This window comes from Galbibacter sp. (assembly GCF_048266365.1).
Classification (GTDB): Bacteria; Bacteroidota; Bacteroidia; order Flavobacteriales; family Flavobacteriaceae; genus Galbibacter.
This window is the reverse complement of the sequence record NZ_JBLWZP010000011.1, coordinates 57,672-100,928: the sequence shown is the minus strand read 5'-3', so window position 1 is coordinate 100,928 and position 43,257 is coordinate 57,672. Positions and strand designations below refer to the sequence as shown.

Below are 43,257 nucleotides of genomic sequence, written 5' to 3'. Positions count from 1 at the left end.
ACCAGCCTAATCCAACCGTTAAATGGATCAACTGAAGTAGAACTGAATACCACATTGGAGTGGAATTCCATAACTGAAGCTACAGGATATCGAATCTCAATTGGAACAACCCCAGGTGGAACGGAAATCGTGAGTAATCAAGATCTGGGTAATACGACCAGTTTTACGCCATCAGCTGAGCTACCTGAAGGTAGCACGATCTATGTTCGTATTACACCCTATAATTCAGCAGGTGATGCCGTTGCCTGTTCAGAAGAAAGCTTTACTACCACAACCCAACTCAAAGCACCAGTATGTACCAGCCTAATCCAACCGTTAAATGGAGCTAGTGATGTTGAGCTGACTGCCACATTGCAGTGGAATTCTGTATCAGAAGCTACAGGATATCGAATCTCAATTGGAACAACCCCAGGTGGAACGGAACTAGTGAGTAATCAAGATCTGGGTAATACGGCTAGTTTTACGCCATCAGCTGAGCTACCTGAAGGTAGCACGATCTATGTTCGTATTACACCGTATAACTACGCTGGATCTGCCTTGAGCTGCTCAGAGGAAAGTTTTATTACTGCCCAATCATTTGATTTGGGACAGACTAAATATGGTGTTTCCCCTAATGGTGATTCAATTAATGATTTTTGGGAAATCCCTAATATTGAGAACTATCGGGACAATTTAGTCACCATTTATAACAGGTGGGGGGATATTGTATTTAAAGTAGAGGGATATGATAATCAATCTTTGGTTTTTAATGGTATTGCAAATATGAATACTTCAATTGGAAGTGGAGAATTACCAGATGGCACCTATTTCTTTGAAATTTTGGCAAATCAAAATGGGAATTCAAAAGCTGTAAAGGGGTTTATAGTTTTAAAAAGATAATATGAGAAGCGGTACAATAATTAATTTTCTTCTAGTTATAAGTGTCTTAATTCCAGAATTTGGCTTATCCCAGCAAACGCCACTGTTCGCGGAATATAATTACAATCCTGTTATGGTGAACTCAGCGTACACAGGGATGAGTGAAGGAGGTGTAATGACCTTAAGTAATTATGGATATATAAATAATATCGAAGGTAGTCCAAAGCGTTTATCTTTAAGTTACCACAGTCCGCTTGCTCAAAGAAAAATGGGCTTAGGTGGCGCGATTTCTCGAGATGAAATCGGTGTGACAAGCAGTACAAATGCTTACTTAGCCTATTCATACAAGCTCTTTTTTGATTTTAAAAGTGATCGTCCCAACTGGCAGCTATATAATGAGCATGTACTTTCATTTGGATTAACAGCCGGTATTCAACAATATAAAGAAAATCTCCTGGATCTAGGTATTGTGGATGATCCGGTGTTTTCAGAAAATATTAATGAATCCATACCTACTATTGGAATTGGGTTTTTGTACAATCGGCGTAATTTTTACATAGGGGTATCAGCTCCTAATATCCTAGGGAATAAATTAGCATCATCAGATCATATAAAACTTTCTAACCCGGTTTATGGCTATATGGGATACAGTTTTTTAACCAATAAATTTGATCGGATAATCATCAAGCCGAACTTACTCTTAAAATATGAAGATGGGGCGCCAATGCAAATCGATATTAACATTTCCACTAGCTTTGAAAATAAATTTGAATTAGGCGCAGGGTATCGAAGTACATCTTCCTTGAATTTAATGGCAGGAGTCTATCTTTTTAAGTACCTTAGACTTATCTATCAATACAATATTGGATTCAAAAAATCCCTACTTGGTAATAGTCACGGAATCGTACTATCGTATGCGTTTCAGGGATATGGATTGTGATTTATCCATGTATAAATTTAAAAGCCTATTTACACAAATATTGAAATGATTAGAAAAATGAAAACGATAATTAAACTTCTATTACTTTCTTTGATTTTATTTACAGTTGTTTCCTGTAATCATACTTCCCCACAAAAACACTTAGAAATTACAGTGCTCAATACAAATATTATTACTGGAAAATACAATAGTAAATATTTCAATGAAATTCGTGAACTAAAGCGCAATAATAGATTGCTTGTATTGGAATCGGGTCAACTAGAAAATGGAACTGTGAAGGCGTATTTGGATCAAAATTTAATACAACCAACTAATACAGCTTTAAAAAAAGTTCAGACACTTGAAGTCAATACGGATACTGAAAATTTAATTGCTGCCTCAGAGGATTTTTTGATCTATTGCAAACAAATTTTTGAGAAGGATTATATAGAAATAGCACAAATGATAGATGCTGATGAGCCCGAACCAATAGTAGATGCAGCAATTGAGAGAATGTTCCAAATTCATGATCCGGCATTTTTAAAAAAATTAAACCATTTAGATGAAATTGCTATTCGATATGCCGAAAAACATGATATTCCCCTTCAGATTCTTTAAATGAAAGTTAAGTAAATGGAGGCTTTAAATGAGTTGGTTCATACAATAAAAGATTAAATGCATACAACAAATTATATCAATACGTTGATCTTGGTGGCCGAGGATACCAATGTAGATTGCGGCACCATACCAACCGGAAGAGCGGGAAATCCAACTATTGCAGAATTGCAATACAAATTGCTTGCCAACAACCCATATACTTTAACTTCTGATGATGTGCTGTTCCAGGTGTATGCTAAACGAAAGGATTTAGTTGTTTCTGAGTATAAACGAGAAAGAGAAATATTCTTCTCTAAAGGGAAACCTTGTTTTAGGGCATCCCCTTTAACTAAGAATTATGGTTTTGGTATTCATGCTGATAATCACGGAAAACTGGCTATTTATGGTATGGAAACCATGGAATATGAAAATCTTTTAAAGGATCCTAAAATTAAAAAAATACTAGCGATGAGGAATTCTAGAAAGGTTAAGTAAGAATTATAATAAATGCTGTAAAATTATTTTATGAATTTAAAAAGGAAATTGTATCCCAAGAGTTTTTGAAATATGAATATAATAATGAGGTTATCTCCATATTATCAAGAGCGATTAGAATACCAAACTAATCGTGGTTCCTTGTCCTTCGATACTTTGGAATTGAATCTTTCCTTGGTGTAATAACATAATCTGCTTGCATAGGCTTAAACCGATACCACTTCCATTTTTTTTGGTACTAAAGAAAGGCACAAATATAGTATCCATAATTTCCTCGGGAATTCCAGATCCGTTGTCGGTGACCTTAATTATTGTATTTCCGTTAAGTGACTTATTTGCCAGTATTTTTATTGTTGGCCCTTCTATTTTCTTACAAGCATCAACAGAATTTAAGATCAGATTAATTAGGACTTGTTCAATTAAATAGGAATCAATTTCTATTTCAAGATCTGAGGGATCTATTTCAAAATCAATAAGCACACCTTTAGCCTCCAAGGACGGGCTCATCAAACTGTCGATGCTATGGAAGAGTTCATCCACTTTGATCCGATGAAGATTTAAATGCGTGATTTTATTTAAACTTCGGTAGGTCCTTGCAAATTTCATCAAACCATCGCTTCGTTTTTTAATGCTTTCTATTCCCTCATATAAATCCTCAGTAATCAAGGGTTGTATGACCGGTCTTTTCATAGATTCCCGAATATTCTCTTTTAAGGTTTCAGCAAGAGAGCTTATAGGCGCAATGGAATTCATGATCTCATGTGTCATTACACTTAGCAATTTTTTCCAAGCTTCAGACTCATTTTGGTTAAGCGGAGCGTCAATATTTTGCAGTACCACTAGTTTAAAAGTGTTGGATTCTACCTCAAATATAGAATGTGAAACCAAGACTTTGCTTTTTTCATTTTTAATCTCAAGGCTTATAGATGTTGAACTGGAATGGTTTCTAATAAATAGTTCATTATATATCTCTTTATTTCTACTTTGAATAAAGCTGATGTTCTTTATGGAGGGAATGTTGAGCATATCCTTTATGGATTCATTAATCCATAATATGTAGCCAGTCTTTAAATTATATGCTATTATCCCTACCTGTACAACCTCGAGTATTTTTTGCAAGTATAAGTATTGCGCCTCTTTTTCGCTGTTGACTTCTCGAATGGTTCTGTTAACCTCATTGAATCCCTTGTGAAGCCTTTGTATATCTTTAGAACCGTGTTCTTCAGGATACCATCTTGAAAAATCCCTATACTTTACCGCCTCAAAGAAATCGTCAATTTCAATAAAACGTTTCATGATGAATTTATAGAGATTTAATGCCGTAGTTAAACTTGCTACTACAGCAAGGACAATCATATACGTATTTACAATACTGATGGAATAGGCCAGAAGAGTCAGAGCTATAAATAGTATTATGATTCTTGCAATAAATGCAATTCTGTATTTTTTATAGACCATACTTATTGAGTCTTCTGTAAAGTGCTGTCCTTGTAATCCCTAGTTCTTTAGCGGATCTTGAAATATTTCCGTTATTTTTCTCCACAACCTTTAAAATGGTCTTTTTTTCGATGGTCTCTAGGGTTAGATCACTATCGGTAGCCGTATTGTGAAACTTCTCAATGGGAGAGAACATGAGATCTTCTGCGGTGAGGATTGTACCTTCCGTCATAATAACAGCCCTCTCTAGCGCATATTGGAGTTCTCTTACGTTGCCAGGGAATTTGTACGCCTTTAATTTGTCTATAAAGCTAGTGGCCAAAGTAAAAGTATCCTTGATGTATTTATCGGCATAAATGCCAATAAAATGATTGGTTAGCAGCTTAAGGTCGCTTCCTCGGTCTCTTAAAGGCGGAATATTGAGTTCAACAGTATTGATTCGGTATATTAAATCTTTGCGAAATCTGTTTTCATCTGCCAAAACTTCTAACTCTAAATTGGTTGCGCAAATCAGTCGAATATCCACAGCTTTGGCCTCATTGGAACCTAGAGGTGTGATTTGTCGATTTTGAAGCACCGTAAGAAGTCTGGCCTGTTGTTGAAGTGAAATGTTTCCTATTTCATCCAAAAAGAGCGTTCCTCCTGATGCAATTTCAAACCTTCCTTTTCGATCTTCCCTTGCATCCGTAAACGCCCCTTTTTTGTATCCGAATAATTCACTTTCAAATAAGGATTCTGTCAATGCGCCAACATCTACCTTTACAAATGGCATGTCTTTTCGCAAAGAGTTATCGTGTATTGCTTTGGCAATTAAGTCTTTTCCGGTGCCGTTTTCACCGAGTATAAGAACATTCGCATCCGTGGGCGCTATTTTTTCAAGTTTGTAAAAAACATCTTTCATAACAGTACTTTCCCCAATAATTTCCCCTGCATTGGTGGTAAGGGTTTTTAATGCTAATTTTTGTTTCCCTTTTTTTTGGGTAAGTTCTTGTATTGTTTGAACGATTCTGTCGTTCTCCCAAGGTTTTATGATGAAATCAGAAGCTCCTTCTTTCAACGACTTAACTGCTAAATCTATGTCACCATAAGCCGTGATCAAAATTACATCTGTATTTGGGCTTAGTTGCTTTATTTTTTTTAGCCAGTAAATACCCTCATTCCCAGTGTTAATCAGTCCGTTAAAATTCATGTCAAGAATAACAATGTCAAAACTGTTCTTTTCAAAAAGCGATACAATGTTGCTTGGTTTTTTTTCCACTACAACCTCCTTCACCTTTGATTTTAATAACAAACGTAATGCAATGAGTACATCGCTGTCGTCATCCAATACCAGTATTTTGAGATCCTTTACCCGCATATGTACAATATTACAATATTATCAAGCTTACTAAAAACAGATTATTGTTTAATTTCAGTAACCCCAAATCTGTAACGTATTCGTGCATAACGTGTATCGTTTCCGAACACCCTTATCATTTTATTTAAATATAAAGAGCACATAAACAGTGGTTTATGGTTTTGGCACAATAATGCCTATATCCTAGTTGTAAAATTGAATCGATTATATGGACATCCCATTAGAAAAGAAAAGGTTTACCACCTCAAGAATGTTGATATTGGCAGGTAGTGTGCTGCTCTTGGCATTTATAGTTTTTGTAATTATCTCTTCTTCGGGAGCTTCTAAACTAAATGTAAATCGTGAACGCATTACCATTAGTGAAGTAACTCAAGGAGCTTTTCAAGAGGATATACCAGTAAATGGAATTGTACTTCCAATTACTACGATTTATCTGGATGCTCTGGAGGGTGGCCGTGTTGAAGAAAAGTTTGTTGAGGATGGTGCTTTGATGAAAAAAGGGGAACCTATACTCCGGCTTTCCAATACGGATTTAGAATTGAGCTTAGTGAATCAGGAAACTGCAGTATATAATTTGCTTACCCAGATGCAAATACAACAAAATTCAGCTCGGCAGAACACCATTAATAGACTTAATCAATTAACTGATGTTAAAAATAGTCTTATCGAAGCAGAGCGTGTGTACGATTTAAATAAAAGATTGTATGACAAGGATGCTATCGGACGGCAAGATTTAATAGCTTCAGAAAATGAATACAATTATCAAAAACAGCGAATGGAATTGGCACAACAGGTGGTGGAACAGGATTCTACAGCTACTAAACAAGAATTAGCCCAGGCGCAAAGTTCGTATCATCGTACGCGAAAAGCATTGGAACTCATGCGTAAAAAAGTGGAAGATTTGGTAGTTAAAGCGCCGGTTGATGGACAATTAACTTCATTAGATGCGGAAATAGGACAGTCTAAGATCAAGGGAGAGCGATTGGGGCAAATTGATGTACTGAGTGGATATAAAGTAAGGGTAGAAGTAGATGAGCATTATATCGCCAGAATTTATGCCGGTCAATTGGGGACTTTTAGGTTCGATGGAAAGGAATATACTTTGGAAATTAAAAAAGTGTACACACAAGTAACTAATGGTCGTTTTCAGGTGGATATGCATTTTAAAAATGAAGTTCCTGAAGGAATCAGAAGAGGGCAAACACTTCAAATACGCGTTGCATTGAGTCAGGAAAAACAAGCCTTGTTGATTCCAAAAGGAGGGTTTTTTCAACAAACTGGGGGAAACTGGATTTTTAAACTGGATGAAAACGGTAACACCGCTTATAGACAACCTATTCAATTGGGGAATCAAAATACCGAATATTACGAGGTGCTGGATGGATTAAAACCGGGGGATAAAGTGATTACATCCGGGTATGATAATTATGAGGAAATTCAAGAACTTGTTTTAAATTAATAGCATTATAAAAAGAATTCAATACTAGGATCATGATAAAAATCACGGATTTAGAAAAATTTTACCGAACAGAGGAGGTACAAACTGTTGCCTTAAATAAGCTTTCCTTTGAAGTCAAAGAGGGTGAATTTGTAGCAGTGATGGGACCGTCTGGGTGTGGGAAATCAACTTTACTTAATATTTTAGGATTATTAGATGACCTCGATGGCGGGAGTTTTATTTTCAATGGAATAGAGGTTGCAGGTTACAATGAACGCAAAAGAGCCAATTTGCGAAAACATAATATCGGTTTTGTTTTCCAGAGCTTTAATTTAATCGATGAACTTACAGTTTTTGAAAATATTGAACTTCCTTTAATCTATACTGGAGTTAAACCAGCAGACAGAAAGGAACGCGTTCATGAAGTATTGGAGAAAATGCAGATTATGCACCGGCGAAAACATTTTCCACAACAACTCTCCGGGGGGCAACAACAGCGTGTAGCGGTAGCCAGAGCTGTGGTGAATAATCCAAAGCTCATCTTAGCTGATGAGCCTACAGGTAATCTAGACAGTAGTAATGGAAATGAGGTCATGGATCTTCTTACCGATCTCAACCAGCACGGCACCACCATTATTATGGTAACGCATAGTGAACACGATGCAAAATTCAGCCACCGTATTATTCGGATGTTGGATGGACAAAAGGTAACAGAAAATGTACTTGTTTAACCTCTAGCAAAGAATTAAAACGAATTGATAATGATTAGGAGTTTCTTAAAGATAGCGTGGCGTAATATTCAAGCCAATAAACTTTTCGTGGGACTTAATATAGCAGGTCTTGCAATTGGCCTTTGTGTGTGCATATTACTTTTTACCTATGTATACAATGAGCTTAGTTTTGACAAGATGTATTCAAATTCAGAAGATATTTATAGGGTGAATATGGAGACCACTGAGTCATATGATTTTGAAACCTGGGCGGAAGTACCTAATGCAGTGGGTCCTGCCATTATAAATGATATTCCTCAGGTAAAAATGATGACACGGCTTATTAAGGATGATTTTGGTGCTACGGCTTCCTTAAAAGTTGGTAATAAGAATTTTAACGAAGAGCGGCTGTACCTGGCAGATTCTTCGCTTTTTAAAATGTTTGATTTTAATTTTATTGAAGGTGATGGTCAGAATGTGTTTTCAAAGCCTAAATCTATCGTGATTTCACAATCGACAAAGCAACGATTATTTGGTAGTGAAGATGCTATAGGCAAAATTATTTCTGTTAATAATAGGGATAGTCTCCAGGTTACGGGAATATACCAGGATTTACCTAAGAATAGTATGATTGATTGTGAGCTGGTATACAATATTATGGATTCCTGGATGGGGACCAATGTCTATTGGAGCAACGCCAGTTATGAAACCTATATACAACTCCAGTCCGAAGCAAATATTCATGAGGTACAACGGCAGGCTACTAAATTAATTGATGCCTATGTGGAGAAGAACGATCAGTACTTCACAAAATTCTTCTTACAACCATTGACAAAAATACATTTATATTCTCTAGACTTAAGAAAAGGATACTCTTCCAGATACGGAGATATTAGCGCTATAAACAGTTTACTGTTCCTTTCTGTTTTGGTACTGCTAATTGCTTGTATCAACTATATGAACCTGGCAACAGCAAATTCACAAAAAAGATTAAAGGGAATAGGAGTAAATAAGATTCTTGGAGCCAACCGAAGACAAATGCTTTCACTATACTATGTTGAAACAAGTATTCTCGTTTTTATTTCCGTACTGATTGGTTATGGGATTTCTTTTATAGCGTTACCGATATTTGAAAATATTTTAGGGACACAATTAAGTTATACGGAACTGTTGTCTCCTGTGATTTTACTGGGGCTTATTGCGATCTGGATTTTGGTGACCTTAATTGCGGGAAGTTATCCAGCTCTATCTTTGTCTGGAATATCTCCACTATCGCTGGCTCAAAAATCTAAGAATACCTATGCAATCGCTGATTTTGTGCGTAAAGGACTCGTGGTTTTTCAGTTTACTACCTCCATAATCTTGATTGTGTCCGTGATTATCATATACCAGCAGATGGATTTTATTAAAAACAAGAAATTGGGATATAATCCGAACGGAATAGTGGCAGTCTCCGTAAAGTCAGCAGAAAGTCAGCAGCAAATTGAAAATGTAATGAGAGATTTGCAGCGATTACCGGTTGTAAAAAATGTTTCAGCAGTGCAATCCATACCTGGAAAGAACGAAAGTGGTCGATCGGTTAGAAAACTAAGTACGGATGTTACAGGAATGCCAATACAAAGCTGCCGTACCAGTGGCATGATTGTAGAGACTTTACAACTTAATTTATTGGCAGGGAATCCGTTACCCAAAAATATTAAAAAAGGGGACTCCATAGTATACACCCTAATTAATGAAAAGATTGTTAAATACTTGGGCTATAAATCATCCGAGGATGCCATTGGAAAATATGTTAATACTGAATTAGGGAATAGAGCTGTCATTACCGGTGTTGTAGAGAACTTCAATTATAATTCTTTAAAGGAGGATATTGGCGGCTATATGTATTATAGATCAATTGAAGCTCCGGAATCCTTAAGAAACATTCTTATTAGGTATCATACAACGGACTTGCCGGAATTTATGGAGCAATTACAAAACAGTTTTACTGCAAACCTTCCCAATACTGCTTTTGATTATCAGTTTTTAGACACCTATGTGGAAGGTCTATACGTTTCGGAAGCAAAAACAGCGAAAACGGTCAGTACTTTTTCACTCTTGGCTATTTTCATAGCTTGTCTCGGACTATTCGGATTGGCAACATTTATGGCAGAATCTCGTACCAAAGAAATAGGTGTTCGTAAAGTTTTAGGTGCGAGTATTTCGGGAATTGCAAGTTTGTTAACAAAAGACTTTTTAAAGATAGTGCTTATTGCATTTATTATAGCAATCCCATTTGCTTATTGGATAATGTATAGGTGGTTGCTAGGATTTTCGTATCGGATAGATATTCATTGGTGGGTGTTTTTAATTGCGGGTCTTGTTGCAGTCTTTATCGCTTTGCTTACTGTAAGTTTTCAAGCAATAAACGCTGCGGTTTCTAATCCCATTAAAAGTTTGCGAACGGAATAAACTTAGAAGTCATGATTAAGAATTATATTAAAATAGCATTTCGTCATTTGTGGAAAAATAAGCTTTCAACTGCTTTAAATTTTGTTGGACTTACCGTTGGATTGGCCAGTATTATGACTTTGGGATTTGGGGTGTATGCCTATTATAGTGCCGATTCATTCATAGATAACAAAGAAGAGTTATACATCTTAAATAGTGTTGTTAACTCTGGCGAAAAATTCGATCAGACAACATATCCACTTTTAGGAGAAATTGTACATTCATCTCCGGATGTTATAGGGGCAACTCATATACAAAGTTGGAACTGGCCATGGTTGAGCGTCAACGATAAAGAAATTCAAAAAAATACTAAATACGTAGATACAAGTTTTTTTAAAGTATTTACCCTTCCATTAAAATACGGTAACCCTACAATTGCATTGCAAAACAAGTACGATATTGTTATCTCTGAAGAAATTTCGATTCGATTATTTGGTGACATCAACCCTGTAGGACAAACAATTCGAGCCGACGACAGTCTTGATTTAACAGTTCAGGGAGTTTTTAAGCCCATAAGTCCTTATGCATCCATAGAATTTGATGTGCTGCTACCAACTTCACTACTGGAATTAAATCCAGGTTTTAAACAAGGAGCGAATTGGTATAATACTTTTGCATATAATTATATACGACTGAAAAACGGAACAAGTATAAATAGTTTCGAAAATAGAATCCTCGATATTGCCAAGCAGAACTATCAGGATGCATCTCAATTAAGAAAAATAGAGGTATTACCTTTTTCAGATTATCGTGAAAACTACAACCCTACGGTGGATAAGATAATTAAAGGTTCCGTTGCTAGCATCCTTTTTATTCTGTTGATTGTCATCATAAACTTACTCAATTTAAATACGTCTATTATTTATAACCGTAACAAAGAATTAGCCGTACGTAAAATTATTGGTAGCGGTAAACGCAGTCTTATTATTCAGTTTTGTGTAGAAAATGGAATCATTGTTTTTAGCTCCTTATTGCTTGCAAGTATTTTATTCCTACAAATGCTTTTACCGGCGATGAATACGATTTACGGGTCCAGGTTTGGAGCTATTTCATTCAGTTTAAGCAGCGATTATCCAATGGTGTTTTGGTATGTTCTTCTAGGTCTTTTAATTACTTTAATTGTGGGGGTTGTTCCAACGCTAAAAGTAATTACGCTTCCTGTAGTAACGGCTATTAAAGGGAAAATCCTAAATTCAAAGAAGAACTTTCTTGTGCGTAATACGTTTATTACCATACAATTTGCATTGGCTGTGATTTTTATATGTATGGCGTTAATTTTAAACAGTCAGTTAAAGTATATGCATAATGTTTCACTTGGATATGAACCAGATCACGTAACTATCGCAAAACTTAATTTAGACTTTAAAGACAGGGGAGCAGCGGCGTCTCATATTCAAACCCTTATTGCGGAATTGAAAGATAATAAATTTGTGGAAGGGGTTTCTACCAGCAGTATTATCCCGACATCTTATGATAATAATTACAATACTTTTTACGACCCGAATACGAAAACCGAAATAAAATTACGAAAAGGTAGTGTAGGTGAGGGATATCTTAAAACTTTTGGAATCCCACTTGTCTCTGGAAGAACATTTAATGAAAAGTTAGATGCGTCGGAGCAAAAATCGGTTCTTATAAATAAGAAGGCAATGGAGGCTCTAGGCTGGAAAAATTTAGCGAACAAGCAATTGGTAGAAAAAGGGGGAACGGAAGAAATATATAATGTTATTGGGGCTACTGAAGACTTTCATTATCAGAGTATGCAAAAAAATATAGAACCTATAATTCATTATTATAACGGCAAGAGAGGCTTGGGAAATAACAATAGCTATTTAAGTATAAAAATCGTTCCTGGAAAAGAAGACTTGGTTTTGAATAAATTAAAAGAGAGGTTTAAACAAATACCATCTAGGCATGAGTTTGACTTTGAGCCACTTGATAGTCGAGTAAGTGGACAGTATAAGCTTTTGGAAGGAATACTCAATACCGTTAATTATGTTGCCTTACTGACCATTATTATTTCTTGTTTGGGAATGTTTGGACTTATATCCTTAATGGCTAGAAAGCGTATAAAAGAAATCGGAATTCGTAAAACTTTGGGAGCCGGTGTTGGAAAGATCACTTATTTGTTATCAAAAGATTTTATAAAACTTGTTTTACTGGCGTGTATCATTGCATTCCCAATTGCATGGTTTCTTATGGATACATGGCTACAAGATTTTGCTTATCGAATTTCTATTAAATGGTGGATGTTTTTACTAGCAGGAATGATAGCACTTTTAATAACCGGTATTACCGTAGGATTCCAATCTGTCAAAGCAGCGCTTGCTAATCCAGTAAAAAGCTTACGCACTGAGTAAAGCATCAAAAAACGAACAATCATGATTAAGAATTATTTTACAATAGCGTGGAGAAGCCTCTGGAAGAATAAAGTTTTTACCGGGCTTAATATAATTGGACTTACGGTGGCATTAGCAATAGGTTTATTATTGAGTATATACGCATTTTTTGAGCTTTCTTATGATCGCTTTCACAAGGATTCAGACAGTATTTATCAGATTTATGCTACTCAACAAACCTCCACTGGACCTACAGTATATACTTCCAAACCAATTCCTTTTGCCGATGCGCTGCAAAAGGAGGTTCCAGGGGTAGAATTAATCACAAGATATATTGGTGCCGTTTTGCGTGTAACTAATGGTGATAAAGAGCTGCGGTTAGGGGCGGCTTATGTAGACCCTAGTTTCTTCTCCATATTCAGTTATCCAGTTGTTGAGGGTGATACAGAACAACTAACGGCCGATGAATCCACAATTGTAATTACTAAGAAGACGGCCAAAAGGTTGTTCGGAGAAGAGAGTGGTCTTGGGAAGACAGTAAACATTCTGGTGCAAGGAAAACAGAAAGCCTTTACGATTTCTGCTATTTTGGATGATATTCCGGAACAAAGTAGTATGAAATTTGACTTAGCACTAAATTTTAAAAATCAAGCTGATGCTATTTATACTAATAATTTGGACAATTGGGATAATGCTAACCATTCTGTTTACCTGAAACTTTCTACTGGTATTGATCCATTACAATTCGAAAAATCGACTAGGGCTTTTACAGCTCTGCACAATAAAAGCTTTATAGAAAATTGCAAGCGAGATGGAGTTCAACCAGACGAGAATGGAGAGTATAAGCAACAAAAGCTCTTAGCCTATGCGGATACGCATTTTACAACTGAATCAAATGGAATTGGGCAAACCAGTCGAATATATCCATACTTAGTGCTGGGAGTTGCTTTCTTAATACTTTTTATCGCGAGTGCAAACTTTGTTAATATGAGTATTGCTAAAAGTACCAGTCGACTCCGTGAAATTGGTATGCGCAAGACATTAGGTGCAAGTAAAACACAACTTTTCCTTCAGTTTTGGGGTGAAAGTATACTGGTTTATTCTTGCGCTTCAATTCTAGGAATACTACTGGCAAATATGTTATTAAATCCTTTTCAAACAAGTTTCCAAACCTCCGCTTCTTTTGGAAACACCCTGAGCCCATTACATCTAATCATTTTCTTAGTGGTATTGGGTGTTATCACCTTTATTGCTGGAGGGTATCCTGCACTTGTATTGACTAAACTTAGCACTATACAAAGCTTAAAGGGAAAGATGGAGGTAACAGGAAAGAATCATGTTAGAGATGGTCTTATGGTGTTGCAATTTGGTATTACCATTCTGCTTATTAGCGGTACCCTGGTCTTATGGGGCCAACTTGAATATCTGCGCAATAAAGATGTAGGTTTTAATAAGGAACAAGTCATTGCTTTTCCGCTGAACGGAAAAAGGGAGGATGCCCAAACCATAGAATTATTGCGAAATGAACTTGAGAACGCTCCCGGCATCATCAATGTCTCGGCATCAAATAATATTTTAGGATTAGGTAAAGATGGTGCTTCTGCTACTAGTGTAATATCATTTGATTACAAGGGGAGAAGGGTGAACACCAATGTTCTTATGGTAGACTTTGATTATATTGAAACGTTGGATTTGCAACTTTTGGAAGGACGTTCATTTGATAGAAAATTTAAAACCGATAGACTTGGGCTGGTCATTAATCAAGCAATGGCTGATCAACTTCAGGAAAAAGAACCCTTGCACTCTAGAATATTAATTGACGATTCTATTACCTTTTCTGTGTTAGGTATAGTTAAGGATTTTAACTTCCAAGGGTTTAACAAAGCAGTAGAACCTTTAACGCTACTTCTTGACCCTAACTGGGATATGCGTAATGTGTATGTTAAAGTAGCTCCAGACCACCTTTTAAGCGCTATGGATAGGGTTAAAAAAGCCTGGAAAAAAATTGAACCTAACGCTGAATTCCAAGGTTCTTTTTTGAATGAAAATATTGATAGAATTCTTCTTAAAGAGCGCCTGATGACCTCTATGATAGGCAGCGGATCCGTACTAGCTATTATTTTGAGTTGTGTAGGTCTGTTTGCCATGTCACTTCTTGTAGTTACCCAACGTAGAAAAGAAATTGGGATACGTAAAGTTGTTGGAGCAAGTGTTTCTACAATTACCGTTCTATTGGCCAAGGAATTTTTAAAACTGCTTGCTATTGCATTTCTTATAGCCACACCCATTGCCTGGTGGTTTTCTGACAGGTGGTTGCAGGATTACGTATACCGGATTGATTTAAGTGTTTTGACCTTCCTTATTGCAGGTGGCATCGTTTTTATTATCGCAATTATAACTATCGCCACAAAAACTGTTGAAGCTGCAATTCAGAACCCTGTACAAAGTTTAAGAACGGATTAATAAATCAAATATGATCAAGAATTATTTTAAAATAGCACTTAGAAATCTTTGGAAACGTCGTGGGTTTTCTTTGTTGAATATCTCAGGCTTGGCTATTGGTTTGACAGCAGGGTTTCTGATCTTGATGTATGTCGGCTTTGAACTTAGTTACGATAATTTCCACACTAAAGGAGATCGGATTTACAGAGTGGTATCAGATATTGAGATCAATTCCAAAGAAAATGAAGCCAACAAACCAGATTGGGCAACCCCTCCTGTATTGGCATCTCAATTCCCCGAAATTCAGTCGATGACACGTGTGTTATACCTACCATTAACTGTACGAAACAACCATCTGAAATTTAAGGAAGATAACGCCATTGCAGTTGATTCCAGTTTTTTTGAAATTTTTGATTTTGAACTATTATCCGGAAATAAAAAAGAAGTTTTAAAGAATCCCTTTAGCATTGTATTATCTGAAACTGCATCCAAGAAATATTTTGGAGATGAAAATCCAGTTGGAAAATCATTGCGAATTCTTGATAAAAGTTTTCAGGCTAAAGTAACAGGAGTAATGAAAGACATTCCTGAAAACTCCCATATCAAGGCGGAGATGATATTGTCGATGACCACATTTACCCAGGTATTAGACAAAGACTTGGACAATGACTGGGGTAACTATGAACCTTATGCCTATGTGCTGCTCAAGCCTAATGTCAATGTAGCACAATTAGAGTCAAAGTTTCCTGCTTTTATGCAGCGAAATTTTGAAAAACAAATGGAAGCCTCTAAAATGTATGTTAGTTTGCTATTAGAACCACTTAGAAAGGTTTACTTGCATTCTACCAGAGGGGGACGTATTGTGGGGAATATCAACAATATTTATATTTTTTCGATTATAAGTGTTTTTATAATCTTAATAGCCGGCATCAATTTTATAAATCTAACCACTGCACGTTCAATGGAGCGTGCCAGAGAAGTTGGTATTCGTAAAGTTGTTGGAGCGGGTAAAACACAGTTAGGATTTCAGTTCATAGGGGAATCAGTTATCATCTGCATTTTGGCCTTTTTAATTTCGGTTATTTTACTAATACTTCTGTTGCCATACTTCAATGTAATGGCTGGGAAAACCGTCAGTGATGGCATTTTTTCTGATCCCTATCAAATCATCATTTTATTTATAATTTCCATAAGTGTTGGCCTCTTGGCTGGAATTTACCCTGCATTAGTGTTGACCTCTTACGATCCAGTAAATGTGTTAAAAGGATCCTTTTCAAGGGGCAATCGCGGCGTATTCTTGAGAAAAGGACTGGTTGTACTGCAGTTTACCATTTCGATTACCTTGATCATTGGAACTATCGTTATTTATATGCAGACCAATTATATGCGTAGTCAAAAGCTGGGATTTGATAAAGAGCAGGTACTAGTACTGGAAACAAATGCATCTTCAGGTCAAAAAGCCTTTCAAGATGCGATAAAGAAGCTACCTGGAGTTGTTAGTACCAGCCGTTCTTCAAGTGTTCCCGGGAGGAATAATTCGGAGGCACTTTCTGAATTGGAAAATAGTGAGGGGGACTTAATCCAAACCGTTGTGAATGTATATTTTGTGGATTTTGATTATCTATCCCAGCTTGATGTCGAGCTTGTAAGTGGAAGAGGGTTCTCCAGAAATTTTGCATCAGATTCTACCTCCGCAATGATTATTAACGAAAAAGCGGTAGCTCTATTAGGCTATGCTAATCCTGAAGATGCTCTTGGAGCAAGATTTAACCAATGGGGACGTGAAGGGCAAATTATTGGTGTCGTAAAAGATTTTAATTTCAATTCCCTGCAACAACAGATTGAGCCGTTAAGCATTCGAATAGAACAAACACGACTAAATCTGGTCACAGCTAAAATAAGACCAGAAGGCATAGAAAAAACAATGGATCAAATTAATAAACAATGGGAAATTACATTTCCTGAAGAACCCTTTAATTTTCAATTTCTTGACGAGCTTTTGGACAAGCAATATCGTAGCGAACAACGCTTTGGAACCCTCTTTTTGTGGTTTGCCATCTTAGCCATAAGTATTTCATGTATTGGACTTTTAGGTTTGACAGCCTATAGTATATTACAACGAAAACGTGAAATAAGTATTCGAAAAGTACTGGGGGCTTCCGTAACAAAGGTGGTCAACTTGGTATCACTGGATTTTTTGCAACTGGTAGGGATTGCTTTTTTAATAGCGATGCCCATATCTTGGTTGATTATGAGCCAATGGTTAAAGGATTTTGCTTTCCGTATTCATATACAGTGGTGGATGTTTGGTTTGGCAGGGACCACCGCTTTATTACTTGCTTTGATTACAATCGGTTTCCACGCCATGAAGGCAGCTGTTGAAAATCCGATTAAAAATTTGCGAACCGAGTAAAACGAACAAGCATGATCAAGAATTATTTTAAAATAGCATGGCGAAATCTTTGGAAGAATAAACTTTTTTCCTTGATCAATATTACCAGTCTTGCTATTGGACTTAGTGCCTCTTTTGTTATTGGGCTTATGGTGTATTATGATTTTACATTTGATGATTTTCATAAAGATAAGGATTTGATCTATCGGATTACTACATCCTATAGTTCTCCTGAAGGAGAGGCTTATAACTATGGAGTCACGGTACCATTAACTGAGGCAGTAAAACATGGTATAACCGGTATCGATAAATCTACCCGGTTTTTTAATGCAGAACATGCCAGGGTGATGAATTCCTCTTTTTCAAAAGCAATTAATAACCCCAAAAGAGTTATTTACGCAGATGCAGATTTTTTTGATTTTTTAGGCTATAATTGGCTTGCAGGAAACCCTCAAAATGCGCTACATAACCCTAACGAAGTGGTTTTAACCGAGAAGCGTGCAAAAAAATATTTTCCTAATCGGGAGTACAATGCTATTATAGGAGAGACCTTGATTTATGACGATTCAGTGTCAGTTGACGTGACAGGTATAGTTGCAAATTTTACAAACCGAACCGATTTTACATTTGAAGAGTTCATTTCTCTGGAAACGGCGAAACAGTCGTATTTAAAAGAATCTGTGATGGATGATAATTGGGGAAGCACCAGCTCCAATACGCAATTATTTATAAAGCTAAATGATGAAAAAGCACAGGCAAATGTTCAAAATAAGTTGGACGATTTAGCTAAAAAGAATGAGAGTGAATATGCTGTTAAATATAACCAACACCGAAGATTTCATCTTCAACCTTTGAGGGATCTTCATTTTGCAGAAAATTATGGGATCTTTGATTTTACGGAGCATAGGGCCAATAGGTCAGTGCTAATCAGTTTATTATTTATTGCCATATTTATTCTGGCTCTTGGTTGTATTAATTTTGTGAATTTAAGTACTGCTCAAGCAACGCAACGAGCAAAAGAAATTGGTGTTCGAAAGACCTTAGGGAGCTCAAAAAAACAGTTAATATATCAGTTTTTGGGTGAAACCTTTTTAACAACTCTTTTAGCTTCAATACTCTCAATAGTGTTGGCAGCCGGATTGCTGAAAGTGTTTGCCGATTTTATTCCCAATGGATTGCATTTCGGATTATTTGCCGATCCTTTGATTATTGGCTTTGGGATTGTTCTAATTATTACAATCAGTCTGCTTTCGGGATTTTATCCGGCATTGGTGTTAGCATCATTTAAACCGGTTTCCGTATTAAAAAACAGGATTTTTCCGGAACATAAGAATACTTCACTCAGAAAAGGATTGATAATATTTCAGTTTGTTATTGCACAGGTTTTCATTATTTCTACGCTAATGGTAGGAAAGCAAATCCATTATCTGCTGACAAAAGACATGGGGTTTAAAACGGATGCCATAACCTATATAAGAACACCTTGGCATGATAGATCCATGCAAAAAAGGGAGCTTTTTATTCAAAAATTAAAGACTATTCCTCAAATTAAAGCGATTAGTCTTGGAGGATCACCACCAGCTTCTTTTAATTCACATGCCACAGAGGTAGATTATATAGACGGTAAAAAGCAGATTCATACAACTTTAGAATTATTATACGGAGATGAGGACTATCTGGATCTGTATGATATAAGATTGTTAGCCGGAAGAAAATTAAGAAATGATACCATACACGAATATGTAATTAATGAAGCATACAGTAACATGCTTGGTTTTAAAACACCTCAGGAAGCCATTGGGAAAATAATAGGACAAGGTGAGGATGCGGTTCCTATTGTAGGGGTTATGGAAGACTTTCATCAGCGATCGCTGAAAAGTAAAATAGAGCCTATGGCTTTAGTAGGTGATTGGAAAAGATCACGTTACTCACAGTTTAATACCATACATTTTCAGCTCAATAGGGCGGATGCTGATAATTGGTCTTTACTCCTTGCTGAGGTGGAGGATATTTGGAAATCTATCTACTCGAACGATGATTTTAAATTAAATTTCATGGATGATACCATTGCCGATTTCTATGAAAGTGAAAGTAAGATGACCAGGCTCTTGAGTTGGGCAACCGGAATTTCAATACTTTTAAGCTGTCTTGGTCTCTTCGGCTTAGTAATTTATACTACCCAAAGACGTGTTAAGGAAATTGGTATACGTAAAATTTTGGGAGCTTCAATAGTTCAAATAAACACTTTACTTTGTAAAGATTTCTTGACTTTAGTAGTAATTGCCTATGTAATTGCGGTTCCAGTGGCGTGGTATGGACTGGATAAATGGCTGCAAGATTATGCATATAAGACGTCTATTAGTTGGTGGGTTTTTCTACTAGGTGGTTTAGGGGTACTCATTTTAGCATTGCTAATTATGAGTCTGAAAACAATTGCTACAGCATATACAAATCCAATTAATAGCTTAAGAAACGAATAATTAAAATCAATCAAAACATGCTTTTGGAACTTAAAAACGTATTTAAATGGGTAAATTCAGGAGGAAACAGAGTCTTCTTGTTAAAGGATATCAACCTACAGATAGCTCAGGGTTCATTTGTTTCCGTAATGGGACCTTCCGGATCAGGAAAGTCAACTTTACTGAATATACTTGGAATGCTCGATACCTTTGATGAAGGTGAATATTTCTTCAATGAGCAACCCGTACATCAGCTAAAGGAAAAATTTAGATCACGCTTGTTTAAAGAAAATATAGGCTTTGTTTTTCAGGCGTATCATTTGATAGACGAACTCACAGTCTATGAAAATATTGAAACACCACTATTGTATAAAAAAGTTAGCTCCTCAGAAAGAAAAGCACTGGTTTCCGATATGCTGGATCGCTTCAATATTGTGGGAAAAAAAGACCTGTTTCCGTCCCAGTTAAGTGGCGGTCAGCAACAATTGGTAGGAGTTGCTCGTGCATTGATAGGCAAACCTAAATTGTTATTGGCCGATGAACCAACCGGGAATCTTAATTCCAAACAAGGAGAAGAGATTATGGAGGTTTTTAAACGGTTGAATCAAGAAGGCGTCACCATTATTCAGGTAACACATTCTGAAAAAAATGCTGAATACGGCTCTCAAATCATTGAATTATTAGATGGAAGAATAATTAGCAGATAAAAGAGTTGGCGGCATAAATTTTCACTCATTTTCATGCTATTTATCTTGAGATCACTTCTGTTAAAAACTAACAGAAGAAGAATTCTTTATGCCTTTATTTAAATAGATAACTCAAAATTATGATAAACAAAAGAATCATCTTTCTATGTGCACTCATTGGCATACAACTATATGCGCAGGAGAAGACACAAGAACCTCTAACATTAGCGTATTGTATTGAAACAGCTATTGAAAATAATCTGGACTTAAAAAAATCAACCCTGTCAATGGATGCTTCACGCATTAATTTCAAGCAATCCAAAGCGGCACTATTTCCGACTTTAAATGCCAATTATAATTTGGGGGTTAGTAATGGTCGCAGCATAGATCCATATACCAATGATTATGTAGATCAAAAGTTAACATTCTCCAATGCCGGACTGAATCTTAATTTTACTGTCTTCAATGGATTTAAATTATTAAACAGCATTAGACAAAGAAAATACAGTTTTAATGCCTCGGAAATGGAAATGGAAGAGCAAAGACAAAATTTAATATTGGATGTTACCTTAACATATCTTCAGATATTGAATAATAAGGATTTATTTAAATTAGCTAAATCACGTCTGGAAACTACTAAAGATCAACTAAAGCGATTAAAATCACTTTATGAAGAGGAGATTGGAAACCCTGCTGATTATACCGATATGCAAGGGCAACTTGCTTTGGATATGGCAAACGTGATCAATGCTGACAACAGTTTTAAAGAAGCCAAACTCAATCTATTTCAATTATTAAACTCGGAATCAAAAACCGATGCTAAATTTGTTGCCATTGATGTTATGGACAACATTATAAAATATCCATATACTTCTTATGAAGTATTTTCCGATGCCCTGGCAAACTTGGCAACGTTTAAGGCAAAACAGTTTCGATTGGATGCGGCTAAGAGTGGTATAAAAGTGGCAAAGTCTGGTTATATCCCCAATATCTCTTTATTTGGTCAGTTAAATACTAATTACTCAAGTGCTGCCCAGTTTTTTAACGAGACAGGTTCTTCAATAGTGGAGTCGGGTGGCTTTATTACTATTGATGATATTAATTATCCTGTACTAGAGAATCAAACGATGTTTACGGGAGAGGATATCGGTTATATGGATCAAATTAAAAATAATGTTTATACATCTTTCGGAGTTGAAGTAAGCATACCGTTATTAAATGGATTTCAGTCTAAGAATGATGTGGCATTGGGAAAAATAAAATTTGAAGAGACTAAGATCGACTTTCAAAATACGAAACTCCAATTTAAGAATGCTATTGAGAATGCTTATTTGAAAATGGAGGCTGCACTAGAGCGATATCACATATACAAAGAACAGGTAGCTGCTTTCCAGGAGTCTTTTCGGATCAATGAAATTAGATTTAATAGCGGTGTTTCCAATATAGTGGAATATATAACCAGTAAAAATAATATGGACACTGCAATGATCAATCTGTCCAATGCCAAATATGAATATTTATTAAGAATACGAATCCTAGAATACTATAGGGGAGTGGATGGTGTTGACACTCGACCTCTAACACATCCTTAAATTTATTAGTTAGTACGAGCTCAGGAATCTACTTGTACATTAACTTTAAATTGAAGGGGCCATCATTTTGCTTGGGAAAAGTGTATTTAGGTATAAGGACTGAAAGTATCGTCTAGTCCTAAATAACCGATAAGGTTTTTAAAGCCTTTTTTAAGTGTAGAGCTGCGTCAGTGTATAGCCCTACCGGTAATGTATTATACCTTATCGCCCACTGTACTTATTTTTTCCAATCTTGAAGTCGGTCGAGATATAAATAACTTTCGACAAACTTCCTATGCTCAGGACTGGTCATTTTTTCTAATAAATTCAAAGCCGAAATATAGCTCGCTAAATTTCCGTTTGAGGAACTGAATTTTCCATCTTCAACAAAGGTTACCAAACTGTCGTTTTGAACTTTTAAATTCGGATAATCTTTTTGTAATTGTTCGCCTCCACCAATCCAAGTCACGATTTTCTTTCCGTCTGCAATGCCTGATTCACCGATCAATTGGGCTCCTGCACAATTACTTACGACATATTCAGTTTCGTTATTCCTCTCTCGTATAAAATCCACTATTTTTTCATTGTGAACTTGGGCGTACATATCATAAGCACTTGGTACAAACAAAGCAGTTAATTTAGGGCTGTTTTCGAAGGTATAATCAGGAACAAAATGCATTCCTTCCTCAGTGGTTATCGGGTTATCAGTCTCTGCAATTGAAACCACATTGAAAAGCTGTTTTCCATCTTCCGTTGGTTTTGAAAAAACGTCAGATGTAGCAATAACTTCGCTCTGTAAAACTCCATTATACATCAAAAGGCCGATTGTCGGTAGCTCTGAATCGAATGCTCTAAGATGCTTTGTCAGTGTATCCGATTCTACTTCGGTCTGATTTATAGTTTTACTTTCGGGATTTGTTTTCGAATCGCAACTCATCAGTACGGCTATAAAAGCTATTGATGCGATAATTTTAAATTTTATCATAGGTCTTGATTTTTCATTTTATAATCATTTTCTGCTCACGTAGAAGTTTTCTATGTTCTTTTCAATGCAAATCTTGAAAAGTCATACTAAATTACGATTCTTTATCATCAAAAAGAGTGGAAACCCCTATTTTTTATAGTTCGTACTAAAGAATATTCTTTTATAAAATACGTTCTCAATAGTAAATAGGGAGTGTACGGTTTAATGTCAATCTATGGGTTAACAAGATTTAAATAAATTTTCGGTCTTTACGCCAATAAAATTCATGAATAAACAATTCCCCGATGTGCTAGGGGTGAAGCAACCTGTATTTTCATGTAGATTCGTTATCGCAATTGTACAATTTTTGCTAGTGACGGATACTTATGTTTGCCTAGAAAATTAATAATAAGTATATTTCATCAATAAATTCTGTATAATCAGTGTTTTAACAAGTTTAATACATATGTCCTTCTGAACAAATCAACGATATCCCCCATACAGTTTTTAAAGTTGAAACCGGCATTTAAACCGCTGGATCTTTCTTTAAAAGGATTAATATATATACCTATATATGAATGTTTTAGTGATAAAATATTTCTCATTACCAAATCCTCATCTTCCTTCTCCAGCACTCTAAGAATAAGCATGGCAGGTTTGACAACCTTAGTACCAAAATGCGGGGAAAATTTATACTTACCAAAATTATTTGAATAAATAGTGATCTACTTATACAAGATAGTGAGAGTACATTACACCACTTTCTGAAGTTTTTTAGACCCATTTTATCGCTTAATTAGATCGTTCACAAAAATCAACCTAATCACTTAAACAAAAAAACTAATGAAATCTTTCACCCTCAATGAGATTAACAAACAAATAAAAGGAACACTATTAGGTGATAGTAATCAGCGAATATCTGGTCCCGAACAAATTGAAAATGCAGAATCTCATCATGTAACCTTTATTGGTAGTAGGAAGTACGAAAAGCTCTGGGACAATTCAAGGGCTGGTGCTGCTATTATAAATGAAACTTTAAATTTATTACCAGGTGAGGGACGTTCATTTATTAAAGTCAAAAATGTAGATCTTGCTATGGCTAAGGTTTTAGAAATGTATGACCCGGGGCCTCCGGTACTTGAGGAAGAATATCACTCTTCAGCGGTACTCCATAAGTCTGTCAAGATCGGAAAAAACTGTAAAATCGGAGCAGGTTGCTATGTAGGGGAAAATGTTATTCTTGGTGATGGAGTTGTTTTGTATCCTAATGTTACCATTTTTGACGAAGTCCAAATTGGTAAAAACACTATTATATGGTCAGGTACGGTCATACGTGAACGCTGCGAAATAGGAGCGTATTGTATTTTGCACATTAATGTAAGCATTGGTGCCGATGGCTTTGGTTATCGGCCGAGCGAAGGATGTGTGGGATTGACAAAAATCCCTCAGATAGGTAATGTGGTAATCGGAGATCATGTAGAAATAGGAGCTAATTCCACTGTTGATCGAGGAAAATTCAGTTCCACGATTTTGGGTGATGGTTGTAAAATAGATAATCTTGTTCAAATAGGTCATAATTCTGTTTTGGGTCGATTCTGTATTATGGCAGGGAGCAGTGGTCTTGCAGGTTCTGTTACTTTGGGAGACGGGGTAATAATAGGGGGGAGTGCTTCAATAAAAGATCATATCACTATTCATAGTGGAGCTACGGTTGCTGCGGGTTCCGGAGTTCTTAAAGATGTCCCTGCAGGTAAGACTGTGTTAGGGTATCCAGCTGGGGATTCTCGAGAAGTGTTAAAGCAATGGGTAGCACTTCGGAAATTGGGAAGAATATAAATCTTCCAAACGCTCAAAATCATGATGATGTTATAGCTACCCACACTAGCGAGATGTGAGAGCTCACTGTACAGCGCATAACCTAATGGCTTACGTTGGCGTACAAATTGTCCCTAACCCCAAAATTCTTAATATTGTATGCAGCGTTCAAATCACGGTCTAATTTATGACCATTATTGCAAGTCCATTCCCTAATCGAAAGGTTTAAACCTTTCTTGTTATTACCACAACTAGAACATACTTTGCTGCTTGGTTCAAATCTACCGATTTCAACAAGTGGTATTGCTAACATTAAAATTAGGTATACCACAATGATGATGTTCGTAAACCCAGTAATCAATATGGCTATCAGCTATTAAATCAGTTAGATTAACTGCGAAATCTTCATTTATTTCACTATCTCTGTATTTTTCCGGACAGTTGTTAAAAACCGGTACATGATATGTTACCATAACAGATTTGGAATGTTTCGAATCTTTAAGAGTATCTTATAAAAACCTTACGCTTTCCCGATGAAGTGTATTATAGTCACCTGTGTTAAATTCACTGAATTTATCTTTCATAGATTAATTTATTTTGTAAACTCATACTTAATATTTTTGTTACTCTACATTTGTAATCATCTCTAATTTCCCTATCAACATTTTAAACCTTTCATCTCTTATTAGCGGATGTATATGCATGGCTAAAATCTCTTCAGCTTGTGGATGTTTCTTTATTCCTGCCAATTCAGTTTTGATGTATTCTTTAACGTCATCATCAGCCGCCAGGATTTCTTCAACTATTGTTGTTCTGTTATCCAAAAGATAGATGATATCTTCAAAATCGTGACTACCATAAAAGTCATTCTGACCTCTGTCTTTGAATGCTTCTAGTTTTGTTGCCAAGAAATAGGGTGAAGGCAAAATGTTTATGTAAATTCCATCCAGTAATTCTATTTGTTGCAGATATTTAAAACCTGGTTTGTACCATTTGTTTGAAACTCCAATTCCACTATCATCAGCCGGTATTATGTCAATGGCAATATCTTGAAATTTGTATGAACATATTGATTGTCCTTGGGGATCAGGATGAAAATTTAATTCTGCCAATCTTTCCTGCATTTGAGCCCATTCGGCATAGTTTGCTAAATTAATGGTCATATCGATATCTGAAGTTGGTCTTATTTCGTCAGCAGCCGGGTCATCCGTATATAAACTGATAACGGCACCTCCTACGAACACCATCTTATCTCTCAATTCTTGCAATCCTTGTGCGACTTGTGCCACTAAACCAAGGTTTATGACTTTGTTATGCATTTAGGATTCTTTTTCGGAGTTCTTTTTTGGCTATTTCTTTTTCTCGAGTTCTTCCGACTCTTATTGCGTCTACCATAGCGAGTAATTCATATAAACCCTTATCTTTTAAAGAAGCTTCGACGATTGTACTATATAGCGGTTCTATAGCTTGTCCTCTGTCTATTCCTTTTGCATAGGGCCAAACATATTTTTCATTTGCATTGATAATTTTGTTTAGCGGTTCTGCAGAGTGTGCCGTTAAAATGCCTCTTACCAAAGCTCCTGGTTGTTGCGGAAAAGCATAGGCAACACCATTCATTAAGAATTCAGTTAAAGCAATTCTGTTTACCTTTTTCCTATTATCATCGATTAACCCTGCATATTTGGAGCGATTTAGCGATTGACTCACTTCAGATTGGCTCATTCCCAGCTCTTGTGCCAATGTGTGATGAAACCAAGATTGTCCCCCTAAAGCAATTATTTTTAGGAGAATTACAACGTCTTGTGGTTTTAAATTGTTTTTTGCCTGAGCCATATCTCATATTGCGATATGCAATATTAAAAAATATTTTTCTAATAAACAATGCTTTACATGTTTATATTGCATATTGCGATATGCGATATAACTCAATGATTGAATTCTCATATTGATTAAAAGTGGCTGATTATTTTACGTCTAATTTATCCCAAGTTTGGAAAATATTTGGGATAAAATGGCTCATATTTCGTTTTCGATTTACGCCTGAATGTGCAGTGTTTTTCAAACCAAATATTTTTGTACTACTACCTTTTTGATTATCTATAAACCCAAAAAAATGGGGTCTATGTGGATATTCTGTTGATGTTTCAGACCGGATAGAACTTGGAGCAGATATGAATAAAACCGTCCAACATTTTTATGTAATTACTTACAGCCAGCCCTTGATGCTAAATTAATTGAAATGACCATTCCGGACAAACCCAAAAGCAGTAAGCAAAAGTATAGGTTGACAATAAAAGGAAAACAGATCAAATAATTTAGTGCTTAAACTCATCAACCTTGGATTAGTCAGTAAAAATTCAAAAACCCCTGCAAAATCAATGTTTTACAGGGGTTTTAAGTACTCGAGGCGGGACTTGAACCCGCACGAACATTACTGCTCACTGGATTTTAAGTCCAGCGTGTCTACCAATTCCACCACTCGAGCAAAATATTTTTTATTGGTATGCCTGAGCGAAAAACGGGATTCGAACCCGCGACCTCAACCTTGGCAAGGTTGCGCTCTACCAACTGAGCTATTTTCGCGATTTTTATGAACGTTGAAAATATTAGTTTATAAGCTTATATTTTCTTCAATGCGGATGCAAATTTAATACAATTCTTCAAAAAGCAAAGCATTTATTTGAAAAAGAATAGAATTCATTTACTAAAGAGTTTAACTAACTCTTTCCCAGCATTCTTTTTATCTCATTTAATTTCATAAGAGCTTCCACAGGAGTAAGGGTGTCGATATCGGTACCTAATATTTCCTCCTTAATTTCTTCCAGTAAGGGATCATCAAGATTAAAGAAGCTCAATTGCATATCCTGTTGCGATGTTTTAAGCTTATCTGTGAGTTCTTCACTGCTGTGAGATTTTTCTAGCTGCTTTAGAATCTTATTTGCCCGGTGAATCACCTGCTGTGGCATGCCCGCCATTTTTGCGACGTGAATACCGAAACTATGTTGGCTTCCTCCAGGGACTAATTTTCTTAAAAACAAAACATTGTCTTTAAGCTCTTTTACCGATACATTGTAATTCTTTATCCTTTCAAAAGTAGAACTCATCTCATTGAGCTCGTGATAATGCGTTGCAAATAGAGTTTTAGCTCTATGTGGATGTTCATGGATGTATTCCGCTATGGCCCACGCAATAGAAATACCATCGTAAGTACTGGTACCCCTTCCAATTTCATCCAGTAGGATCAGACTCCGCTCCGAACTATTATTTAAGATAGAAGCAGTTTCATTCATTTCCACCATGAATGTAGATTCGCCAAGTGAGATATTGTCGCTTGCCCCAACACGTGTAAAGATTTTATCAACGATTCCAATACGTGCTTTTTCAGCAGGAACAAAACTTCCCATTTGGGCAAGTAGTACAATAAGAGCTGTCTGTCTTAGTATTGCTGACTTACCACTCATGTTAGGTCCGGTAATCATGATGATTTGCTGGTCATTCCTATCTAAAAAGGTGCTGTTTGCGATATAGGAGTCCCCAGGTTGAAGTTGCTTTTCGATAACCGGGTGTCTGCCGTTTACAATATCAATATCAAAACTCTCATCCAATTCAGGATAGTTGTAATTATTCTCTTCTGCGAGCTGAGCAAATCCACATAAACAATCCAACTGAGCGATGATGTATGCATTTTTTTGTACCTGTTGTATGTAGGAGTGCATCCATAACACAAGCTGATTAAACAATTGGAGTTCTAAGGCGGCTATTTTTTCTTCTGCCCCTAAGATCTTGGCTTCGTATTCTTTTAATTCCTCAGTGATGTAGCGTTCTGCGTTTACTAGGGTTTGTTTTCGGACCCAATGCTCTGGTACTTTATCTTTATGAGAGTTTCTAACTTCGATATAGTATCCGAACACATTGTTGCTTGCAATTTTAAGAGAACTAATCCCTGTAATTTGAGTTTCTCTCTGTAACATATTGTCTAGGTAATCCTTTCCTGAAAAAGCTAACCCTCGTAGTTCATCCAGTTCTTCAGAAAAACCTTCTGCAATTGTGGTTCCCTTAGTGATGTTAGTAGGAGCCTCCGGGTGAATCGTTTCATCGATACGGATACGAAGTTCTTTACAGATGTTAATCTGGGCTCCCAGAGCCTTTAGATCGTCGTTTTTACTTTGATCAATAGTGGTTTTGATAGGTTCGATAGCTTTTAGGGAGTTCTTTAAATAAACGACTTCCCTTGGGTTTATTTTTCCAGTAGCTATTTTTGAAATCAAACGCTCAAGATCACTGATCTGTTTAATTTGTTCCCGAAACCAATGTCTTAAATGCTGATCACCTTTAAAGAAATCAACGATCTGATGCCTTTGCTTAATATCATCACTATTTTTAAGCGGAAGAGCCAACCATCTTTTAAGCATACGGCCACCCATTGGAGAAATTGTTTTGTCAATGACATCCAATAAGCTTACCGCATTTGCGTGTCCTGTGTTATAGAGTTCTAAGTTTCTAATGGTAAAACGATCCATCCACACATATTGCTCTTCTGCAATACGAGAGATAGAAGTAATATGATCCAGTTTTTTGTTTTGAGTCTCTGAGAGATAATACAAAATCGCGCCTGAAGCGATTATCCCATATTTAAGTTGTTCGACTCCAAATCCTTTAAGGGATTTTGTTTGAAAGTGTTCATTCAAGGTCTCATTTGCATAATCCTCTTGAAACACCCAATCTTCTACAAAGAAAGAGTGCAGTTCGTTTGCGAAATCCGCCTTGAACTGGGTTTTAAATTTCTTTGAAACCAGCACCTCACTCGGAGAAAAGTTCTGAAGTAATTTTGAGATATACTCTTTATGACCCTCAGCAGTAAGATACTCTCCGGTGGAGATGTCCAGAAAAGATATTCCCAATCGCATTTTATCGTAATGAATAGCACAGAGGAAGTTATTGGATTTTGCAGCCAATATATCATCATTAAGCGCTACACCAGGGGTGACGAGTTCAGTAACACCCCTTTTTACAATGGACTTTGTAAGCTTAGGGTCCTCCAGTTGATCACAGATAGCCACACGCTTTCCGGCCTTAACTAATTTAGGTAAATAGGTGTTGAGCGAATGGTGTGGGAAGCCGGCAAGTTCCGTACGATCACCTCCATTATTTCGGTGAGTTTGAACAATCCCCAATATTTTGGCGGCTACAACGGCGTCTTCGCCGAAGGTTTCGTAAAAATCACCAACTCTAAACAATAGTAGGGCATCAGGATATTTTGCCTTGATGCTATTATATTGATTCATTAAAGGAGTTACTTTTTTAGTTTTAGAAGCTGCCAAAATATGTTTTTTATGTTCTTTGACGAAAGTATTATTTTTTATGCTGAATTTCCATTTCTAAAGGAAGTTTTAAGAACATTTACCAAAAAAAGCAATTTAGAATTAGACCAGAAAATATAAGGGGCCATTTTAAGTTACTTTTTAGATGTGCTTTTGCCTTCAGTCTGATATTTGGTTACTTTTGCCCTAAAATTAAAATAATGCGAAAATTAAAGAATAGTGAACTGAATAGACTGGAGGTTGAAGCCTTTAAAAAGGCAACAAAAACACCTGTCATCATAGTACTGGACAACATTCGAAGTCTAAATAATATCGGTTCTGTTTTTCGTACAGCTGATGCATTTTTAATTGAGAAAATCTATTTGTGTGGTATTACTGCAACTCCACCTCACAAGGACATTCATAAAACTGCGTTGGGTGCAACAGAAAGCGTTGACTGGGAATATGTGGAAGACACCAATGAAGTCGTGAACAAACTTAAAGCAGAGGGGGTTATTACAGTGGCGATTGAGCAGGCTGAAAACGCCACCATGTTGGATGAGTTTAGCATCGAAGCTTCAAATCGATATGCTATTGTATTTGGAAATGAGGTCAAAGGCGTAAAACAAACGGTGGTAAGCAATACTGATCATGTTGTTGAAATTCCTCAGTTTGGAACAAAGCACTCTTTGAATATTTCTGTTAGTGTAGGGGTTGTGGTTTGGGATTTGTTTGCAAAACTATCAAACTAAAAAAAGGGATCCGTTAAACGAATCCCAGGAAATATATTAAGTAAAGTTAGCTAGTTTTCTACTATAAAAATTGCCCCACGAATTAAGTGAAGTTTAAGCAATAAACCAAAATATTTCTTAAATAATTCTAAAAAGAATGTCTATACCTAGCTACCTTGGTGAATTTTGTCTATAATAAACTTATAGTCTTTTTCGCTCTTAACAAAATCTAACTCTGTGACATCTATAATGATGGGGTTGATTTCTGGATGCGATTTTATAAACTGTAAATACGCAGAATTAATACTCTTCAAATAGTCGGGATCGATTTGTTGTTCATAATGACGACCACGTTTTTTAATATTCTCGAGTAAACGTTCATGACTTTGAAATAAAAACACATAAATATCGGGCTTAATAACCTCCTTGTACATGATATTAAAAAGCTTTCGGTACAGATCAAACTCTTCCTTTTGCAAGGTGACATTCGCAAATATCAACGATTTAAATATGTCATAATCACTAATCATGAAATTGTTGAACAAGTTCGGTTTGGAAGTGTCACTAGTGAACTGTTGGTAGCGATCTGCTAAAAATGACATTTCAAGCGTAAAGGCATAACGACTTTGATCCTCATAGAACTTGGGAAGAAAAGGGTTATCCGCAAAACGTTCTAAAATAAGTTGACCATTAAAATCTTCGGCGATTTTGGTAGCCAAGGTAGTCTTGCCAGCACCGATATTCCCTTCAATGGCGATGAATCTAAATCTTGAGAAATTGTTTTTTTGAAACTGGATTTGTAGATCAGTTTTCACAAGTGCACTTTGGTCGTCGCACTCTTCTAGTAACTCAGAAATAGTTTGGTTCAAAACAGGGTGTATTTTTCCCGGCACGATTTCAGCCAGAGGCTCTAGAACAAAACGTCTGAGTTGCATATGAGGATGAGGAATTACTAAATGCTCGTTTTTAATGATAAGGTCCTGGTAGAATAAAATGTCCAAATCTATGGTTCGCGCGGCATAATTTTCTGCCTTAGGATCTCTAGTTCTACCCAGTGTAGTTTCAATGCTCAACATACAGTCTAATAACTCGCTTGGGGAGAGGTGCGTATCTATACCTAAACAAATATTGTAAAAATCATCACTTTTAAAACCCCAAGCTGGAGTTTCATAAATAGATGAACAGGAGGTAACAGTTCCTCCTTTTTCATTTAGTAGCTCAATGGCCTTTTGCAAATTAGCTCGCCGATCTCCTAAATTACTTCCTGCTGACAGATATGCGCGGTTGACTGAATTTTTCACCTTACAAAGAAACAAAAGAGGGGTCATTAAAAATGGGGCTTTGAAGAAAAATTATAAACAATTACCTTTTTACCACAATATTTATTATCTGTGAATTGTTTGTTTTTTGGGTGTAGCCAATTATCTTTGACTATCATTGAAATAAGAATATGAAGTTTTTAAGAAATTTATTGGCAGCGGTTCTAGGTACGTTGATTGCATTGGGAATTGTATTTATGTTTTTCCTTATTGTAGTGACCATAGCAGGCAGTGCGGAACAACCTATCATTGTTAAGAATAATTCCGTATTGGAGATCGCATTCGACCGTCCTCTAAAGGATTACGGAGGAACCTATAGATTCACTGATATGGAGTATCAGTACGAAGAGTACAATGGTGTTAACAACGTCTTGTTTGCTATAGAAAAAGCAGCCACGGACGATAAAATAAAAGGAATTAGTATTCATAGTTCTTTACTTTCTACCGGTGCGGCAACTACCAAATCTATTAGAGATGCTGTCTTAGCCTTTAAGGATTCAGGTAAATTTGTGTATGCCTATGGGGATATTTACATGCAAAAAGATTATTACCTGGCCTCGGCGGCAGATTCAGTATTTTTAAATCCTGCCGGGACTTTAGACTTTCGGGGGCTCTCCTCTGAGGTATTGTTCTTTAAAGAACTTCAAGAAAACACCGGGGTACAGATGGAAGTTATCAGGCATGGTAAATACAAGAGCGCAGTAGAACCTTTTTTGTCCAATACTATGAGTGATGAAAATCGTCAACAAATCTCTGAATTACTACAATCGGTTTGGGATACTTACTTAGGTGATATAGCTCAAAGTAGATCAATTACCGAGGATCAACTCAATGCATATGCTGATAATTTGGCTACACGGACTACAGAGATGGCGCTTGAAAATAACTTTGTCGACGCCTTGGCATATATAGATCAGTATACAACAGCTTTAAAAGGCCAACTTGGACTTTCTGATGATCAAGATTTAAACTACATTAACATTTTAGATTACGCCGAGTATGCCTATACAACATTGCGATCAAAGGCAAGTGATCGCATTGCAGTGATTTACGCACAGGGTGAAATAGGTTTTGGGAAAGGAAACGACAATTATATTGGGCAAGACATCATGTTCAAATCCCTCAAAGATGCCAGAGAAGATGAGCGCGTAAAAGCAATTGTTCTAAGGATTAATTCACCGGGAGGAATGGCGATCACATCCGATATTATCTGGCGTGAAATTCAAGTAACCAAAGCAATAAAACCAGTGATAGTTTCCATGGGAGACTTGGCAGCATCCGGTGGTTACTACATGGCAGTTGCTGGTGATAAAATTTATGCTGAGCCTACCACTATAACAGGTTCAATCGGGGTGTTTGCAACCATACCAAATGTAAGCGGTTTGGCTGAAAACTGGGGGATTAACGCAGAGCAAGTCAACACCAACAAAAATTCGACAGCCTATAGCTTATTTGAGCCTGCTTCTGAAGACTTTAAAGCTAATATGAAAACGGGAATTGAGGAGTTCTATCAGACCTTCTTAACGAAAGTTGCAGATGGTAGGTCAATGTCTATTTCTGGGGTTGATTCTGTTGCACAAGGACGCGTTTGGACAGGAGAACAAGCTTTAGAAAAAGGTTTGGTAGATGAAATAGGAGGTATCGACGCAGCTATTGATTACGCCGCTAGTTCTACTGGTTTAAGCTCATACCGAATTGCAAATTATCCTGTATATGAAACATCCCTTGAGGAGCTTTTTAGAGGTTTGTCTAGTTTTGGATTTGCTGAATCCAAAGAAGAAATTCTAAAAGAAGAACTCGGAGAAGAAATCTATAAGGTAATGCAACAACTAAAAGCTGTAAGTACACAAAAAGGAATACAGGCAAGAATGCCTTTTGAGATCAACATCCATTAATTTGTGGGTAAGTAGCACATTCTTCACCTAAAGAAATAGTTTTAGGTAAATTGTATATAATTCCTATTGCTGTAAGGAAATTTTTAGTTTCTCACGGAAATAGGAATTTTTGAATTCTTTAGGGCCTGAAGGTCTATAGTAGTTCTATTGTATTTTATATCCCCCAGTGTGGGAACACCATCTTTAAAGTTTTGTAAATAGTATACTCCTTGGTAGTTCTTTTGATTTAAGTAACTACTCATGGTTAAAATGTCATCTGAGCTCAGTAAACTTTTGTGCACAGTCGTTCGAACTTCAAAAGCCATTCTATAAGACAATAAAAGCTCTAGAGATGCCGTAAAGTCTTCAAAAAATACACCGCCGGTAATGGCAACTTCCTTATCTGGCATAGCCTTGAAATCCAGAGCGACATAGTCGATTAGACCTTGACTCAATAAGGTGTTAAGTACCTTAGGCCTGCTGCCGTTAGTGTCAATTTTAACCAAGAATCCCAATTCTTTTACCTCAGAAACAAAAGCTGTGAAATGCGGGTGTAATGAACATTCTCCTCCACTCATGACAACTCCATTTAATAAGCCAATCCTTGTTTTTAGAAACTCCAGGGCATCGTTATACGTTAAAGAACCTTTTCCTAAAACGATATCTGGGTTATAACAATACAAACACCTCATGTTACAACCGCTAAACCAAAAAATACAGGAGGGATACCCTGGAAAATCTAGTAGGGTAAAGGGGGTAATGGAATAAATGTTTTTAGCCGTTCTCTCTAAAATGTTTACGTTGCTTGTGTTCACCTTTTTTTCCAATGTTAAAACTTTCTACTGGTCTGTGATACCCCATGACTCGGGTATACACTAAACACTTAGTTCGTAATTCATTCACGGTACTTAATTCTTGGTGCTGCATAGTTTTCATTCTTTTGAAGTTTTTAGATCCGATTACACTCGGATGGTTATTAAATAAATCATTAAAATTTTATATCATAACAACACTGATACCTCCTAACACTAGGTAGTCAAAACATCCGATTCGACTTCTATTTTATCCAGTAATTGCTGGTCACATTCAGGACAGTATTCATGCTCACCATTTAGATAGCCATGTACTGGGCATATGCTGAATACTGGGGTAACAGTGATATAAGGGAGTTTAAATTTGGTCAGTACTGTTTTCACAAATTGTCTACAGGATTCAGGTGAACTGATTTTTTCGTTCATATACAAATGCAATACCGTTCCACCAGTATATTTGCACTGCAACTCATCCTGCATTAGCAGAGCCTCAAAGGGATCTTCTGTATAGTCAACAGGTAGCTGTGAACTATTGGTGTAATAAGGGTTTTTAGGAGTTCCAGCTTGGAGAATTTTCGGATACCGTTTGAGGTCTTCCTTAGCAAATCTGTAGGTAGTACCTTCAGCAGGCGTTGCCTCTAGGTTGTATAGATTCCCAGTTTCTTCCTGATATTCTCTTAGACGTTTTCTTATATAATCCAGGATTTCCGCAACCATATCATGACCGAATGCATCAGTAACATCATAACGATCATGTGTGAAGTTTCTCACCATCTCATTCATGCCATTGACACCTATGGTTGAAAAGTGATTTCTGAAATGGGTGAGGTATCGACGGGTATAGGGATATAAACCGCGATCAAACATCTGTTGCACAAAGACCCGTTTTTTCTCCAAGGTGGATTTCGCTAAATCCAATAAGTGATCCATGGCTTGGTATAACGCTATCCTTTTTCCGGCATATAAATACCCTAATCGCGCCATATTAAGGGTGACTACTCCAAGGCTACCTGTCATCTCTGCACTTCCAAAAAGTCCATTTCCACGTTTTAACAGTTCTCTAAGATCGAGTTGAAGTCTACAGCACATGCTCCGGACTGCATTCGGCTGATAGGCTTCAGGGTTAGGGACGCGTTGTCCATTTTCATCGATGAGGTATTGACTTCCAATGAAATTTTGGAAGTAAGAGGATCCTATTTTAGCAGTATTTTGAAATAAAATATCCGTGTTAGGGCCATGCCAATCAAAATCTTCTGTGATATTCACCGTAGGGATGGGGAAGGTGAAGGGCTGTCCAGAAGCATCGCCTTCTGTCATTACCTGGTAATAAGCCTTGTTTAGGAGTTGCATTTCTTCAGCAAAATGCTCATACCTTAAGGAGGTGAGTTCACTGACTCCTTTTTGTTTGGCTAATTCTATTAAACTTTCATCGTTTACCCCTTCAAACAAGTGCCTCCCTTGTCGTGTTGGAATTTGTTCTTTTAAATCTTCAGGTACTACCCAATCAAGGGTGATGTTGGTAAAGGGCGATTGGCCCCATCGGGCTGGAACATTGAGGTTGTATACAAAACTGCGTATGGCTTTTAGAATTTGTTCAAAACTCATTTGATCTTTAAATACGTAGGGTGCTAAATAGGTGTCAAAAGAACTAAACGCTTGAGCTCCTGCCCATTCGCTTTGTAGGATTCCAAGGAAGTTTGCCATTTGTCCTAATGCTTCTCTAAGGTGATTGGGAGGGCGACTTTCAACACGACCACGTACACCGTTGAAACCTTCATCCAGCAGCACCCTTAAACTCCACCCGGCACAGTAACCCGTTAAACAATCCAAATCGTGAATGTGCAAGTCTCCACAACGATGTGCCTCACCTTCCACCTTGGAATAGACTTGATCCAGCCAGTAATTCGCGATTAATTTACCAGCAGCATTGTTGACCAAACCCGCATTAGAATAGGAGGTGTTTGCATTGGCATTGATCCTCCAATCGGTTTGATCAATATATTCCGCAACTGCTTGTGAGCTGTCTACATATGTAGTAAATGGATTAAAACCGGCGCTGTGTTCTCGTTGCATTTTACGGGTATAGCGATATAGGATAAAAGAACGTAGCACATCGAAGTAACCGGCCTCAAAGAGTTCCCTTTCAATGCCGTCTTGAATATCTTCAACCGACACTACTGTTTTCGACTCAATCTTACGCATAAGTCGATTGTAGATCTCCGTGTCAGTGGTTTGCTGAACACTACCAAAGGCTTTATCCAAAGCTATGAGTATTTTATACCCTTCCAGAGGTACATATGCCCCTGACCTTTTAACTACCAAATTTTTCATATCGCTTATAATTTTCGATTGATTAGCAACTCGTATTATCGAGGTTAGGCAAATTTAAAAAAAACAAGACAAAATTGTCCTAATTAATAAAATACTAATCAACAATCGTTGTAGATTTATAGTTGATAACGATATTAACAGCGGCATTAATGCTTTTGTTTATAACCCTATAGGAGCCAGTAAGCCAAAGGGGTAAGCGATTTTAATTGATCAACAAATGGATTTAATAGTTGTTAAACAGCTTACTAAAAATCTCTGATGACGCCTTTAAATTCATCTTGGGATTTTCGATCGTGATCTTTCTGAATAGTAAAATTCATGGGGAGTAGAACCGCGTATAATACACGTATTTTAATCAAGGAAAAAGGACTTAAATTCGCGTTTTGATTTGAGCTTTAGATTATTCAAGTTTTTGGCTAGTCTATAATCCTATAGTAAGCGTATATAAGTTGAATACATTATATTAAACTTTTATTAAATACTCATGTATTGTAGGGGAAATGCTGCAATTTTGTCTAAACTTATAACCAATCCCCAAAAAAAGAATATCGAAATGAAAAAAATACTAAAGATATCCGCTATTATAATCGCGGTAATTGTTGTTTTATTGTTGATCGCTCCGTTTTTATTTGAAGGAAAGATCATTAAAATCGTAAAGCAAACTGTGAATGAAAATATCGATGCGAAATTCGAGTTTGCAGATGCAGACATCAGTTTACTTCGAAATTTCCCAAATGTTTCTGTAGGGATAGATAAGTTAAGTATTATCAACAATGCACCTTTTGAAGGTGATACCTTGGCCTATGCTGAGAAAGCTCATTTAAGCCTGCCGTTTATGCAAATCTTCAACAACGCAGGTGAGCCTTATAACATCACTAGTTTTGAAATTGATGGAGCAGTAGTGAATATCCTTACCGATGAAGATGGAAATGCCAATTACGACATTGCCAAGGAATCATCAAGTGAAACCCCGGGATCACAACAAAAGGAAGAAACTTCCACAACGTCCCAGAGCGATGATGTCCTTTCATTATCTGTGGATAGTTATGAGATTACAAATTCTAAAATAAAATATTACGACCAAGTAGGGAAGATGTATTTTGAACTTGACGAGTTCAACCACTCTGGAAATGGGGATTTGTCTACTAGTGTATCAGAACTAGATACTAGAACCTCTACATTGGTATCTTTCGCCATGGATAGCGTCAAATACTTAAACCGTAATCCAGTTAATTTAGACGCAGTCATCGGCGTGGATTTAGATCAGAACAAATATACTTTTCTTGACAATAAAGCCATGGTCAACCAATTAGAATTGGTATTTGATGGTTTTGTTCAACTCAATGAAAACAATCAGGAAGTTGACATTAATTTTAATACACCTTCCACAGATTTTAAAAATTTCTTGGCGGTTATCCCTGAGGAATATTCTAAAGATATTTCCGATGTAGAAACCACTGGCGACTTTAGCGTTGTAGGAGTATTAAAAGGAATCGTTGATCAGACCCATATTCCAACTTTTGACATTGCGATAAATTCGGATAATGCATCTTTCAGATACCCTGACTTACCACAGGCTGTCAAAAACATTCATATTGATGCTAAAATTGCTAACCAAACAGGTATTGTAGAAAATACCTTTGTGGATATTAAAAAATTAGATTTTCAGATTGCGGAGGATGTTTTTAGTGCAAATGCACAGATTAAAAACTTGATGGATAATCCACTGGTCAATGCAGCACTCAAAGGACGAATCAATCTAGCCAATCTGTCTCAAGCTTATCCTTTTGATTTGGAGGCACCTCTAAAAGGTGTTTTGGATGCAAATCTAAGCACCAATTTTGATATGAATTCCATAGAGAAAAGCCAGTATCAAAACACCAAAAACAGTGGTACGCTGGTCTTGAAAGGATTTGAATATAGCTCAGATGAACTCAAGAATCCTGTACAGATTAATGATGCTGCTATGGCCTTCTCAGGAGGAAATGTTAAACTAAATAGTTTCGTAGCTAAAACAGGACAAACCGATCTTTCCGCTACTGGTACAATAGAAAATTTCTTGGGGTATATGTTTAATAAAGAGACCTTAAAAGGAAACTTTAACCTAAACTCCAACACCTTTGTTATCGACGATTTTATGATGGCTTCTACAGAGGAAGAGGAGGCTTCAGTCGAGCCTAAATCGGAATCTGAAACTACTCAAACTACACCACAAACAACAGAGCAGAGCTCAGAAGAAGCAATTAAAATACCTTCTTTCTTAGAAGCTACGATTAATGCTACGGCCAATAAAGTGATATATGATAATTTGACTCTCAAGGATGTCTCTGGTACGCTTGTGATCAAAGACGAGGCCGTAACTTTAAAAGATGTTACTTCCAGCATATTCGGTGGTTCTTTAGCCTTAAACGGTGCAGTTTCTACCAAAGAGGAGGTGCCCGTGTTTAATTTAGGTCTTGGGATGAACAACTTTAGTATCGCAGAGTCTTTCCAAGGTTTGGAAATTTTGCAAGCCATTACACCAATTGCTGATGCCTTAACAGGAACCTTAAATTCAACTTTTGATATTAAAGGGAATCTGAACTCTGATTTCACTCCAAATCTATTGTCGATCTCAGGGAATGCTATTGCTGAAGCCCTGATAAGCGGTGTAGATGCTAAAAAGGGTAAATTGCTAAGTGCACTGAGTCAGAAAGTAGATTTTTTAAATACTGCTGGGGAGAAAACTAGGGATATTAAAGCTGCCTTAGAATTTGATAATGGAAAAGTCAATGTTAAACCATTTACATTTCAATATCAGGACATCGCAGTAGAGGTTGCCGGAAGTCATGGGTTTGATAAAACGATGGCCTACAACCTGACCTTTGATGTTCCTGCTAAATATCTTGGAAAGGATGTCACCAATATGCTAGACAAATTGAATGACCCGGAGGCAGAAAATTTGACTGTTCCTGTAACGGCTACTATCGGAGGTTCTTATACGAATCCAAGTATCTCTACAGATCTAGGAGCAACGGCAAGTGCGCTAACAAAAAAATTAGTTGAGCAGCAAAAACAGAAACTTATCGGTAAAGGTACGGATAAGTTAAAAGACGCCTTAGGTGATGTTTTAGGAGGTGGTAAAGCTGCCGATAGCACTGCTACAGCCACCAGTGATACAGTACAGACTGATAAAAAAGAGCAGCTTAAAAACACTGCTGGAAAACTTATTCAAGGACTTTTCGGTAATAAAGAAAAGGACACCGTAAACTAATTAAACAGCATTATGCTTAACGTCCTTACTTTAGTGGTGTTTAGCTATTAATCGCAGTTGATGGTCTAAATTATTTATTAGTTTGGATTATTATAAGAATATTTAAAGGACAGTAATTGTTGAATTCGTTTCAATTACTGTCCTTTTTAACATCCAAAAAACACCATCACAACCAATGCGCCTAAGATCCCTTTTTCTTTTAGTGGTTATTAATTCTTGCTTTCTGATCAAGATCAATGCCCAATCCAATTCTCCAAGATACTACAACGCCTATAAGCTAAACGATAGTTTACAGATTGATGGTGATGCAAAGGAAAAGGCCTGGGAACAAGCGTCATGGTCAAGTGATTTTATAGATATTCAAGGGGAATTAACGCCTCGTTACAACACACGCTTTAAAATGCTTTGGGATGTCAATCATCTCTACGTTTATGTACGTATGGAGGAACCTCATATATGGGGGACATTAAAGCAGCGAGATACCGTGGTTTTTTACAACAACGACTTTGAGATGTTTATCGATCCCGATGGAGATACCCATAATTATATGGAAATTGAGATCAATGCCTTAAATACAGTTTGGGATTTGTTTTTAACCAAACCTTATAGAGAAGAAGGACGGGTGCTCAATCATTGGGATATTAATGGCCTTAAGTCAGCGGTGTCCTATCAAGGAACTTTGAACGATCCCTCAGATACTGATACTTCATGGAGTTTAGAGTTTGCTATTCCTTGGAAAGCACTTAAAGAGGGTGGAGGACCGCCACCGGAGAACAATTTTTGGCGTATTAACTTCTCCCGGGTACAATGGCAACATGATCTTGTTGCGAATCGCTATATGCGCCGAAGGGACTCACTAGGGAATTATTTAGAAGAATCTAATTGGGTGTGGTCACCTCAGGGTGTCATTAATATGCATGAACCTGAACATTGGGGTTATGTCTATTTTTCACCCCTAGAGGTTTCAGAACAGCAAAACCAGCAGTTTACAATTCCTGAGGATGAAAAGATTAAATGGAAAATGTACAAGATATACAGAGCTCAAAAAGCATATTATCGCGAACACCGCAAATGGGCAAGAGATCTTAAGAGCTTACAGCTTGATCCGCTCCTTCAAGAAAGGAAGCTTATGCAACCCACTATGGAGTTGCACGCTACAGGATGGAATTTGTCTATACGAAGTCCCTTTAGCAACGATCTTCTGATTATTCGAGAAGACGGCTATTTTAAAACCATAACTAACCGATAACTATTTAAAAACTAACATTATGAAAACTAACAACGTACTCACATTGATTCTAGCCGTAGTGCTATTGGGTTGCCAACAAAAGCAACCTAAAGAAGCTGCTCCCGCAGCTAGCACGATGGCCGAAGTTTCAGGCAATGAAGATTTTAAATATTGGACCTGGATAACAGCAGATGCCAATCGAGATGACTCCACTTATGTGGCCGAATTTTCAAAATATAAAAATAGTGGAATAGATGCAGTACTCATCAATACCGGAACAGATCCAGAATTACTCGGAAGACTTACACCTCTAGCAAAACAGGAGGGCCTGGAAGTCCACGCCTGGATCATGGCCATGAATCGCCCAGGAGATTCTGTAGCCTTACAGCATCCTGAGTGGTATGCTGTGAGCCGCGATGGTAATTCTTGTTTTGACCACAGACCTTATGTAGATTATTACCAATGGTTATGTCCGACAAGAAAACCAGCACGAGAACATGTGTTGCATCTTGTAGAAGAATTGGCCAAAGTAAATGGGATAGAAACAGTTCATTTGGATTACATACGTTATTCAGACATTTTCCTTCCCGTAGGATTGTTGCCAAAGTATGATTTGAAACAAGAGACAGAGCTTCCCGAGTTTGATTTTTGTTACTGTGATGTCTGCGTTAGTGAATTTGAGAAAATCCATCACAAAAACCCTCGAGAGTTATCTAATCCTGCTGTTGATATGGAATGGAAGCAATTTCGATTAAATCAAATTAAAGCTGTGGTAGATGATGCTTATGACATTGTACATAAGCACGGTAAGAAATTGAGTGCTGCAGTATTTCCTTATCCTGAAATGGCTGACCATATGGTTCGACAACGCTGGGACAAATGGAATATCGATATGGTTCTTCCAATGATCTATCACAACTTCTACAATGAAGAAGTGGATTGGATTGGTTTTGCTACCAAACAAGGGGTGGAGGATTTAAAAGGATCATCGACTAGTTTACATACAGGGATTTTCGTGCCTCCAATGACTGCCGATCAGGTTGTACAGGCCATTGTTCTCGCCAAGGAAAACGGAGCCAAGGGAATTTCTTTTTTTGATGGAAATTCGCTTACAACCGAACAACTCCACGCTATTAAGGCCACTAAATAGTATAAATTTCAAGAAAATAATTAGAGGATTAAATCTATAGAATGTATTGGAATGTTTTATAAAATAAAAGTGATTTTCACCTTAATATTTGCTAAATAACGGTGTCAAAAATTATTTTGTTTGTAGAGTTTTAGGGATACTAAAACCATTTATGTGGTTTTGTATTGACTTCATGTGGTTTTTGATGTCGTTCGTTTCATAAGCCTTGTTGTTTGTCGAAATAATTTAGAAATCTTTAAGTTTTTTTTAACATTTATGTAGCATATATTATCCTTTGAATTAAAGGGATA

At 36.8% G+C, this 43,257-nt stretch carries 30 protein-coding genes, 2 tRNA genes and 1 pseudogene; 20 read left to right on the top strand and 13 right to left on the bottom strand.

Going from position 1 to position 43,257, the window contains the following annotated elements:
• The 4 genes from ACN0TV_RS14410 to ACN0TV_RS14395 form a co-directional block, all read left to right on the top strand.
• Positions 1–879, top strand: an 879-nt coding sequence (locus tag ACN0TV_RS14410) for a gliding motility-associated C-terminal domain-containing protein (protein ID WP_417363642.1), incomplete at its 5' end; no start/stop codon positions are given.
• A gap of 1 nt (position 880) precedes the next feature.
• Positions 881–1,798: a PorP/SprF family type IX secretion system membrane protein gene (locus tag ACN0TV_RS14405; RefSeq protein WP_417363640.1), complete on the top strand. Its 918-nt coding sequence runs from the start codon at positions 881–883 to the stop codon at positions 1,796–1,798.
• Between the two features lie 57 nt (positions 1,799–1,855).
• Positions 1,856–2,395 (top strand): hypothetical protein, encoded by a 540-nt coding sequence (locus ACN0TV_RS14400; RefSeq protein ID WP_417363639.1) that lies wholly within the window; start codon positions 1,856–1,858, stop codon positions 2,393–2,395.
• A 57-nt stretch (positions 2,396–2,452) separates the two neighbouring features.
• Positions 2,453–2,869 carry a DUF6157 family protein gene (locus ACN0TV_RS14395; protein ID WP_417363637.1) on the top strand — a complete coding sequence of 139 codons (417 nt, stop codon included), beginning with the start codon at positions 2,453–2,455 and terminating at the stop codon, positions 2,867–2,869.
• Between the two features lie 114 nt (positions 2,870–2,983).
• Here ACN0TV_RS14395 and ACN0TV_RS14390 read toward each other — a convergent pair whose 3' ends face one another.
• A complete protein-coding gene (locus ACN0TV_RS14390; RefSeq protein ID WP_417363635.1) occupies positions 2,984–4,327 on the bottom strand; it encodes a sensor histidine kinase in 1,344 nt (447 codons plus the stop codon).
• On the bottom strand, positions 4,317–5,663 hold the full coding sequence (locus ACN0TV_RS14385; RefSeq protein ID WP_417363633.1) for a sigma-54-dependent transcriptional regulator: 1,347 nt from the start codon (positions 5,661–5,663) through the stop codon (positions 4,317–4,319). The genes ACN0TV_RS14390 and ACN0TV_RS14385 overlap by 11 nt, the downstream gene beginning before the upstream one ends.
• Before the next feature lie 208 nt (positions 5,664–5,871).
• Between ACN0TV_RS14385 and ACN0TV_RS14380 the strand changes: the two genes are divergently transcribed.
• The 9 genes from ACN0TV_RS14380 (at position 5,872) to ACN0TV_RS14340 (ending at position 22,211) form a co-directional block, all read left to right on the top strand.
• Positions 5,872–7,122 (top strand): efflux RND transporter periplasmic adaptor subunit, encoded by a 1,251-nt coding sequence (locus tag ACN0TV_RS14380; RefSeq protein WP_417363631.1) that lies wholly within the window; start codon positions 5,872–5,874, stop codon positions 7,120–7,122.
• A 32-nt stretch (positions 7,123–7,154) separates the two neighbouring features.
• The gene (locus ACN0TV_RS14375) at positions 7,155–7,832 is read left to right on the top strand and encodes an ABC transporter ATP-binding protein (RefSeq protein ID WP_417363629.1); all 678 of its coding nucleotides are present in this window, start codon (positions 7,155–7,157) and stop codon (positions 7,830–7,832) included.
• 30 nt (positions 7,833–7,862) lie between these two features.
• On the top strand, positions 7,863–10,262 hold the full coding sequence (locus ACN0TV_RS14370; protein WP_417363627.1) for an ABC transporter permease: 2,400 nt from the start codon (positions 7,863–7,865) through the stop codon (positions 10,260–10,262).
• A gap of 11 nt (positions 10,263–10,273) precedes the next feature.
• A complete protein-coding gene (locus ACN0TV_RS14365; protein ID WP_417363625.1) occupies positions 10,274–12,661 on the top strand; it encodes an ABC transporter permease in 2,388 nt (795 codons plus the stop codon).
• A 21-nt stretch (positions 12,662–12,682) separates the two neighbouring features.
• Complete coding sequence (locus ACN0TV_RS14360; protein WP_417363623.1) at positions 12,683–15,103, top strand: FtsX-like permease family protein; 2,421 nt, start codon at positions 12,683–12,685, stop codon at positions 15,101–15,103.
• Positions 15,104–15,113: 10 nt separating this feature from the next.
• Positions 15,114–17,495, top strand: a complete 2,382-nt coding sequence (locus tag ACN0TV_RS14355; RefSeq protein WP_417363621.1) for an ABC transporter permease — start codon at positions 15,114–15,116, stop codon at positions 17,493–17,495.
• 11 nt (positions 17,496–17,506) lie between these two features.
• Entirely contained in the window at positions 17,507–19,954 is a 2,448-nt protein-coding gene (locus ACN0TV_RS14350) for an ABC transporter permease (RefSeq protein WP_417363619.1), read from the top strand.
• A 17-nt stretch (positions 19,955–19,971) separates the two neighbouring features.
• Positions 19,972–20,640, top strand: coding sequence for an ABC transporter ATP-binding protein (locus tag ACN0TV_RS14345; RefSeq protein WP_417363617.1), 669 nt, complete (start codon positions 19,972–19,974; stop codon positions 20,638–20,640).
• 119 nt (positions 20,641–20,759) lie between these two features.
• Entirely contained in the window at positions 20,760–22,211 is a 1,452-nt protein-coding gene (locus tag ACN0TV_RS14340; protein WP_417363615.1) for a TolC family protein, read from the top strand.
• 217 nt (positions 22,212–22,428) lie between these two features.
• Here the strand turns inward: ACN0TV_RS14340 and ACN0TV_RS14335 are convergent, their stop codons facing one another.
• Positions 22,429–23,175, bottom strand: a complete 747-nt coding sequence (locus ACN0TV_RS14335; protein ID WP_417363614.1) for a DJ-1/PfpI family protein — start codon at positions 23,173–23,175, stop codon at positions 22,429–22,431.
• An 822-nt stretch (positions 23,176–23,997) separates the two neighbouring features.
• Between ACN0TV_RS14335 and lpxD the strand changes: the two genes are divergently transcribed.
• Positions 23,998–24,990 carry a UDP-3-O-(3-hydroxymyristoyl)glucosamine N-acyltransferase gene (lpxD, locus tag ACN0TV_RS14330; RefSeq protein WP_417363612.1) on the top strand — a complete coding sequence of 331 codons (993 nt, stop codon included), beginning with the start codon at positions 23,998–24,000 and terminating at the stop codon, positions 24,988–24,990.
• Positions 24,991–25,072: 82 nt separating this feature from the next.
• On the opposite strand, the gene ACN0TV_RS14325 is transcribed toward lpxD, so the two are convergent.
• The 3 genes from ACN0TV_RS14325 to ACN0TV_RS14315 form a co-directional block, all read right to left on the bottom strand.
• Positions 25,073–25,282 carry a zinc ribbon domain-containing protein gene (locus tag ACN0TV_RS14325; RefSeq protein ID WP_417363610.1) on the bottom strand — a complete coding sequence of 70 codons (210 nt, stop codon included), beginning with the start codon at positions 25,280–25,282 and terminating at the stop codon, positions 25,073–25,075.
• A 310-nt stretch (positions 25,283–25,592) separates the two neighbouring features.
• Entirely contained in the window at positions 25,593–26,288 is a 696-nt protein-coding gene (locus tag ACN0TV_RS14320) for a nucleotidyl transferase AbiEii/AbiGii toxin family protein (protein ID WP_417363608.1), read from the bottom strand.
• Positions 26,281–26,802, bottom strand: a complete 522-nt coding sequence (locus tag ACN0TV_RS14315) for a hypothetical protein (RefSeq protein ID WP_417363606.1) — start codon at positions 26,800–26,802, stop codon at positions 26,281–26,283. Before ACN0TV_RS14315 ends, ACN0TV_RS14320 begins: the two co-directional genes overlap by 8 nt.
• A gap of 358 nt (positions 26,803–27,160) precedes the next feature.
• On the opposite strand from ACN0TV_RS14315, the pseudogene ACN0TV_RS14310 reads away from it, so the two are divergent.
• Positions 27,161–27,283 (top strand): annotated as a pseudogene (locus ACN0TV_RS14310) (Fic family protein); the annotation flags it as partial.
• An 85-nt stretch (positions 27,284–27,368) separates the two neighbouring features.
• On the opposite strand, the gene ACN0TV_RS14305 reads toward ACN0TV_RS14310, so the two are convergent.
• From ACN0TV_RS14305 to mutS, 3 genes are all read right to left on the bottom strand, one after another.
• A tRNA-Leu gene (locus tag ACN0TV_RS14305) sits at positions 27,369–27,454 on the bottom strand.
• A 25-nt stretch (positions 27,455–27,479) separates the two neighbouring features.
• Positions 27,480–27,552: transfer RNA gene (locus ACN0TV_RS14300), tRNA-Gly, on the bottom strand.
• Positions 27,553–27,686: 134 nt separating this feature from the next.
• Positions 27,687–30,254: a DNA mismatch repair protein MutS gene (gene mutS / locus ACN0TV_RS14295; RefSeq protein ID WP_417363604.1), complete on the bottom strand. Its 2,568-nt coding sequence runs from the start codon at positions 30,252–30,254 to the stop codon at positions 27,687–27,689.
• A 236-nt stretch (positions 30,255–30,490) separates the two neighbouring features.
• On the opposite strand from mutS, the gene ACN0TV_RS14290 reads away from it, so the two are divergent.
• Positions 30,491–31,021 carry an RNA methyltransferase gene (locus tag ACN0TV_RS14290; RefSeq protein ID WP_417363602.1) on the top strand — a complete coding sequence of 177 codons (531 nt, stop codon included), beginning with the start codon at positions 30,491–30,493 and terminating at the stop codon, positions 31,019–31,021.
• Positions 31,022–31,167: 146 nt separating this feature from the next.
• Here the strand turns inward: ACN0TV_RS14290 and folK are convergent, their stop codons facing one another.
• The gene (gene folK / locus ACN0TV_RS14285) at positions 31,168–32,328 is read right to left on the bottom strand and encodes a 2-amino-4-hydroxy-6-hydroxymethyldihydropteridine diphosphokinase (protein WP_417363600.1); all 1,161 of its coding nucleotides are present in this window, start codon (positions 32,326–32,328) and stop codon (positions 31,168–31,170) included.
• Between the two features lie 122 nt (positions 32,329–32,450).
• Between folK and sppA the strand changes: the two genes are divergently transcribed.
• The gene (sppA, locus tag ACN0TV_RS14280; protein WP_417363598.1) at positions 32,451–34,214 is read left to right on the top strand and encodes a signal peptide peptidase SppA; all 1,764 of its coding nucleotides are present in this window, start codon (positions 32,451–32,453) and stop codon (positions 34,212–34,214) included.
• An 83-nt stretch (positions 34,215–34,297) separates the two neighbouring features.
• Here sppA and ACN0TV_RS14275 read toward each other — a convergent pair whose 3' ends face one another.
• The 3 genes from ACN0TV_RS14275 to ACN0TV_RS14265 all read right to left on the bottom strand — a co-directional run bounded on the left by ACN0TV_RS14275 (position 34,298) and on the right by ACN0TV_RS14265 (position 37,336).
• On the bottom strand, positions 34,298–35,008 hold the full coding sequence (locus ACN0TV_RS14275; protein ID WP_417363596.1) for an anaerobic ribonucleoside-triphosphate reductase activating protein: 711 nt from the start codon (positions 35,006–35,008) through the stop codon (positions 34,298–34,300).
• Positions 34,968–35,129, bottom strand: a complete 162-nt coding sequence (gene nrdD / locus ACN0TV_RS14270; protein WP_417363594.1) for an anaerobic ribonucleoside-triphosphate reductase — start codon at positions 35,127–35,129, stop codon at positions 34,968–34,970. Before nrdD ends, ACN0TV_RS14275 begins: the two co-directional genes overlap by 41 nt.
• 92 nt (positions 35,130–35,221) lie before the next feature.
• Complete coding sequence (locus ACN0TV_RS14265; RefSeq protein WP_417363593.1) at positions 35,222–37,336, bottom strand: ribonucleoside triphosphate reductase; 2,115 nt, start codon at positions 37,334–37,336, stop codon at positions 35,222–35,224.
• Between the two features lie 553 nt (positions 37,337–37,889).
• On the opposite strand from ACN0TV_RS14265, the gene ACN0TV_RS14260 reads away from it, so the two are divergent.
• The 3 genes from ACN0TV_RS14260 to ACN0TV_RS14250 all read left to right on the top strand — a co-directional run bounded on the left by ACN0TV_RS14260 (position 37,890) and on the right by ACN0TV_RS14250 (position 42,967).
• Complete coding sequence (locus ACN0TV_RS14260; protein ID WP_417363591.1) at positions 37,890–40,589, top strand: AsmA-like C-terminal region-containing protein; 2,700 nt, start codon at positions 37,890–37,892, stop codon at positions 40,587–40,589.
• A gap of 175 nt (positions 40,590–40,764) precedes the next feature.
• Positions 40,765–41,838, top strand: a complete 1,074-nt coding sequence (locus tag ACN0TV_RS14255) for a carbohydrate-binding family 9-like protein (RefSeq protein WP_417363589.1) — start codon at positions 40,765–40,767, stop codon at positions 41,836–41,838.
• Positions 41,839–41,857: 19 nt separating this feature from the next.
• Positions 41,858–42,967, top strand: a complete 1,110-nt coding sequence (locus ACN0TV_RS14250; RefSeq protein WP_417363587.1) for a family 10 glycosylhydrolase — start codon at positions 41,858–41,860, stop codon at positions 42,965–42,967.
• The last annotated feature ends 290 nt before the right edge of the window (positions 42,968–43,257 follow it).

Coding starts and splice junctions, on each gene's coding strand:
- ACN0TV_RS14405 (WP_417363640.1), top strand. CDS start 881: ATGAGAAGCGGTACAATAATTAATTTTCTTCTAGTTATAAGTGTCTTA.
- ACN0TV_RS14400 (WP_417363639.1), top strand. CDS start 1,856: ATGAAAACGATAATTAAACTTCTATTACTTTCTTTGATTTTATTTACA.
- ACN0TV_RS14395 (WP_417363637.1), top strand. CDS start 2,453: ATGCATACAACAAATTATATCAATACGTTGATCTTGGTGGCCGAGGAT.
- ACN0TV_RS14390 (WP_417363635.1), bottom strand. CDS start 4,327: ATGGTCTATAAAAAATACAGAATTGCATTTATTGCAAGAATCATAATA.
- ACN0TV_RS14385 (WP_417363633.1), bottom strand. CDS start 5,663: ATGCGGGTAAAGGATCTCAAAATACTGGTATTGGATGACGACAGCGAT.
- ACN0TV_RS14380 (WP_417363631.1), top strand. CDS start 5,872: ATGGACATCCCATTAGAAAAGAAAAGGTTTACCACCTCAAGAATGTTG.
- ACN0TV_RS14375 (WP_417363629.1), top strand. CDS start 7,155: ATGATAAAAATCACGGATTTAGAAAAATTTTACCGAACAGAGGAGGTA.
- ACN0TV_RS14370 (WP_417363627.1), top strand. CDS start 7,863: ATGATTAGGAGTTTCTTAAAGATAGCGTGGCGTAATATTCAAGCCAAT.
- ACN0TV_RS14365 (WP_417363625.1), top strand. CDS start 10,274: ATGATTAAGAATTATATTAAAATAGCATTTCGTCATTTGTGGAAAAAT.
- ACN0TV_RS14360 (WP_417363623.1), top strand. CDS start 12,683: ATGATTAAGAATTATTTTACAATAGCGTGGAGAAGCCTCTGGAAGAAT.
- ACN0TV_RS14355 (WP_417363621.1), top strand. CDS start 15,114: ATGATCAAGAATTATTTTAAAATAGCACTTAGAAATCTTTGGAAACGT.
- ACN0TV_RS14350 (WP_417363619.1), top strand. CDS start 17,507: ATGATCAAGAATTATTTTAAAATAGCATGGCGAAATCTTTGGAAGAAT.
- ACN0TV_RS14345 (WP_417363617.1), top strand. CDS start 19,972: ATGCTTTTGGAACTTAAAAACGTATTTAAATGGGTAAATTCAGGAGGA.
- ACN0TV_RS14340 (WP_417363615.1), top strand. CDS start 20,760: ATGATAAACAAAAGAATCATCTTTCTATGTGCACTCATTGGCATACAA.
- ACN0TV_RS14335 (WP_417363614.1), bottom strand. CDS start 23,175: ATGATAAAATTTAAAATTATCGCATCAATAGCTTTTATAGCCGTACTG.
- lpxD (WP_417363612.1), top strand. CDS start 23,998: ATGAAATCTTTCACCCTCAATGAGATTAACAAACAAATAAAAGGAACA.
- ACN0TV_RS14325 (WP_417363610.1), bottom strand. CDS start 25,282: ATGTTAGCAATACCACTTGTTGAAATCGGTAGATTTGAACCAAGCAGC.
- ACN0TV_RS14320 (WP_417363608.1), bottom strand. CDS start 26,288: ATGCATAACAAAGTCATAAACCTTGGTTTAGTGGCACAAGTCGCACAA.
- ACN0TV_RS14315 (WP_417363606.1), bottom strand. CDS start 26,802: ATGGCTCAGGCAAAAAACAATTTAAAACCACAAGACGTTGTAATTCTC.
- mutS (WP_417363604.1), bottom strand. CDS start 30,254: ATGAATCAATATAATAGCATCAAGGCAAAATATCCTGATGCCCTACTA.
- ACN0TV_RS14290 (WP_417363602.1), top strand. CDS start 30,491: ATGCGAAAATTAAAGAATAGTGAACTGAATAGACTGGAGGTTGAAGCC.
- folK (WP_417363600.1), bottom strand. CDS start 32,328: ATGACCCCTCTTTTGTTTCTTTGTAAGGTGAAAAATTCAGTCAACCGC.
- sppA (WP_417363598.1), top strand. CDS start 32,451: ATGAAGTTTTTAAGAAATTTATTGGCAGCGGTTCTAGGTACGTTGATT.
- nrdD (WP_417363594.1), bottom strand. CDS start 35,129: ATGAAAACTATGCAGCACCAAGAATTAAGTACCGTGAATGAATTACGA.
- ACN0TV_RS14265 (WP_417363593.1), bottom strand. CDS start 37,336: ATGAAAAATTTGGTAGTTAAAAGGTCAGGGGCATATGTACCTCTGGAA.
- ACN0TV_RS14260 (WP_417363591.1), top strand. CDS start 37,890: ATGAAAAAAATACTAAAGATATCCGCTATTATAATCGCGGTAATTGTT.
- ACN0TV_RS14255 (WP_417363589.1), top strand. CDS start 40,765: ATGCGCCTAAGATCCCTTTTTCTTTTAGTGGTTATTAATTCTTGCTTT.
- ACN0TV_RS14250 (WP_417363587.1), top strand. CDS start 41,858: ATGAAAACTAACAACGTACTCACATTGATTCTAGCCGTAGTGCTATTG.